The 43232-nt window shown below is 40.3% G+C and carries 49 protein-coding genes and 2 tRNA genes; 10 read left to right on the forward strand and 41 right to left on the reverse strand.

The window, feature by feature from the left end; translation table 11 throughout:
- The 15 genes from WC955_04895 to WC955_04965 all read right to left on the reverse strand — a co-directional run.
- A partial coding sequence (locus WC955_04895) for a glycosyltransferase family 9 protein (protein MFA5858384.1) occupies nt 1-549 on the reverse strand: 549 nt, incomplete at its 3' end.
- Entirely contained in the window at nt 542-1531 is a 990-nt protein-coding gene (locus WC955_04900) for a glycosyltransferase family 9 protein (GenBank protein MFA5858385.1), read from the reverse strand. The genes WC955_04900 and WC955_04895, both read right to left, overlap by 8 nt.
- Before the next feature lie 105 nt (nt 1532-1636).
- A complete protein-coding gene (locus tag WC955_04905) occupies nt 1637-2932 on the reverse strand; it encodes a 3-deoxy-D-manno-octulosonic acid transferase (GenBank protein ID MFA5858386.1) in 1296 nt (431 codons plus the stop codon).
- Nucleotides 2933-3586: a lysophospholipid acyltransferase family protein gene (locus tag WC955_04910; GenBank protein ID MFA5858387.1), complete on the reverse strand. Its 654-nt coding sequence runs from the start codon at nt 3584-3586 to the stop codon at nt 2933-2935.
- Nucleotides 3586-4170, reverse strand: coding sequence for a hypothetical protein (locus tag WC955_04915; GenBank protein MFA5858388.1), 585 nt, complete (start codon nt 4168-4170; stop codon nt 3586-3588). Before WC955_04915 ends, WC955_04910 begins: the two co-directional genes overlap by 1 nt.
- The gene (gene secF / locus WC955_04920) at nt 4167-5090 is read right to left on the reverse strand and encodes a protein translocase subunit SecF (protein ID MFA5858389.1); all 924 of its coding nucleotides are present in this window, start codon (nt 5088-5090) and stop codon (nt 4167-4169) included. Before secF ends, WC955_04915 begins: the two co-directional genes overlap by 4 nt.
- A gap of 36 nt (nt 5091-5126) precedes the next feature.
- On the reverse strand, nt 5127-6566 hold the full coding sequence (gene secD, locus WC955_04925; GenBank protein ID MFA5858390.1) for a protein translocase subunit SecD: 1440 nt from the start codon (nt 6564-6566) through the stop codon (nt 5127-5129).
- Between the two features lie 68 nt (nt 6567-6634).
- The gene (locus WC955_04930) at nt 6635-7306 is read right to left on the reverse strand and encodes an HD domain-containing protein (GenBank protein ID MFA5858391.1); all 672 of its coding nucleotides are present in this window, start codon (nt 7304-7306) and stop codon (nt 6635-6637) included.
- A gap of 7 nt (nt 7307-7313) precedes the next feature.
- Nucleotides 7314-7670, reverse strand: a complete 357-nt coding sequence (yajC, locus tag WC955_04935; protein MFA5858392.1) for a preprotein translocase subunit YajC — start codon at nt 7668-7670, stop codon at nt 7314-7316.
- Nucleotides 7667-8806, reverse strand: a complete 1140-nt coding sequence (gene tgt / locus WC955_04940) for a tRNA guanosine(34) transglycosylase Tgt (GenBank protein ID MFA5858393.1) — start codon at nt 8804-8806, stop codon at nt 7667-7669. The genes yajC and tgt overlap by 4 nt, the downstream gene beginning before the upstream one ends.
- A gap of 24 nt (nt 8807-8830) precedes the next feature.
- Nucleotides 8831-9493, reverse strand: coding sequence for an HD domain-containing protein (locus WC955_04945; protein ID MFA5858394.1), 663 nt, complete (start codon nt 9491-9493; stop codon nt 8831-8833).
- Nucleotides 9494-9521: 28 nt separating this feature from the next.
- Complete coding sequence (locus WC955_04950) at nt 9522-10691, reverse strand: SpoIID/LytB domain-containing protein (GenBank protein MFA5858395.1); 1170 nt, start codon at nt 10689-10691, stop codon at nt 9522-9524.
- Between the two features lie 45 nt (nt 10692-10736).
- Entirely contained in the window at nt 10737-11876 is a 1140-nt protein-coding gene (locus WC955_04955) for a hypothetical protein (GenBank protein ID MFA5858396.1), read from the reverse strand.
- A gap of 82 nt (nt 11877-11958) precedes the next feature.
- Nucleotides 11959-13596 (reverse strand): AarF/ABC1/UbiB kinase family protein, encoded by a 1638-nt coding sequence (locus tag WC955_04960; GenBank protein MFA5858397.1) that lies wholly within the window; start codon nt 13594-13596, stop codon nt 11959-11961.
- A gap of 8 nt (nt 13597-13604) precedes the next feature.
- A complete protein-coding gene (locus tag WC955_04965) occupies nt 13605-13916 on the reverse strand; it encodes a hypothetical protein (GenBank protein MFA5858398.1) in 312 nt (103 codons plus the stop codon).
- 115 nt (nt 13917-14031) lie between these two features.
- Here WC955_04965 and WC955_04970 point away from each other — a divergent pair, with 115 nt between their 5' ends.
- From WC955_04970 to WC955_04980, 3 genes are all read left to right on the forward strand, one after another.
- A complete protein-coding gene (locus WC955_04970) occupies nt 14032-15039 on the forward strand; it encodes a Gfo/Idh/MocA family oxidoreductase (GenBank protein MFA5858399.1) in 1008 nt (335 codons plus the stop codon).
- A 94-nt stretch (nt 15040-15133) separates the two neighbouring features.
- Nucleotides 15134-16519, forward strand: a complete 1386-nt coding sequence (gene glmU / locus WC955_04975; GenBank protein MFA5858400.1) for a bifunctional UDP-N-acetylglucosamine diphosphorylase/glucosamine-1-phosphate N-acetyltransferase GlmU — start codon at nt 15134-15136, stop codon at nt 16517-16519.
- On the forward strand, nt 16519-17460 hold the full coding sequence (locus WC955_04980) for a ribose-phosphate pyrophosphokinase (protein ID MFA5858401.1): 942 nt from the start codon (nt 16519-16521) through the stop codon (nt 17458-17460). The genes glmU and WC955_04980 overlap by 1 nt, the downstream gene beginning before the upstream one ends.
- Nucleotides 17461-17468: 8 nt before the next feature.
- Here the strand turns inward: WC955_04980 and carB are convergent, their stop codons facing one another.
- The 21 genes from carB to WC955_05085 all read right to left on the reverse strand — a co-directional run bounded on the left by carB (nt 17469) and on the right by WC955_05085 (nt 36598).
- The gene (gene carB, locus WC955_04985; protein ID MFA5858402.1) at nt 17469-20738 is read right to left on the reverse strand and encodes a carbamoyl-phosphate synthase large subunit; all 3270 of its coding nucleotides are present in this window, start codon (nt 20736-20738) and stop codon (nt 17469-17471) included.
- Between the two features lie 3 nt (nt 20739-20741).
- Entirely contained in the window at nt 20742-21839 is a 1098-nt protein-coding gene (gene carA, locus WC955_04990) for a glutamine-hydrolyzing carbamoyl-phosphate synthase small subunit (protein MFA5858403.1), read from the reverse strand.
- Between the two features lie 142 nt (nt 21840-21981).
- Nucleotides 21982-23652: a tetratricopeptide repeat protein gene (locus WC955_04995; protein ID MFA5858404.1), complete on the reverse strand. Its 1671-nt coding sequence runs from the start codon at nt 23650-23652 to the stop codon at nt 21982-21984.
- Nucleotides 23653-23673: 21 nt separating this feature from the next.
- A tRNA-Asp gene (locus WC955_05000) sits at nt 23674-23752 on the reverse strand.
- Nucleotides 23753-23813: 61 nt separating this feature from the next.
- Nucleotides 23814-23886, reverse strand: a tRNA-Val gene (locus WC955_05005).
- Nucleotides 23887-23892: 6 nt separating this feature from the next.
- Entirely contained in the window at nt 23893-25005 is a 1113-nt protein-coding gene (locus tag WC955_05010) for a site-specific integrase (GenBank protein MFA5858405.1), read from the reverse strand.
- A 67-nt stretch (nt 25006-25072) separates the two neighbouring features.
- Complete coding sequence (locus tag WC955_05015; protein MFA5858406.1) at nt 25073-25267, reverse strand: helix-turn-helix domain-containing protein; 195 nt, start codon at nt 25265-25267, stop codon at nt 25073-25075.
- Between the two features lies 1 nt (nt 25268).
- On the reverse strand, nt 25269-26189 hold the full coding sequence (locus WC955_05020) for a hypothetical protein (protein ID MFA5858407.1): 921 nt from the start codon (nt 26187-26189) through the stop codon (nt 25269-25271).
- Between the two features lie 44 nt (nt 26190-26233).
- Nucleotides 26234-26680 carry a hypothetical protein gene (locus WC955_05025; GenBank protein MFA5858408.1) on the reverse strand — a complete coding sequence of 149 codons (447 nt, stop codon included), beginning with the start codon at nt 26678-26680 and terminating at the stop codon, nt 26234-26236.
- Between the two features lie 7 nt (nt 26681-26687).
- Nucleotides 26688-27539 carry a hypothetical protein gene (locus tag WC955_05030; protein ID MFA5858409.1) on the reverse strand — a complete coding sequence of 284 codons (852 nt, stop codon included), beginning with the start codon at nt 27537-27539 and terminating at the stop codon, nt 26688-26690.
- Between the two features lie 13 nt (nt 27540-27552).
- Entirely contained in the window at nt 27553-28113 is a 561-nt protein-coding gene (locus WC955_05035) for a vWA domain-containing protein (GenBank protein MFA5858410.1), read from the reverse strand.
- 83 nt (nt 28114-28196) lie between these two features.
- Nucleotides 28197-29813, reverse strand: a complete 1617-nt coding sequence (locus WC955_05040; GenBank protein ID MFA5858411.1) for an Hsp70 family protein — start codon at nt 29811-29813, stop codon at nt 28197-28199.
- Nucleotides 29779-30483 carry a nucleotide exchange factor GrpE gene (gene grpE, locus WC955_05045; GenBank protein ID MFA5858412.1) on the reverse strand — a complete coding sequence of 235 codons (705 nt, stop codon included), beginning with the start codon at nt 30481-30483 and terminating at the stop codon, nt 29779-29781. Before grpE ends, WC955_05040 begins: the two co-directional genes overlap by 35 nt.
- A gap of 12 nt (nt 30484-30495) precedes the next feature.
- Nucleotides 30496-31608 carry a hypothetical protein gene (locus WC955_05050; GenBank protein ID MFA5858413.1) on the reverse strand — a complete coding sequence of 371 codons (1113 nt, stop codon included), beginning with the start codon at nt 31606-31608 and terminating at the stop codon, nt 30496-30498.
- Entirely contained in the window at nt 31601-32548 is a 948-nt protein-coding gene (locus WC955_05055) for a hypothetical protein (GenBank protein ID MFA5858414.1), read from the reverse strand. The genes WC955_05050 and WC955_05055 overlap by 8 nt, the downstream gene beginning before the upstream one ends.
- A 3-nt stretch (nt 32549-32551) precedes the next feature.
- A complete protein-coding gene (locus tag WC955_05060; GenBank protein ID MFA5858415.1) occupies nt 32552-32968 on the reverse strand; it encodes a hypothetical protein in 417 nt (138 codons plus the stop codon).
- Nucleotides 32969-32970: 2 nt separating this feature from the next.
- The gene (locus WC955_05065) at nt 32971-33153 is read right to left on the reverse strand and encodes a hypothetical protein (GenBank protein MFA5858416.1); all 183 of its coding nucleotides are present in this window, start codon (nt 33151-33153) and stop codon (nt 32971-32973) included.
- A complete protein-coding gene (locus WC955_05070) occupies nt 33150-34172 on the reverse strand; it encodes a ParB/RepB/Spo0J family partition protein (protein MFA5858417.1) in 1023 nt (340 codons plus the stop codon). Before WC955_05070 ends, WC955_05065 begins: the two co-directional genes overlap by 4 nt.
- 53 nt (nt 34173-34225) lie before the next feature.
- Nucleotides 34226-34540: a hypothetical protein gene (locus WC955_05075; protein ID MFA5858418.1), complete on the reverse strand. Its 315-nt coding sequence runs from the start codon at nt 34538-34540 to the stop codon at nt 34226-34228.
- Nucleotides 34541-34888: 348 nt separating this feature from the next.
- Complete coding sequence (locus tag WC955_05080; protein MFA5858419.1) at nt 34889-35473, reverse strand: hypothetical protein; 585 nt, start codon at nt 35471-35473, stop codon at nt 34889-34891.
- A gap of 141 nt (nt 35474-35614) precedes the next feature.
- Nucleotides 35615-36598, reverse strand: a complete 984-nt coding sequence (locus WC955_05085) for a hypothetical protein (GenBank protein MFA5858420.1) — start codon at nt 36596-36598, stop codon at nt 35615-35617.
- A 534-nt stretch (nt 36599-37132) separates the two neighbouring features.
- On the opposite strand from WC955_05085, the gene WC955_05090 reads away from it, so the two are divergent.
- The 6 genes from WC955_05090 (at nt 37133) to WC955_05115 (ending at nt 39573) form a co-directional block, all read left to right on the forward strand.
- Nucleotides 37133-37492 (forward strand): DUF6876 family protein, encoded by a 360-nt coding sequence (locus tag WC955_05090; GenBank protein MFA5858421.1) that lies wholly within the window; start codon nt 37133-37135, stop codon nt 37490-37492.
- Between the two features lie 24 nt (nt 37493-37516).
- Nucleotides 37517-37765 carry a hypothetical protein gene (locus WC955_05095; GenBank protein ID MFA5858422.1) on the forward strand — a complete coding sequence of 83 codons (249 nt, stop codon included), beginning with the start codon at nt 37517-37519 and terminating at the stop codon, nt 37763-37765.
- Nucleotides 37749-38087 carry a hypothetical protein gene (locus WC955_05100; GenBank protein ID MFA5858423.1) on the forward strand — a complete coding sequence of 113 codons (339 nt, stop codon included), beginning with the start codon at nt 37749-37751 and terminating at the stop codon, nt 38085-38087. The genes WC955_05095 and WC955_05100 overlap by 17 nt, the downstream gene beginning before the upstream one ends.
- Nucleotides 38084-38335, forward strand: coding sequence for a hypothetical protein (locus WC955_05105; GenBank protein ID MFA5858424.1), 252 nt, complete (start codon nt 38084-38086; stop codon nt 38333-38335). Before WC955_05100 ends, WC955_05105 begins: the two co-directional genes overlap by 4 nt.
- A 1-nt stretch (nt 38336) precedes the next feature.
- On the forward strand, nt 38337-39179 hold the full coding sequence (locus tag WC955_05110) for an AAA family ATPase (protein MFA5858425.1): 843 nt from the start codon (nt 38337-38339) through the stop codon (nt 39177-39179).
- A gap of 226 nt (nt 39180-39405) precedes the next feature.
- Nucleotides 39406-39573 carry a hypothetical protein gene (locus tag WC955_05115; protein ID MFA5858426.1) on the forward strand — a complete coding sequence of 56 codons (168 nt, stop codon included), beginning with the start codon at nt 39406-39408 and terminating at the stop codon, nt 39571-39573.
- Nucleotides 39574-40308: 735 nt separating this feature from the next.
- On the opposite strand, the gene WC955_05120 is transcribed toward WC955_05115, so the two are convergent.
- Both WC955_05120 and WC955_05125 read right to left on the reverse strand, forming a co-directional pair.
- Nucleotides 40309-40974 carry an IS4 family transposase gene (locus tag WC955_05120; GenBank protein MFA5858427.1) on the reverse strand — a complete coding sequence of 222 codons (666 nt, stop codon included), beginning with the start codon at nt 40972-40974 and terminating at the stop codon, nt 40309-40311.
- 226 nt (nt 40975-41200) lie between these two features.
- Nucleotides 41201-41473, reverse strand: coding sequence for a DUF4372 domain-containing protein (locus tag WC955_05125; GenBank protein MFA5858428.1), 273 nt, complete (start codon nt 41471-41473; stop codon nt 41201-41203).
- A 139-nt stretch (nt 41474-41612) separates the two neighbouring features.
- On the opposite strand from WC955_05125, the gene WC955_05130 reads away from it, so the two are divergent.
- Nucleotides 41613-41897 carry a hypothetical protein gene (locus WC955_05130; protein ID MFA5858429.1) on the forward strand — a complete coding sequence of 95 codons (285 nt, stop codon included), beginning with the start codon at nt 41613-41615 and terminating at the stop codon, nt 41895-41897.
- Between the two features lie 69 nt (nt 41898-41966).
- Here the strand turns inward: WC955_05130 and WC955_05135 are convergent, their stop codons facing one another.
- The 3 genes from WC955_05135 to WC955_05145 all read right to left on the reverse strand — a co-directional run.
- Nucleotides 41967-42263 (reverse strand): DUF3768 domain-containing protein, encoded by a 297-nt coding sequence (locus tag WC955_05135; protein ID MFA5858430.1) that lies wholly within the window; start codon nt 42261-42263, stop codon nt 41967-41969.
- Entirely contained in the window at nt 42260-42631 is a 372-nt protein-coding gene (locus tag WC955_05140) for a hypothetical protein (protein ID MFA5858431.1), read from the reverse strand. The genes WC955_05135 and WC955_05140 overlap by 4 nt, the downstream gene beginning before the upstream one ends.
- 80 nt (nt 42632-42711) lie before the next feature.
- Nucleotides 42712-43232 (reverse strand): hypothetical protein (locus tag WC955_05145; GenBank protein ID MFA5858432.1); only part of this gene is annotated, 521 nt, incomplete at its 5' end.

Below are 43232 nucleotides of genomic sequence, written 5' to 3' on the forward strand. Positions count from 1 at the left end.
TTTTTTATTTAATATACCGGTCACCCATTCATTATCTTCCGCAATAACTCTTAAATCATATCCCGGCTTTGACACATCCGCACCGATTTTTCTAGCAAGCGCTAATCCACGCTCAACTGCATGTACCGCCGGGCCATCTTTACTAACCCTTTGCGATACCAACCAACTTAATTCCCGTAGGTTTGCTACCCCCAACCTTTTTTTCCCGCGCGAGAGAATAGACACATAAGCGGATACCGCTAAGCCCTGGAAATCCAGGATATAATCATACTCAGCCTCACGTAAGGTTCTAACAAAAACACTATGTTCTTTAACAACCTCACTTCCCTGCGCTAATGTTCTCGCACGTGACCATTTTTTGCGGTTAAACACCAAGTTTCTCCGCAAATTCGGTACTATCTTAAGAATATCCGCGCATCTATCATCCACGACCCAGTCAATATTAACAGATGGGTAGCTTTTTTTTATTGAATTCACTGCCGGTACTGTATGAATAATATCTCCAATGGAACTCAGTTTAATAACCAAAACGTTATTTATATTATCCATCAATCATCCACTTCCCTGCAGCATTAAAAACTTCTTCAACTGAAATTTTATCAATACAGATACGCAGTTGACAATCCCTCTTCCGGCACGGCGCGCAATTCACTTTTTTGCGTACAACAATATTTTTATCCCCGTAAGGCCCTGTACGGCCAGGATCCGTTGGCCCGATAATCGCTACTACCGGCACACCCAAAGCACCTGCGATATGCATTGGCCCGGCTTCATTACCTATAAACATAACGGACCGTTTCAGCAATGCTGAGTATTGTTTGAGGGTTAACATATTCGCGAAATCCAGCGCTTTAGTTTTCATCAATGCAATCACACTTTCCACTAAACCAACCTCAGCTTTACCCCCAACTTCACCACCCACAAAGACAGGTATTATTTTGTATTGTTCCACCAACTTATCCGCAAGCTCCGCGAACTTTTCCGGTAGCCAACGCCGTGAAGCCCATCCACCTCCTACATGGAAAACCACAACTTTACCCGCGGTATTCACTCCATTTTTTTTCAGTAAATTATCGATAAAAACTCTTTCGTTTTCACTGATATTAATTTCAAATACTTTTTTTGTAATATCCCCGCCAAGATATTTTATGGCTTCAAGATGACGGACAATACAATGCCCGGCATTATCCGCTCTCTTAACTTGTTTAGAAACAATCCAGCTCCCTTCCCGCATACCGTTGGTACTTGAAGAACCGACCTTTAGTTTTGCACCGGCTATCAACGCGATCACAGCAGACTTAAACAACCCGTGGAGGTCAAGTGATAAATCATATTTTCTTGATCTAAGTATTTTCGTGAAATCCGATAACAACTCAGCAGCAAGGCCGTACTTACCAGCGCGTACTGCTTGTATCAACGCAAACCTCGGAAAAATCAGCAGTTGATTTATCGCAGTATTACCTTCTAAAATCTCAGCACAGCGGTCATCCACAACCCAAGTAATATAAGCACCGGGATACAATTCTCTCAATGCTGCCAGCGCGGGTAAACTAAAGACTACATCGCCGATACGGCTTAACTGGATTATTAAAACATTTTTAATTGTGCTACCCCTTTATTTACCTACTACTTAACCTTATATTCCCAGAGTGTCACAAATATATTTACAATTACGTTCAGATGCCCCGCGGAAAGTTTCAACTACACGCACAGCATTATCCCCAAGCGACTTCCGTAACTGCGCATCCTTAAATAAATTAAGCAACTGTGAGTACAGTTCTTCCTCATTATTAACCATAACCCCGGCAGTACTTTTAACCAACTTCTCCGCAGGCTGCTCAAAATTATCCATATATTTCCCGAAAATAACAGGCTTACCCATTGCTGCGGGTTCCAGAACATTATGTCCCCCGGCAGGAACTAAACTACCTCCCACAAATACTACTGTCGCTATGGAATATGCGTGCTTCAATACCCCATAAGTATCAATAATCACACTTTGGCACCCATACTTTTCATCAACGCTTTTTATCTTAGAATAATAATTGTAGCTGACTCCGTATTTAAACAACAGGTCTTCCACCACCCCAACCCGTTCATTATGCCTCAACGCAATAATTAACTTTAATTCCGGATACACTGATAATAACCGGTGATATGTTTCTACTACCAAACTTTCTTCTTTCTCCCGTACACTACCCGCAACAAAAATTAGCTTATCCGGGGTTACCCCAAACGATTTATAGGTTTTAATTTTGTTAGTATTATTCGCTTCACCAACCCGTAACTGGTCAAACTTCATATTACCCGTAACTTCAATAATATCTTTTCCGGCACCTATTTCAATAAATCTCGCGGCATCCGTCTCCCCGCGGGCAAGGATTTTATTAACTTTAGCAAAAACGTTCTTAAAAAAAGGTTTTAGTAATTTATACCAATTCAACGTCCTTGACGATATCCTACCGTTCACAATAACAACTTTTGTTCCATACACCTTACTCCGCTGTATCATATTCGGCCAAATTTCTGTCTCAGTCAATACCAGCACCACGGGCTTCACTGTTTTGTAATAACGGTTAACGCAAAGCATCAAATCTACCGGCGCGTATCCGACACTATCCGCGAGTTTTCGATCCCGCGCAATTTCTCTCGCAGCAGAAGTATTAACCGACAAATGAATATAAATTCTTGATTTAGACATTGACCTCAAGCACCGGATTAACGGTTCCACTGTCTGTACCTCACCGACAGACGCAGCGTGAATCCATACAACCTTAACACCCTCCACTGCGGGAGTAACCTCTGGAAATCCTAACCGCTCAGACAAAGAACTCGCAAACTCTTTGTAGAACCTTCCGGGATTCAGCAAAAGAAAAAGCAGCAATAATACCGGCGCTAAAATAATAAAAATTATACTGTAAATCAGAAACATTCAAGATTTCTCCATAACATTTCTTGTATTAACAACTTCATCCGCTAACTGTGTAATCCTTTTAAGTTCGTTTTGCAACTCAACGGTTTTTGTATTAATATCATCCTCTTTTGTTACAGTAACAGGATTCCCGTAAAACACCACGCCATAATTAAACAATAACGGCAACTGATACAAATCCCATGCTTTCTTAAACAAAACTTTTTTCTTCACTGCTGTTGTAACAGGTATAATTTTGCGTTTAAGCAACCTAGCTGCAACTATAACACCGGATTTTACTTCATCAACAGGACCCCGCGGGCCGTCCACTGCGAACGCGATATCATACTTACCCGCATCCCTAACCATTTCCCGCAGCGCATGTACTCCGCCGCGTGTACTTGACCCGCGGACTATGTTATACCCAAACCCTGACATAATCTTCGCCTGAATATCTCCATCCCGGGAAAGGCTTGTCATAACAACAATTCCTTTCTCTCTATGCGAATGCACAAGCCATGCTTGACGGCCATGCCAAAATGCATAGACAACATTCTTCCCATTTTGATATTCTTCTTCCACAACCTGTTTATTCAAGAACACATTTTTTGATGTGAAGCACACAAGGTTAATATACAACCTGGCAAGTGAGGACAACAAAAATTCGCGCACCATTACTTTGACTGCTTACCTTTGGACTTTGACAGCCAGTATATATAACCAAAAGTCAAGCCTGCCAGATTAGCACCCGCGCATGATCCTAACTCAACACCTATTTTTTCACCGTTGAGCATATCATTAATATACTCTTCAAACACTTTATCTAGAACATATACCGGTTCAGCGAGGTTACAGTCATCCTTTTTTGCTTCTTCTTTCAATAAGTTGATAATAAATGTTGAGGATAACTTATTAGCTTCTTCAATAACAGTGTCAACAAACACTTTTTCACTGATTTCCTGCGGGATTGCATCACTAGATGTAAGTTTGAGTTCATTCCTCCCGAAGTTATAAATAAAAAAACTTATTGCAACAGCTTTCTTCGGTATTTTTGTAGTTTGAAAAAAATCTTTCACCACATCTTTTACCGGTAGAGTTTCGTATACCACCGCAGGTTCAAGCTGTTGTACCAACCCTTCAATATTATCCTTAACACCATCCGGTGCGATGTCAGGATCAAACCCAGGCACACGTTTTTTTAACCCGCGTTCAACATAGTACTGGCTGAGTTTAAGTTTGAACTTCTTAATTTTTTTCACTTTTTGTTTTTATTAGAAGCTAACCCGCGCCTGCGCCATTGTTCCCACTCATACGCGATAGGCATTGCAATGGCTACACTGGAATACGTACCGAACAGTACGCCTATCAGCATTGTCAACGAAAAATCGTATAATACTTCCCCTCCGATAAGCACAAGTACTACCAAAACCATTATCACTGATATACCTGTAATAATTGTCCGGGAAAGCGTTTCGTTCATACTTACGTTGATCATATCCTTTAACTGAAGATTACTTTTCAACCTAAGATTTTCGCGGATACGGTCAAGCACAACAATTGTATCATTAATGGAATACCCGGCAAGTGTCAACAACGCGGTTACTGTCAATAACGACGTTTCCCGCCCAAGCATGAGGACTATCCCAAAAACAACAAACACATCATGCGCAAGTGAAACAATTCCAGCAATACCCCATGTACTTGACTTAAAACGTATTGCAACGTATAAAACAATCGCTAATAACGAAAATAATATTGCATAAAACGTTTTCTCAACAAGGTATTTACCAACTGCGCCACCCACAAATTCATTACGTTCAATTATAACCACATTACCCGGCACTTTTTGTTGGATAAAATCCACAAGATTCTTAGCAACTTCCGTACCGGCACCTTGCTGCGCTCTCAACCGGATAATCACAGACTGTTTTGTTGAGACATCCTGAATCTGCGCATTTTTGTATCCCGCTTCACCAACAATATTCCTGATCTCACCGAGATTAATTTGTTGTGAGAACCCCAATTGTATGAGGTTACCCCCGCTGAAATCTATCCCGAGATTCAATCCCCGGAATAACATGGTAAGGATTGTTAGGACTATCAATACACCCGAAAACCCGAAAAACACATAACGCATCCCTACAAAATCGATGTTAGGTACTTTCTTAAAAAATTCCATAAAACTTACTTATAACTCCCTTCAGATATTATTTATTTAAATACTTAATTTAGTTACTGTCCGGCCTTTAAGCGCAAGTTCATATATAACTTTTGTCACAACAATTGCGGTAAACATACTAATCATAATACCTATGGTGAGCGTCACAGCAAAACCTTTAATCGGGCCAGTACCGAACTGGAACAAAAATATTGCAGCCGCTAATGTTGTAAGGTTTGAATCGAATATTGTCCAGAAAGCTTTCCCATATCCTTGATCTATCGCTACACGAATAGTTTTACCATTACGCAACTCTTCACGTATACGTTCAAATATTAAGACATTCGCATCAACCGCCATACCTATACTAAGAATAACACCGGCAATGCCGGGTAAGGTCAGCGTAAAATGGAAATACGCCATTATGCCCATCAACATCAAAAGGTTCAGTATTAATGCTATATTCGCAATCATACCCGAAAACTGGTAATATACACCCATAAATATCAGGATTAAAATAAATCCTAATAATGCCGCATATGTACCCCACTTAATTGAATCCTGTCCTAATGACGGCCCGACGGTACGTTCCTCCACTATATACACAGGTGCAGGTAGTGCACCGGCACGTAAGATGATTGACAAATTTTTTGCCTCATCCAACGTAAAATTACCTTCAATAATCGCACGACCATCAGGGATTTTTGAACGTATCACAGGCGCGGACTGTACAATATTATCCAGCACAATCGCGAGGTTACGGTTAATATTCAATCCTGTGGTAGCTGAAAACAACTTCGCGCCGTCACGGTTAAATTCAATATTCACTATAGGCAGGTTATACTCCCCGCCGAATTCAACTTTTGCATCCACTAAGTATGCGCCGGTAAGTTCCGGGCTGCTCTTCACTAAATAATACTGTTCATTTTTTCCTGCCATAAGCACATAACCGGTCGGGAAAACAGGCAAAAACTCTTTTCTTAACTGCTGAGTCGTGCTGGAAATATATATTTCATCCCATAAAAGGTTTAACTCCCGGCGTTTATCATCTATCTTCTGTATTGCACCGGTATCGTTCACTAACCTAAACTCCAACAATGCGGTCTTACCAATCAACGACTTAGCAGCTTCCGGATCTTTTAGGCCGGGTAACTGTACGACAATCCATTTTTCTCCCTGCCGCACAATCAACGGTTCACGTACACCGAATTGATCAACGCGGTTACGTATAATCTCAATTGCGCGTTCAATTGCGTCAGTAAGTTTTTCCTTTTTCTCAAGCTTACTCTCATCGAGTTCAAGTATCAGATGCGACCCGCCTCTAAGGTCCAGCCCTAAATTCAAAGTTTTATCCATAATCTTATCCCCTGCACGTTCTAGCCTGTCACGTTCAGCAGAAGGCGTGGTGTACCATCTGTAGGTAGGGAAAAGACAATATAACGCTGCGCCTATGAGGATAATAATTATCCCGATCCTGACCTTTAGTTCTGTTGACATCCTAACAAATCTCCTTCTATAAATAACTTATTTTTGTTTAAACATAAATGTTTATTATACATTATAACTTATAACAGTTTGGTTTTATTAATAACCAAACTAAACCGGTACCCCAGGTATTCCGCTGCTTTTTGGCACATAAGCATGCGGGAGAGAAAGATCTCAAAATATTCCATCACCTGCGATATTTTAGTATCTATATTCAAGTGCAGAACAATATTTTTTTTGCGTTTATCAACTTTAATTCCTGACTCAACGACAGCATAGTTTACACGGTCGTGTATATCACCCTTGAGGTCATGTAATTTACGTACGCGTTTACGGTGAACATCAGTTTTATCCCCTATAATCAACGCTGCGCAGACAGCATTAACCGCAACACCGGTATCCTCTTCATGATTACCAATCGCGCTGATAATATCAGCAATATATTCTGTTGGCAACTTCATTGATTCAAGAATCTCAAGCGCCATTACAGCGCTTGACTGCCCGTGATCGATACGGTTAACCACATTCCCGATGTCATGGAGATACCCTGCAATAGCTGCAAGTTCAGGATATGGAGGTTTGTACCCTAGTTTGATAAGTATATCCCTTGCAGTAGTTGAGACCGATGTGCAATGCCGGAATCCGTGTTCAGTATACCCGATTTCCCCAAGATACTGATTCGCTGCAGTAATCAATGCTTTAACTAACGGATGACTTTTAACACTTTCAACTGATACCGTACCGACAGACATTATTTTATTACTTCTTTTCCTGCACTATTTCCGGCAGTTTCGCTTCCTCTGGCTTAATCACCGATGCGATACCGGCCCGTGAAAGTTCTACGTTAACCCCATCCGCGATTTTAACTTCGACTACAGCTCCGCGGACATTCACAACCATAGCGTAAAGCCCGCCGTTAGTTATTATCCGGTCACCTTTCTTCAACGCATTCAGCATCTTTTCATGTTCTTTAATTTTTTTCTGCTGCGGCATAATCAGTAAAAAATAAAAAATAAAAAATATTACAATCAACGGCACAAAGTTCATCAATAAATCACTTGTACCCATTGGCGCAGCCGCTACTGTCCCGTTAGCTGCATAAACTAAACTTGTCATTCAACACCTCCAGTGTAATTCTTCAGAAAAACTTCTTTTTTTTCAGTAAAATCTCCAGCGATAATACTTTCCCTGATAATCTTAGTTAATTCTATCATAAAAAAGATATTGTGTAAAGTATTCAGCCTCGGCGCTAAGATTTCATTTGCGTGAAACAGGTGGTTAACATATGCGCGTGAATATTTTTTGCATACAGGGCAATGGCATAACGGATCAAACGGCCTTGGGTCAGTTTTATAGATACTATTCCTCATATTTAACTTTCCATTACGGGTAAACACCTGCCCGTTCCGAGCGTTACGGGTTGGTTGTACACAATCAAATAAATCAATACCCCGTGACACGCATTCCCACAAATCTTCCGGAGTTCCAACACCCATAAGATAATGAAGTTCGGCATCAGGTAAACATCCTGCTGAGGATTGTGTTATCTCATAAAGCAGCGGTTTGGGTTCCCCAACGGACAAACCGCCTAATGCGTACCCATCAAAACCTATCTCTAGTGTAAGCTCCGCACTCATCTTCCGTAATTCAGGGAATACGCTTCCCTGTACTATACCCAACAACAACGGGCGTTGAACTTCTTCTATTGCGGAACATAGCGAGTCAAACTTATCCTTACACCTCTTTGCCCATTGTATAGTACGCAATAACGCTTTCTCCGCATATTCTTTTTCTGTAGGATACGGCACACATTCATCAAAACACATAATAAGGTCGGCACCCAGATTATACTGTATTTCTATCGACTTCTCCGGGGTAAACATATGTGTACTCCCGTCAGGAGGATACTTAAACTCAACACCGGCATCTGTAATTTTCCTTAACCCGCTCAAACTAAACACCTGAAACCCGCCGGAATCCGTCAGGATACTGCGTTCCCATGAACAAAACTTGTGAAGCCCGCCCATTTGTTTTACGATCTCCACCCCTGGACGAAAATATAAATGATAAGCATTCCCTTGAATCACCTCCACACCGCAATTAAGGAGTTCTGTGGAATCCAATGTTTTCACAGTTCCCTGTGTCCCCACTGGAATAAATGCGGGAGTATGAATCTCACCATGCGGAGTTTTTAATAAACCCGCCCGCGCGTAACTCTTCCCGTCTTTTTTATGTAGTAAAAAATTTTTCATATACTTTCTATAAGTGTATCCTGATCACAAGAACCGCTGACTGTTGATAAACACACTGAACCTACAACCTAAACGCTTAGCTGCGCGCTGGCAATGCTTTATTCTTGGCAAAAAAAGGCCAAAGTATTCTATTACACTGCATTTAGAATTATCGATCCCCAGTTTTAACACTATCTCCATCTTCTTTCTTTGCACTTCAAGTTTTGACTTACTACTCGCAAAATTAACGCGGTCATGCTGGTCAAATTTACTCTTAACCTTTTTCCGTAACCGTGAATAATGAACATCGGTTTTATCACAAAGCACTACTGCCGCAGCTATCGGCGTGGGAGGAACAACCCTCGCATCTTCATGAGTCCCCACAGCTTCCGCTATACGGAAAGCCTCAAGTTTATCCATTCCCAGTTTTAACAATATACGCAATGCGATAACACCACCGGAACGGTCATGTTTATTATCCCCGACAACACAGCCGATATCGTGGAGATACCCGGCTATTCTCACAAGCTCAAGCTCACGCCCGTGATAACCAAGTTTATGCAATAACAACGCTGCAGTTTTTGCGACATACCTGGAATGCCGTAATCCATGTTCTTTATATCCCATTGCACGAAAGTTTTTATCTGCTTTGGTAATATATATCCGCACTTCCTTATTCTCAAAAATACTTTTTGGTTTAACTAACAAACGATATCCTCCGAATATGTACTTATTGTCAATAACACCTTTTTACACCGGTACCGGGATAATAAAACTGCAGTATTTCTTTATACCCCATCCCCTTTTTTGCTAACCCCAAAGCACCCCACTGGCATAACCCCACACCGTGCCCCCATCCACGGCCGCTAAAAACGAACTTACCGTTTTTATAGTTAACCGTAAACATTGTACTCCGCACAGAATTTGACCCGACTGCCATACGGAAGTGATTACTGTTAATACTCACAGTTTTACCTTTATTATCCGTCAACTCAAGGACAATCACACGTCCTATTTCACTCTTTTTTTGTATCACAACTTTTACTATCTTACCAATATTATACCCTTTTTTTGTCAAACGCTGACTCATTAGTTCACCGGTGTATACTGTAGACCATTGTTGTTTTGGATAAGCATCACAGTTTTTGCATTCCACACCCCTAAGATACCCCGGCACTTTTTCTGTACCCCAAACATTCCCCACATTCTCAGTAGATCCACCGCAACTATTATGAAAATACGCGGTTATCAGCGTCTCTCCATAGAACAAACCTTCTCCTGCGGTTATATCTACAGCTTTATTCGTAGCTAATGCTTCATTTATCACTCCCGGATACACCTGACAACAAAAACTTGAGCACAGGTCATACCCGTCTTTTGTATGTTTATGATTAACATTCTGCATGGCATACGTCCGTGCAGCAACGGCCTGCGCTTTCAACGCTTCTATTGGCCAGGAACTACTTATTTCCGCGGGTATTACTCCGTAAAGATAGTTTTCAATCCCCACTTCGTTTATGGCATCAAGTTTACCTTTACGGTTAAGCTGTATCAACGCAACATCGCGGTAACGCTTTTTCCCTACTACCAATAAATCCCCGGATTCTACCGGCATAATCCTGATAATTCTACCGAACACCAAGGTTCCCATACGAATGCCATTTTTTGAGGGATATACTGCCATGCTCACACCATTACCGCCAACAATTTGAGACGACATTGTAAAAAGGTCTGTTATCCTCACCCCATAACGCGTACTGAAGGTAACATACGGCTGATCTTTTTGTATACCAATCAACAATATTTTACGGTCATTGATACTCGACCTAGCTTTTTCAATGCACACAGCTGTACACATTAAAATAATAACAGTGAATACTAATATTACAATTTTATTTTTCAACATATTAACAAACAGGTATGACAATAAAGTATTGGTTTCAAACAAAAACTATAATTTCATGATAAAACATAACGAAAAATATGGAGGTATAGTAGTAGTTGTACTACTATCTGAAGAAGCGGGATCAACCGTATGTGTATGATCCCCGCCACTGACTGTATTAAACGCCGCGGGGTTTGTTGTATGTGTATGCGCATCCGACGATGTTGCGCCTCCCCATGAGACCGGGTCAAGCCTATCACCTCCACTTGAAGCGTTTGTTATGTTTATATACCACGACCCAGCACCCCCACCGGAAGAAGAAAACGCTATATCACGGCTGAACCAAAAAGTATTAGCTGTGTGACTGTGACTGTCAGAAGACGACGTGGTAATAGGAACATCAATTGAATGCGTATGCGCTCCTGCAGTAGTACTAGCTGTTGTCGCAATATCTACTGTATGATAGTGCGTAGTCTCACCTCCGAGATCGCCAAAAGCGTATGTATCTCCCGCACCGATAACAAACCGGTTGCGAAGATCCGGCGTACCGTTTGTACCGTCACATAAAGCCCATCCTGCCGGGATATCAGCTTCCGCACCGGACCACATAATAATCCCGCCTTTGGGGATCATATAAAACTCAACGCTATTAACCACGCTTTTAACTTCGCCATCAACTCTCAACCGTGTATCCGCAGCATCCCCGCCGATTGCCAAACTCCCGCGGATCGTTGCCGTACCTGTTATTATGACATCACCTTCAACAATCCCTCCGCCGGTAGACAAAAACATGTCGTAAGTCATACCGTTAAGTTTCGCTGCATTTGCTGCGGTAAAAGTATACGGCACAGAAACAAACTTTTGCCGCGGAGCAAGTACATCCGTACCGGGCTGGATCTCAAGCCATACATCATCTGCGTTAAATACAGTATCCGTAAATGCAGTATAGCTTCCAAGAACAATATTAAAAATACCGTTGGTGATCACCACATTATTATGAGTTTCCATCCATAAACTATTCCCCGCGGCCTCACTGTCAAATAATGTAAAGATAATGTTTTCAGTACCGTTATACGGCATCCCGGCATTATCCGTCAGCCGTCCCTGAAAATTTAATTGCATAGGAATAGCGTATAAGATAACCGCTGAAACAACTAAACAAAAAATAGTAAATAATACTTTACGGCCCGCAAAAAATAAATTCATTTTCCCTCTTTATATTACAAGATATACTATATGTTAAATTATTAACACAATTCAACATAAAAATCAAGATTTTATTGAAGAACTAAAACTTTTTGGATACTAGAATCTGTAGTATCAACAATATCCCGACTACACAACCTACTATAAACATCACTAACCCGTACGCACTATATTTTGTCTGTATAATCAGCGCAGACGCTATTAGGATAGCTGAGGTCATTAAACTTATAGAAATACGATTACTGACCTTATCTACGGTTGAAATCAATTCATCCAATCCCTGGTGTTCAAACTCAATCCTAAGTTTCCCAAGCTTAATTTTTCGCAGTATCTCACGTGTTTCACCTGGCAGGACACGGAATAACAGGAGGAGTTCACTCACAACTTTCTGTACTTCACGTTTCAACCGCGAGACTGTCCATTGCTGTGCAATAACTTTTTGGATCACCGGGCTGATATACGCAATAATATCAAACTCAGGATCAAGCCGCATTCCAATACCTTCAATTGCCACCAACGACTTAATAAGCAGTGTATACTCCAGCCGGATCTTAATTGAATACCGGCTAATAATCCCTGTAAGTTCATTAACAACCTGAGAAAAAACAATTTTTTTTAGCGGTAAATTATAATACTCATCAAGTAATTCGTAAATATCGCGTTTAAATCTTGATAACGGAACAACTTCATCCAGCATTTCCATAGAAGAAAACCAGTTAACAATTTTGTTTGTATCCTTATTTACTATCGCAACGATAAGCTCCGCAAGTTCTTCTTTATGCTCCAAAGTAACTCTTCCAACAATCCCGAAATCCATGAAACATACCACTCCACCCGGCAAGACGCAGATATTACCCGGATGCGGGTCACCATGAAAAAACCCGTCAATAAACACCTGCTGGATTATAGCATCCGCACCGGTACGCGCAATTTTTTTTAGATCATACCCCGCGGAAATAAGGGTATCCAGGTCATCAACTTTTATACCCTCAACTTTCTCCATCACTAACACTGTCCCGCAAGTATAGTCCCAGTATATCTTGGGTATATGCACTTCCTTAACATCCTTAAAATTCTGTGCCATACGTTCCGCATTCTGCGCTTCAGCAAGAAAGTTTAGTTCACGCTGAATATTTCTTGCGAACTCATCAACGATATGCCTTGGCTGATATAACCGCGCATCAGGGAAACGTTCTATCAACCTCGCGAGATGGTATAAAATATCAAGGTCTTTCTTTATTGTATCCGCAATGCCAGGCCGTTGAATTTTTAGGACAACCTTCTGCCCGTTTATCAGCACAGCATCATGCACTTGCGCGATTGACGCTGCGGCAATAGGTTCATGCGAAATACTTAAAAATATCTCAGACATTTCATACCCACATGCTGCCTTTAGGTGAGGTTCAATAACATCATACTCAACCGCCGGAAGCTCATCCTGTAACTTACGGAATTCCTGGATAAACTCTTCCGGCAATAAATCCGGCCTAGTACTGAGTATCTGCCCGAACTTAACAAATGTCGGGCCAAGATCTGAGAGTACTAGCCTGACTTTTTCAGCCAGGACTTTAATTGACAAAACCTCTTTTTGCCCGATATTAACCCAGGGCGCATATTTTTCTAAGCCTAACTTCAGGATATAGTATCCCAACCCATGTTTTTGGGAAATACCGACAATCTCGCCAAGCCGTTCTCCGTTGCTTATACTGATCAACGCCATAAAATTATTTACTTACCTGCTAACTTAGCTTCCAACCGTTTAATTTTAGCTTTTAACTCTTCAAGTTCAGTTTTTGTCGCGATATTAGTTTCCTTTAATACCGCAGCGATTTCTTTTCTTACAACCACCGTAAGGTCATCCTTTGCAGCCTTACCTTTATCAATAATTTCGGATAATAATTCTGATACATCATTCTTCCCTTTTTCACTTTGAAGGTCTAGGTTATCAATTAATTTCTCAACTTTTTCTTTGCCATACACCGCTGCGCCTAATGCCAGCAATAACGCTTTATCCGCAATACTTTTAACATTGTCTTTCATAAAAATACCTCCTATTTATTAGCAATTATTATTGTATAATAAATACCACTTAAAAAACATACGAAATACGATGTGTTTTATGAACACAAATTTGTAACGGAGGTATATATTCTGCATGAGTACCACAAAAACGGATAAACTTAAAATCGGGGTAGTAGGTTGCGGGTCAATCGCGAATACTGACCATCTCCCTACATTATCAAACCATGAAAACTATGTATTAAAAGCCGTAGCGGATATCAGTGATGAACGCTTACAGAAAGTTAAGGAACGGTTTAATATCCCTGCAACATACAATGACTACAACGAGTTAATTAATAAAGAAGACCTTGATGTCTTAACAGTCTGTACCCCGGGGAATCTTCATTACCCTGTAGTCATGGCAGCGTTGAATAAAGGTTTACACGTGATGTCCGAAAAACCGTTAGCCACAGAACTATCAGAAGCAAAAGAAATGTGGTCACTCGCGCAGAAGAATGGGCATATCCTCGGTGTGGGTATGCTTTACCGCGGAAAAACTTTAACCCGCAGGATTAAGAATCATATATCAAACGGCGATATCGGCACTCTGCGGACAATACGGTTAATCACGCTTTCCCCAGGCCCGATGTACGGAACAAAACGCAGAGAAATTCATATGAACGCAGAAAAAGGGCCGATCTACGATTGTGGCGTACACTACTTCGACCTGGGACGTTATCTAACGGATAGCGAGTACGACGAAATCATTGCCCGTGGTATTATGGTGGAAGGTTATAAATACCCGGATCATGTGATTGCATTAGCAAAATTCAAAAACGGCGTTATGGGTTTGATAGAAGAAAGTTATATTTACGGCCACCGCGCGAAGGACCGTGTCAACGGCAACTGGCGGATCGAAGTGGAAGGTTCTATGGGCACAATATCGTTTGACCTTGAAAACTCAAGGTTTATAATGCGTAACGACAAAGTTACTTTAGACGAAAAAATGGACTGGGGCAAAAAACCGTTCCCCGACATTTACACAAACTTTTATGAAGCTACAAAAACCGGGAAATACGAACACCTCGCGTCCGGAGATGACGGGATCAAAGCAATGGAAGCTGCGGAAATAGCGCTAAAATCCGCGATGAATAATATTTAACTGTTAATTAATGAAACTATTTACTGATGACTATGAATTATATATACTATGAACTACAAGTAAAGATACGGCTATAGAAAAGTTATTTATATAGATGAAATCGAATAATCTCAATATCATAATACTCGCTGCCGGAGAAGGCACACGGATGAAATCGGCAACACCCAAAGTGCTGCACCCAATCATTGATAAACCAATGATCCGCTGGGTTACTGACGCAGCCGAGAAACTTCATCCACAAAAAATTTATTTAATTGTCAGCCCAAAAACAAAACAGGCAATCGCGGAATTATACAAAAATGACAATAAATATGTACTGGTAACGCAACCAAAACCTCTTGGTACCGCTCATGCAGTAAAACAATCCTCGCGGTACTTAGCAAATTCAACCTCTGACGTCTTAATTTTTTGCGGAGATACACCGCTGCTTACAAGCGATACACTGCTAAGTTTATGGAAAAAACACGGGTCCGTCCGCAATGCTTTAACCCTCTCCAGCGCGGTTGTACATAAACCGTATGGATACGGCAGGGTTAAGATGGAAGTTACCACTAACCACGTTGTCGCTATTGTTGAAGAAAATGATGCATCACCTGAAGAAAAGAAGATTAACGAAATCAATGTCGGAGTGTATTGCGCATCCGCGCGTACATTATTCAAAGCATTAAACAAGGTACGGCCTAATAATATCAAAGGCGAGTATTATCTTACAGACGCCGTAAAAATTATGTCAGACGAACACCAGCGGGTTGGTGTTTACCGTATAACAGACGAACGTGAATGCTGGGGTGTAAACACCCGGTGCCAGTTAGCCGATGCTGCGCGGGTACTGCGTCAACGCATACTTGAATACCATATGGCAAACGGCGTAACCATCATTGACCCGGCAACTACGTATATTGACAGCCAAACTGTTATCGGGCAGGATACAACAATCTTACCCGGAACCTTTTTAAAAGGGGCAACAGTCATCGGTACAAACTGTACCGTCGGTCCGTTTACTATGATTGAAAATTCTATTATCAAAAACAATACTACCCTAATAATGTCTGTCATTGAGGACAGTAAAATCGGGAATAATGTTATCTCCGGCCCATGGTCACACCTGCGGCCTGGCTGTGTAATAAAAGATAATGTTAAAATCGGTAATTACGCGGAGGTAAAGAAATCAGTACTCTCCAGCAACGTACACATGGGACACCATTCCTATATTGGCGACAGTATAGTCGGTGAGGATGTCAATATCGGTGCTGGAGTCATCACCTGTAATTATGACGGTATAACTAAACACAGTACTGTTATTCAACCAAACGCATTTATCGGGAGTAACAGCAACCTCGTCGCGCCGGTAGTTATCGGTAATAACGCAGTTATTGCCGCGGGGTCTACCATCACAGAAAACGTTCCCGCTAAAAGTTTAGCAATTGCGCGGCAACGTCAAACCGTGAAACTCAATTGGAATATAAGAAGGAGAAAATAATGCAAGGCAACCTCAAACTTTTTACCGGTACAGCGCATGAACAGTTATCCAAAGAAATAGCGGACTACCTCAAAGTACCTTTAGCACAAACACATAACAGCAGATTCGCAGACGGTGAAATTGAGATAAAAGTCCTTGAAAATGTCCGTGGGTTTGACTGTTATATCCTTCAACCAACCTGCCCGCCGGTAAATGAACGGTTGATGGAACTTTTTATTATCACCGACGCATTACGCCGTGCATCAGCAAGTAGAATTACGGTAGTACTCCCATACTTTGGCTATGCGCGTCAAGACCGTAAAGTACTCCCCAGGGTTCCAATCACAGCAAAACTTGTAAGCAACCTTATTGTAGCCGCCGGAGCAAACCGCGTACTTACGGTTGACCTCCATGCAGGACAAATCCAAGGTTTCTTTGATATCCCGGTTGATAATCTATACGCTACTGATGTTGTAATGGAATATTTTAAAAGTAAAAACCTTACTAATATCGTTATAGTAAGCCCTGATATCGGCGGTGCGGAACGCGCACGTACAGTAGCGAACCAGCTAAACTGCGACCTTGCAATCATAGATAAACGTCGGCCAAAACCAAATGAAGCTTCAATCATGAACATCATCGGTGAAATTAGAGGTAAAAACGCAATCATTATTGACGATATGGTTGATACTGCCGGGACACTGGTAAAAGTAGCGGAAGCTTTAACGAAACATGGCGCATTAAGTGTCTATGCTGCGTGCTCACATGCAGTATTATCCGGCCGTGCGATTGAGTTAATAAAAAATTCGCCGTTAATAGAACTTGTCAGTACTAATTCCATACCATTAAATGAAAACAAAAAAATTGATAAGATAAAAACTATTTCAATTGCACCATTACTCGGTGAAGCTATCAGAAGAATACATAACAACGAATCTGTAAGCGAATTATTTAAAAGGTAACAAAAAAGTTAACTATTTTGTTCCTTAATTTCTTTGTGATACTCCTGGATTGATTTTATTGTAATCTTGCCTTTAGTAAGCGATTCAATACCATTAATTGCAGCAAGAGCGCCTGACATTGTGGTGATATACGGCAAATTTTGCTGTACCGCAACACTGCGGATAGAGATCTGGTCATACTTAACCAACCCTTTCCCAATCGTCGGGGTGTTAATCAATAGTTTTACTTCACGGTTTTTGATTAAATCCACGGTATTCGGCCTTGCGCCTTCGTGTACTTTGAATACCGGTGTTACCTCTATACCGTTTTCTTTGAGATAATCTGCAGTCCCTTTTGTCGCAACTATTGTAAACCCGAGTTTAACAAGTTTTTGTGCTATCCGCAAAGCAGTTTTGCGGTCACGTTCTTTTACTGAAATAAAAACCTTACCTTCGGTTGGGAGTTCAGTCCCCGCACCAAGTTCGGCTTTAGTATAAGCTTTACCAAAATCTGTATCTATCCCCATAACTTCACCCGTAGATTTCATCTCCGGGCTAAGAATAGGATCTACCCCCGGGAAACGGTTAAACGGAAACACAGCTTCTTTAACAGCAGTATGTTTTATCTCAACTTCTTTAGTAATCCCAAGTTGTACCAATGTTTTACCGGTCATAATTTTTGCTGCAAGTTTAGCCCATGCTACGCCGGTAGCTTTACTAACAAACGGTATAGTACGTGACGCGCGGGGGTTGACCTCAAGTATATAAACCTCATTATCTTTTACAGCGTACTGAATATTCATTAATCCGATTACATTAAGTTCTTTTGCCAGGCCATACGTACTTTCCTTAATTTTTTCAACAATTTTTTTACTTAACGAATACGGTGGTATTGCGCATGCACTGTCACCGGAATGTATCCCGGCTTCCTCTATATGCTCCATCACTCCACAGATAATACATTTTGTACCATCAGCAATAGCGTCAACATCAACTTCAATCGCATCCTCCAAAAACTTATCTACCAAGACCGGATGTTCAGAAGATGCGGATACTGCGCGTGCCATATATTTTGCTAACGCTTCTTCATCATAAACAATTTCCATCGCACGGCCGCCTAAGACATACGACGGGCGGACAAGTACGGGGTAACCGATTGCCGCGGCAATACTCTTAGCTTCCTCTACTGACATTGCAGTATTCCCCGGTGCGCGTTTTAGGTCAAGTTTTGTCAGTAACTCATCGAACCTCCGCCGGTCCTCCGCACGGTCAATACTATCACTTGAAGTACCTAAAATATTAACCCCGGCTTTCTGCAGGGGTACTGCGAGGTTCAACGGTGTTTGCCCGCCAAACTGCACAATCACGCCTTTAGGTTTTTCTTTATCCACAATATTCAGTACATCTTCCAAAGTCAAAGGTTCAAAATATAATTTATCCGAAGTATCATAATCCGTTGAAACAGTTTCAGGGTTACTGTTAACCATAATTGTTTCATACCCATCTTCTTTCAATGCAAATGCTGCGTGGACACAGCAATAATCAAACTCAATCCCCTGCCCAATGCGGTTAGGCCCGCCACCGAGGATCATAATTTTTTCTTTCTTCGACTTCCGTGTTTCATCTTCATTATCATAGGTAGAATAGTAGTATGGCGTATAAGCTTCAAATTCAGCAGCACAGGTATCCACTAGTTTGAACACGCTCTCCACACCTTTTTCAATCCTTAACTTACGTATATCTTTTTCCGATACTTTAAATATATACGCTAACTGGCGGTCACTAAACCCTAACTCCTTAGCGTTTCTTATAATTTCAGGAGTAAGAGTATCAAACTTAAATTTTTTTAGCTTATTTTCAAACTCAATTATTTCTTTTATATTATCAAGAAACCAGCGGTCAATCTTTGTGATATCATAAATCTCGTCAGTAGTTATCCCGCAGAGAAAAGCGTAACGCAGATAAAAAATACGGTCCGCGTTAGGTGTCATAAGGTTCTCACGGATTTTAGATAATAACTGATCATCCGGTGACTTACACATTTCATCAGTAATCTTATCTTTCCCATCACTCCCCAACCCTGACCGCCCAACTTCCAAAGACCTCAACCCTTTTTGTAACGCTTCCTTAAAAGTCCTCCCGATTGACATTGTCTCCCCGACAGATTTCATTGAGGTGGTAAGCACGGGATCCGCAGCCGGGAATTTTTCAAACGTAAACCTCGGGATTTTTACTACGCAATAATCAATGGTAGGTTCAAAACTTGCCGGGGTTTCTCTTGTAATATCATTAGGTATTTCATCAAGTGTATATCCTACTGCCAGTTTAGCCGCGATTTTAGCTATCGGGAACCCCGTAGCTTTTGATGCCAAAGCTGAACTCCGTGATACCCGCGGGTTCATTTCTATGATAACCATCCTGCCGTTATCCTGATTTACCGCGAACTGTATATTAGACCCACCGGTTTCCACCCCGATTTCGCGTATAACTTTTATTGATGCGTCACGCATATACTGGTACTCGCGGTCAGTTAAAGTTTGTACCGGAGCAACTGTTATACTATCCCCTGTATGCACTCCCATAGGGTCAAGGTTTTCTATGGAACATATAATAACCACATTATCTTTCAGATCACGCATTACTTCGAGTTCAAACTCTTTCCACCCGATCAGAGATTCTTCCAGCATAATCTCGTGGATCATACTCAACTCAAGCCCTGACGACGCTAATCGCTCAAATTCTTCAATATTATACGCCACCCCGCCACCGGTACCGCCTAAGGTAAAACTCGGCCGTATGATTATCGGGAATCCTATAGATTTAACCACATTCCGCGCGTCATCCATATTATACGCCTGCCCGCTGCGGGGAACATCCAACCCTATCCGCTCCATTGCTTGTTTGAACAAGTCACGGTCTTCCGCTTTCTTAATTGCATTCGCATTAGCGCCAATCATTTCAACCGCATACTTTTCAAGTATCCCGCGGTCATGCAAAGTTACCGCGAGGTTAAGAGCAGTCTGACCACCAAGAGTTGGTAATAACGCATTCGGGCGTTCACGTTCAATTATTTTTTCCAGGATCTCCGGGGTTAACGGTTCAATATATGTGCGGTCAGCTATCTCAGGGTCAGTCATAATAGTTGCCGGGTTTGAGTTAACCAGCACAACTTCGTATCCTTCAGACTTCAACGCTTTACACGCTTGTGTACCTGAATAATCGAACTCACACGCCTGGCTAATGACAATCGGACCGGAACCAATCAACAATATTTTTTTAATATCAGTACGTCTCGGCATATATTATTTTTTCTCCATTAAATCTATAAACTGCTTAAACAGGTACGCGGAATCATGCGGGCCCGGGGATGCTTCGGGATGGTACTGCACAGAAAATATAGGTAGTTTGGTATGCTTCATCCCTTCATTAGTTTTATCGTAAAGATTTAAATGCGTCAACATAACATCTTTATCCGGGATTGATTTTATATCCACACAAAAACCATGGTTTTGCGATGTAATACACACTTTATTGGTCACTAAATCCTTAACAGGATGATTACCCCCGTGATGGCCGAACTTAAGTTTATACGTCTTACCCTTGAATCCCAACCCCAGCATCTGATGCCCAAGGCAAATACCGAATATCGGAAGGTACATCTCTCCCTTACGGTTTTTTTCTATCATCACTGACACCTGACGTGCAAGATAGGGTAATCCTTCAGGATCACCCGGCCCGTTGGATAAAACAACGCCATCAGGTTTTAATTCAAAAACTTCTTCCGCTGTGGCTAGGACCGGTACTACGGTAACCCTGCATCCTGACTCCTGAAGTTTTCTTAGAATATTATGCTTCACTCCGCAGTCAAAAACTACTACATGATATTTTCCGTCTGTATTCCACTTATACGTTTTCTTGATACTAACTTCTTTAACCATATCACGCCCTACCAAGCCAGGAGCGGATTCAAGTTTTTTCTCTAAACTCTTAGGATCGTCATCAATTGTGGAGATAATACCTTTTAACGCGCCTTTTGTGCGGATACGGCGGGTGATCATCCGCGTATCAATACCTTCAATCGCGATAATCTTATTTTTTTCGAGATACTCTTCGAGTGACATTTTTGAACGCCAGTTACTCATCACGCGGCTAAGTTCTTTCACCACAAACCCTTCGACATACACTTTATTAGATTCCACGTCTTCAGTATTAACCCCGTAGTTTCCTATAAGCGGGTATGTCATCATAACAATCTGTCCTTTATATGACGGGTCGGTAAGGATTTCCTGGTAACCTGACATACTGGTATTGAACACAACCTCGCCGGTAGTTTCTCCTTTAGCGCCAAAACTTTCACCGGTAAGTATTGTTCCGTCTTCGAGCAGTATCACAGCTTTCATGGAGTTAATATAACCGCTTTCTAAATTTATCCATACTAGTTGCTACAAATTGTAATAATGATACACAAAAACGTACTGCTTGGCAAGTAAAAAAGATTCCATTATATTACTACTTCCGCACATCTACTGCTATATATTACCATTAGTTACAAGCAAGCAACTTCACAAGTTGCGGCGATATCTGTGTATACCCGCACTCCTGTGCTTTTGTCAGATGAAACCGTGCATAATCGTACCGGTTTGCCTGGCAATACATTACCGCAAGGTCGTAATGCGCCTCTGCGTAGTCAGGATTGAGTTTGAGTGTATCCTTCCAAAACTTTTCCGCTAGGTCAAAACGGTTAGACCGGTAGTATAACAAACCAAGGTTGAAATGAGCAATGTCGTAGGACGGGTTGATCCTCAATTCATTGTTAAACTCCTGTTCAGCTTCACTTAACATATTTTTATTGGAGTATATCAACCCAAGATTATTATGTGCCATAGGTTCGTAAGGGTTTAACTCCAACGCTTTTCTATAATGAAATTCCGCTTTATCAAAATCATTACCAAAGTAATACATCACCCCGAGATTCCTGTGTGCCAACGGCGACGCAGGCGAACCTTTTACCGCTGCCTGCCAAAACGGTAGTTTGTCACTAAACACAGATGAATATGTGAAAGTAACTAAACTCAGCAATGTTATCACTACAACTTTTATAATGTTAACTATACTCCCATTATTTTTAATCTCTTCCCCAACCCTTGTTTCCAACAAAAAAATGAGGAACCCGATAACCGGGAAATACATTCTGTGCTCATATAATTCAACCCCATACTTTTTATCAGGCCGCGCAAAGGATGGAATCATAAAAAGTATTAGCCATAAAATACCGAATACCAGGTAGTACCACCGCTTCTTTGAGGTTAATATCACTAGTACCACACATATTATTACGGAAATAATACCGTATACAAACGATGTGTCCTGCATTAACGCCAGAGGGGATAAGTTGAACGGCAATAATATTTTTCCAAGAAACTGTATAACTGCTGGCGAATTAATAACCATACCCAGTATCAAATCAAATATACTTAACTTGATAGGCTCTTCCAACGCCATCCCACGTAGAATATACCATAAGGCCGTAACTGCGATCCCTGCAGTTAAGGCAGTTATTATTCCCCAATTTTCTGTAGTTCCGTCTTCCCTGCGTTTTATCCACCAGTATGCGAAGTACAAAAATAGTACCAGTACTGCCGTTTCTTTTGTAAACATCGCACCTGCAAATCCTAACACAGCTATCACCGCGCTCCTTACACTTCTTTTTTCAAGAAAATTAAGGTAACTAACCAGAGAAATCAGGATAAATAATGTTACTAAAGAATCATTCCGCCCGGGAATCCATGCAATTGCCTGTGTCAGTACTGGGAGAACCGCAAAAATTGCGGACACAAAAAATGATGATGGTTCAGGATATGACATTTTTTGCAACAGTTTATAGAGCAAAAAACAGTTTAGCAGATGAATCACTATATTACTTAGATGATACCCCCATGGATTCACTCCCGAAAATTGCGCGTCAAGGATAAATGATACAGTCAATAAAGGGCGGTAATATATATCATTACCATGCAATAAACGGAAAACATCCTGTTTAAACGCTGTGAATACATTATTTATATTCTGGAGAAACCTTATGTTGTCTATAATTAGAAAGTTGTCATCGAAATACACGTAATTAAAAAATACGGTACGAAGGTATACGGCTAGGGATAACATGGTTAATAATATGTATGGAAGAACTGACTTTGTTGTTGCCGATAGTTTCATTTTATACAATATCATCAATTTTGGCGGGGTCGACGAGATTTGAACTCGCGATCTTCAGCTTGACAGGCTGACGTGTTAGACCAGGCTACACTACGACCCCGTTCACTAACATACTAGAAGTTGTCGGAACATTATACAATACTTATCTCAAAAAACAAACCTGGGTGGCACCGGGCTTGAACCGATGACCTTTGCCTTGTAAGGGCAACGCTCTCCCAACTGAGCTAGCCGCCCGAAATACTATCCTTTCCCGACGACAAACGCTTCTTGTTTCGCTCCCGATATTTCAGGGCTATTTTTGCCAAGTGTCCAAAAAGCGTCCGTTAGAGCACTCAGTGTTTCCAGCGCCTGGCTTTTATGATCCGGCGCCAGATGACTATACCTCATAGTCATTTCTATTGACTTATGCCCCACTAGTTCCCTCACTGTATATATATCTACTCCATGCAATACAAGCTGAGAACAAAACGTATGCCTCAGGTCATGGAACCTAAAATCTTTGATATTCGCTTTCTTCATAACTGTATGAAACGCTTTCTTCACGTCTCTGAACGGACTTCCGTCACTTTTACAAAAAACATATGGGCTTGTCGGATGCTTCTTTATATTAGACAAAACCTTCAACATAGCGCTATTCATTGATATTTTCCGGGAAACCTTATTCTTCGCTAATGAAGATGGTATATGTATTGTTTTGTTTACCATATCTACATTATCCCACTGCAACTGGAAGATCTCACCACGACGCATGCCAGTATTTATCGCCGTAACAATTATATCCCTCAAATATCCTTCAGATACGCTCAGTAGTTTTTTGATTTCTTCAGCTGAGAGGAACCTAATCCTTCTATCATCACAAAATAATTTCTTTACCTTTGCTGCGGGATTTTCATCAGCAAGTTTCCACTCAATCGCCTTGCTGAATATACTTTTGATGAACGACAACTCTTTATTCACTGTTGCCGGTTTGACAACATCTTTCCTAAAGGCTTTATATTTTTCAACATCCAAAGACCCTATATCGCAAACATACTTATTTCCAAAATATTCAATAACATGTTTAGCACAAACGACGTCTCTAAAAAACGACCTTTTATTGTTTTTAGAATATTCGTTTAAGTACGTCTTAATGATCTCAGCCAACTTTGTCCTCAACTTCTTCTTTATATCTAAGAACTTATTTTCCGCAACCTCTACTCTGCGTTTCTTAAGTACCGTTTCGGCCAACTTCTTGTCTGTACCAATTTTTTCTCTTTTTCGTCGGCCATACACATAGTAATCCAAATACCAATTACCATTCTTTTCATACATGCCAGAGACTTTACGTTTTTGACAGCGGTTCTGCATTAGCATAAATTATGCCTTCCCCGCCGTCCCTAGCTCTGTGTTAATATACATAATTGCCTCTTATAAGTCAAAATCAATCTTTCTCATATTTTAAAATATCGATTTTGTGTCGTTCTATCCACTGATCGATATCTTTCTTGTCAAACTTCACCAACCGGCCACACTTGACATAAGGAATCTTGCGTTGCCATATCCAGGAATAGATTGTATTTTTGCTCAAACCCAAGTATTCTGAGACTTCTGTGATACTCAGCAACTTTTGTTCCATACTATTCCTTAAGATTATGTTTTTTACTTCTAGAATAATTTTGTGTGTAATACTGGCATTGATTCTTAGAACAGTCCAGATACTGGCTGATTTTCCCCTGACAAGAATATATATAATGGTTATTATATACACCATATAATATATTGTTTATTTCACTAATCGTAAGCTCACTCTCGTTTTGCCAGTTCCATGCCAGAAGTATACCCAGGGTCTTCTCCCGGGAATAACCATAGTTACGGAATTCACAGGCAACAATATGGGCAACAATATTACGTTGCCCACATTTTGTACCATTCCGCAGAACTTCGAGAACACATGGACGCAGTTGAGAGCTCTTGTTGTTTTTGTATACGCTGTTTTTTTTGGCATACTGATCTGAGTTTACATTCAATCTTGATAGAGTTTGGACCAAGTCAACTTTTTGCATTTTATGTAGCAAGGCTAGTTGGTCAGGATAGGGCTGCAATTGTTCATCAACGAATACACATTCGCGTTTGGACACTTGATGTATCCCAAGCGGAGCCTTCACTAAATTTCCAGGATATTCAGTACTTGTGGTGTCCTGTTTGGGAAATACTTCGTGGTTAACAGTAATAAGTTTTCCCAATTTACGGGCCAAATGATTCGGTTGAATTTCGGTAAAAAATATCCAAAAATGGTAACCCTTACTACCGCTGAATTCAAGATTCACAGGCAAACCTAGAGATTTCAGCTTATTGATAGTTTGAGTTAGAACATTCATTTCCAGTGTATCGATATCAATACACAGCCACTTGGTTGTGCTGGTTACTGACGAATACAATCCGATAGTAATCTTATGTTCCAGATGTTTTGCAATGATGTCATCTCCCAGTTTTGAACGTTGAATCCCCCATGTCCCATCAGACTTTTGGTATGGGAACATATCGTCTGTACGGTTCACAAATAACTTCCTGAATTGTGTTATTGTATCTTGCGATATCATCGTTACCTCCGGTAATTTCTGTTAAGATAATTTACCATTCCTCGAGGAAATATATTCAGGTCAGCAGTAAAACCGGGATTAGTATCCAGCATTCTTTGCCAATATATTTTCGATTGTTCAAATTCTCCGAGTAGGTAGTATGATGCCGATATATACAGGTTGATAGTTTCCATTTGTTCCCGGGTTATGTACAGGGAATACCTGTTTGTTAAATCATTGAAATAGTTGACACACGTACTGTAATTAAAATGTTTGTAGTAGTTAATACCCTCCATGACTCTTTCCTGCTTGAGGACATATCTCACTTTCTTTGGTGCATAATATGTCGGCGGCGGTGCTGTGTATATTTGAGCAGGAACGGGGCTCAGTTCATTTTTTAAGTTGACATAGTCAGTCGCACAGCCAGTAGTGCCAAGTAGTATCAGCACCGGGATAAATATTTTATTCATACCGCTATTATTGCGTGTTAACATGTTGGATATTAATTTCATTGGTTTCCTCAAAATTTATTGTTATATAGTAGTCTCCTGGTTCAAATACCATCTCGGTTTCAACGTATGGATATGAAGTCGGTACTAACCTTAACACATGCTTCCCGCACTCAATACTTTTCTTCTGACCTTTAATAAATGGCGCTTCATCTTCATTTTCATTAAACACACCGTCAATATATACCGAACACTTGGGATACGTGTCAATCATTAGAAATGAGTGTCTCGGAGGCACTACAACATTCTGGGCTACTGGTATATTCTTTTCTACTTTTGTTTTGTTATTTACATATTTATGCGCGTTAAATACCATGTTAAGGAAAAACGTGCATATAATAACACTAAGGCCTACCTTGATAATATCGTCAAGATATGGCACTTGTTTTAGCTTTAAGAACAAGTCACGGAGAGATTGACAAATGATTATCACGATATTTATCAAACTCCTTAGTACAGCTCCCACTCTGAACATCAACACCATTATCTTTTGAAACCAGGCATATAACATTGTGGCAAACGTAAACAGCGGATTTGTGCTGTAACTCGGCTGAGCGGCGTATCGTGGACGTGGTGAACTCGTCGGGCGTGGTGCGGTTTTACTGGCACTTGGAGACGAGTTCATCATATTCAACAATACATCCCTAGCATTCTTCAGGTCTGTTAGTTGCGCTTGAGCTGCCTCTATCTCACTCTGAGAAAAGGCATTACTCAATCTTACCCGCCATTCTAACATCTTACTGTTATATGCCTGGTTTATCTTCCCAATATTTAACGGTTCTTGCAGCTTCAGAACCTTTTTCGCTTCAGACAAAGTCATTTTCAGAGTCCTCTCATCTATCGAGAATTAGCTTGTTGCTGAGTTCTGCGAAGTGTTTCACTAGGGTTTCTTCATCCCCTATCCATCTGTACCTAACTTTGCCGTTTACTACCGAAGCAATTGCCTTTAATGTCTTTTCATCTACCCCAGTCTTTGTGCCTATACCAATACAATCGATTATCACTCCAAGCTGTTTAAGCATATTTGCATGGGTTACGGGATTACCGGAATCCGTATGCGCACCATCACTCAGGAGTATAATTCGTTCATCGCCGTAGAGTGTTCCCCATGGTAATCCCAACACACTTCCTGCCATCTCAAGACCCGCAACCATGTTTGTTGAAAATGTCGGGGATAGCCTGTTGATCCCATCGACTATCGTCCTATAATTATCTCCGACAGTGAGTAATGGGACTTCAATCGCTGCTTTGGAACTGAACCACACAAGGCCTATCTCATCATTTTTGTCAATCTCAAGTTTCTTATCGACAAACTCAATCGCTGCGTTTTTTGCAGCCTTTATCCTTTGCCCTTTCCAATCCCTGTATGCCATTGACCCCGAGCAGTCAATCACCAGAGCTGTTCTCTCGTGTCTTCCTACCCTAAGGCCGTCCCCTGATTCTTTCCGAAAAACACTGATCTCCTGTGAATACCTTTTCAACATGCTGTTTCACCTTCTTCCATTTTCTTTAACTTCTGTTCCAACTCCTTGCGTTTTTCGTCAATCTCTTTTTTGCTCAACCCACTAGTATGAGAGATCTCACCGGGTGTAGTTTTCCCGCTAACTAAATCGCGGGCGATACATTTCAGAATGCCGGACTGGCTGTATTCAAATGTAACTTCAATACGCGCAGTTGGGACACTCTCCTGAGGCAGTCCGTTCATTTCGACTTTTAACAGTTCCTGGCATTTATCTGCAGCAACGTTATCATCGCCTTCAAGCACACGAATCATCGCGGCGGTTTGTTTTGCGTCTACCAACCTAAAACATTGTTTTAACGTAACAGGCAAGCCCGTACATTTGGGGATAATCACACAGTTTTTCTCGAAGTTGTCTTTACCCTCAAATGCGGCAACACCCAAACTATGTGTAACAATGTCCTCAAATTTTATATCTGGTGACGGCAGATATTTCCCGCTGGCGGTTTGTACTTTTCCCGTTGACTTACCGATATCAATCGCGGCTTTGATTGTAGCGCCGATTACTATCGCTTTGTCCGGGTCCACTGATTCATGTTTCACAGGTTCCTTCCCAAACATGTTTCTTAGCATCTCATGGATTTTTGGTATCCTGGAAGACCCGCCCACCGGAATTATTTTGTCCACCGCCTTGTAATCCATCCCTTGCTCTGCCATTAAACGCTCAACGACAGCTTTTGCTTTTTCAAAGATCGGGCTGCACAATTCGTTAAATTCATCTCGGGTCATGTCCTGCGAAAACTGTTTGCCCTTAGCCTCATAGATAAACAAATTGTGCGGTTTGACTGACAGTGATTCTTTTATCCTGGTAGCCCTATCTCTTAATGCCTGGATTTCCGCATTGTCTTTTACTGGATCCAAATCTACCCCGTGATTCTTTTTGAAGTTGTTCACCACATGTTGACACAAAATTCCGTCGATATCTTCCCCTCCGAGGAATTTGTCTCCCCCGCAGCCAATGACTGAAATAACACCGTTTTCGATGCGGGCCAGTGTGACATCCAACGTTCCACCGCCAAAGTCAAAGACTAGTACCGTTTGGTCGGATTCTTTGTCAATTCCGTAAGACAATAATGCTGCCACCGGTTCGCTTATCAAAGACATGACATCAAATCCCGCAATCTCACCGGCAGCTTTTGTTGCCCTACGTTCAGCTTCTGTGAAATAGTGGGGCACTGATATCACAACATCTTTAACCTGGACTTGAAGTTGCGTTTCTGCGTCTTGTTTCAGTTTCTTGAGAATCATCGCAGAAATCTCTTCCGGACGGTATTCCTTTCCACTATCGTCTTTGTAGATAGTCAAATCATTCCCCATGCTGCGCTTTACTCGCGGGATAACATGCTGGGGGTGCAGTAACGCTTCATTTTTTGCCGGACGGCCTATTACCGGAACCTTGCCGTCGCGAAATAGTACTACCGAAGGTGTCAAGTATTCGCCTTCAGCGTTTTTCAGAACTCTGACTTTACCGTCATCGTCAATGATGCCGATCAAGCTGTTGGTGGTTCCCAAATCTGTACCACAAAATGTACTGCCACTCTTACTTTTCATTGTTTTGTCCTCCATTTTCGACATATTTCTTTACTAACACTTCCGCTGGCCTCAACAATTTTTCTTTCATCTTATAACCTTTCCTTACAACTACCACCTCCTTTTCTTCGTTTATGTGTATAGTATTTTTAACCTGAATTACTTTGTGGATTGCGGGGTTGTATTTACTCTCCGATGTTAGCTCCTCTACGTCATTCTGATAAAGAATGTTTTGAACTTCCTTCGAGTAACTATCGATTTTAAAGATTAACCATTCAAGATTAGTGTCTTGCGTATCAGTAGCCTTGCTAAATAGCAGATTGGCGTCTTTGATACTTGCTTCAAGACGGTCATTTAGCAGGATTAGATCTGCGATGATGTTTGACAGTATCTTTCTGTCGACAAAGGACTCTCTATGGCCAATAAGTTTATTGCTGACGCCTTCTACGATCTCGTTCTTATACGCATCTTGAAGTATTTCTGCAATAACTTTTATCAACGAATTTTGTTCATCGCTTTTCGCCAATAAGTTTTTGATTAGCCCCAGTTGTTCGCTGTTTTGTAACATTGCCTCTTGTCCGGTTGTTGCAGGACTTTGAGAACCAACAGGAATTAGAGACACCGCATTTTTCAAGTGGTTCAACTGATCTGACAAATACAAGCCGATTAACACAAGTTCAGACGCTAATACTACTAACATCAAATACATGTACATTTCCTAACCCTCCTAAAAATATTTGCAAAATACTGAATAACTTATTTTGTGTTTTACATCCCGCAGTTGCGGGCAATTCTCGATCTTACGTTTGATTGCGGCCAAGATTGATTTAGTTTCGCAGACAAACTCAAGTACATCCAAAGAATTTGACTGTAACAAATCTTTTATCGCGTTGGTTTCAGCGTGTTTTTCGGATGTTTGTATCTCGTAGCCGATCAGTTTTCCGTCATTGTTCCTGTATGCAACGTCTATTAATTTGTCTCCAAGTTTAAGTTCAATGCTTTCTTTGGGGTTAAGGTTTATTTTTTTGCAAATTTGTTGTGCCATAAATTTGCTGACAAACCCACCCCGGCCGGGAATCGCTTTTTTGGGTAGATTTAAGTGAACATATGCCTCATCCTTGGCTTCCCATAATGTTCCATACCCTGAAACAGGATGTTCAAGGATGAATGGATAAGTGACGGTAAGTTTTTCTGAGATTGCAGCTTTTTTACTGCCGGACGTAATGTCATACCGTTTAAACCGTTCTTCTTTTGTATGGAACATATGCTCCGGCAGCATACAGTCGCGTAACAACATTTCTTCCTGTAAAGGTAATACACACTTTTGGGTAGTTGTATTTACGTTAGCATCATTGGTTGTATTTTGCGTTTTGTTTTCACTAACCGCTTGTTTTATATCGTCAATAGTTACTTGTGGTTTCCATTTTAGTTTCGTAAATACCGGATTCATGTATTGAAGTCTTTCAGTTTCTTCAAGTTTGGGATATTTCGCTCTTGAATTTTCAAATTGCGCCATGAAGCATTTCATCCACGGAAATCTAATTAATAGATGGCTAGGACCTTTCATCCTTTTAATTTCTAGGCATTCTTCGGGAGTTAAACCCATAGAATTTGATATTTCACGTATATCATTAGAATCTTCTAACCCACCAGCAATTATTTTTATTGTAGTATTCGAACCTATAGTCTTGTTTGATAGATGGGATAATAGATGCAATATGATGCAAAAGTTTATACCCTTTTCCCTGCCGGTCAATAATTTTTCAGAAAGTGAATCGATTGGTCCTTCAGGAAATAATAATTGTGAGTCGTCTAAAATATAATAAGAAACCTTAGCCATTGCCCCCCCTAAGTTCTTGGTCGAAAGAAACTAAGTATGCTAAAATAAACCTTACTGAATGTACTGGGATTTCTTGGGTTTCTATAATTACACCGTTATCTAGAATTTCTTTTATTGGCATGCTTTGACTGCATCTATATACATTTTCCATTGAATATGCTAATTTAAATAAAACTGAGAGTATTGTTTTTCTATAATCTTCTTTAGCACTGGAAAATTGATACTGATTTTGTTGAATAGCTTCAATAACGTCATATATACACGGGTAAATTGTCCCGCCCTTAAGTACCCCGTAATCAGACAACAAACTCTGAATCACGTGGAATAAGTATGGTTCAGAAAGATTAAACCAGTATATCGTCGACATTATCTCAATCAGCTTAATAACATGCGGGATTACCGGCATGCCGGGGGCGGGCTCTAGTAAATTGATACGCAGTTCACTTAATTTCAGTACCCATAAATCAAGATATTTTGCCAAATTGCGGTAATTTTTTTTTGATTCTATGATTATTGGTGATATTTTATCCCTGTGTTTTCGAAGATTCTCAACATGAACAAAAGTAAAGCTTGTTTTTCCACCATTTGATGGGCCCAAAACAACCATTGGCGAATTTGCAATTTGATTTATATTAATACGTGCTTCGGCGTTCGTCCAATCAACTTTGCCGTATACCAAATCCCCACTAAAATCTGCATCGGTAGGCGCTGAGCTTTTTAAAGGATGGGGTTCCATTGCATACTTAACTTCAGCCATCTGTACTTCCGCTTCAAGTATCTTCTTATGCTGTTCGTTTCCGGTAAGGATATAACCCAATAACACATCGCCGGATACTTCATTGTAACCTACCCTGCTTATCCTAGCAAGTAAGTCCAGCGTGTTGTTAACCGGAGTTGACGGTTGTTGCTGATACTTATTATTCTTACCTGAGTTATTCATATACTATTTCCTCAGCCTTAAAAGTTTCAACAGTTTATCTTTAAAATCCGCGGCTTTCAGTTCGGCGCAACAATCTTCGCAATAATTGGTCCCGTTGAATGATTTGGCGACGCAGCTGATACAGTAGTACTGATGACATTTCGGGCAAATTGTCATCGATTGAAGGATTATTGGGCCGTGAACAATACAGTATCCGGTCTTGTCTTGAGATTCAGCCACCATGCCGTCGGCGAATCTCTTCTTCACGGTTATCCGTTTGGTCACAAGGCCAAGTTTGGGGTCACGCCCGGTGATAACAATATTTTCGTAGGTTAAATTATCTCCGGGCTCGGCATCCTCAATGATAACTACTTCGCTTTCCACCGAGAGTGATTGCAAACCAAGTTTTTGGATGATTAGGTCTAACTGGTCTTTGGTCATATTTACCTCCACCATGATCCGCTGAAAATTGTCCGGTCTGCGAGATCCTTAAGATTTACAACGACATTCCATACGAAATACACGAAGAACGCGCTGACTATTAGAGCTGCTATTGACATCATAAACAGTGAGACGATATCTATAACCTGCTTCACGGTTTTTAGGATGTTGCCTTCTTTTCTCATCTGTTATCCGGTGCTCCTTCTTTTTGTTCATTTTCAACCGCGGGACTTTCCACAACGGGGTCTGGCATCTTTTCAATATCCAGTGACCCAGCTACCTTATATTGGTTCAATTTCTTCAGGATCTTTTTTATAACATCTGTAGTAGCATGTATTTTTACTTTATACATCTCTACTACTATGAATGTGTTTTTTTCGATGACTGCTGCTTCAGCTTGCATCTGCTCGGATATTGCCGATGTTGTAGTATCGGAAGATTGTTCCTGTTCTTTTTTGTGTTTTCTTAGCTTCTCATCTCTATTCCAACTTGTTACTAGTGCAGCTACACTCTCTGTTGTATTAAGTTTATTTTTAATTATTTCATTCGCTAGTTCAAGCTCGCGGGCTTTGTTTTTCAACCGTGCAAATTCACGGTATGCGCGACTAGGTACTTCACCGTAGTGAAGTATTTGAATCGCTTCTGGATTTATTGATGCCACACTTATCATTTCAGACATATATGTTTCGACAACCCCGACAACTATTGATAATTTTCTCTGGTTAAAATCTGTTTGTTCTAGTAATGATTTATATAATCTGGCTCTATCAAGTATGTCCCAATTTTTACGTTGCGCATCCAACTTTGCTTGTAAGATTGCTATCTCAACACGAGATAAATCTTCCCTGATATCTAACATCGATTTCGGTATTTCTGTTATTCCAGCTTCAGTTAATGCACGCCATCTTCTTTCACCGTCAATTATTTCAAACTTCCCGTCTTTTCTGCGAAATACGATGATTGGGACTTCTATACACTTGTTTTGTTTAACAGATTCTTCAAGAAGCTTTATTTCTTTTACATTATCATCACTACGCAAATCGGTTCTGGGGTTATTTTTGCTCGGTACAATATCTTTAAGTGGAACCATTTCAACCATGATATCAACTACCGAGGTAATCTTTGTTTCTTTTAAGACGGTTTTGTTTACTTTTATTACATTTGCTTTTGTCGGTTTTCTATTCACATTTTTTTTGTTCTTCATCAGACTAAATCTCCTTTTGTTTCAGTTGTTGAACTCGTTCTATTTCCCTAGGTTCAACACGTTACACTCTTATCCCAACTCTTGATTGTTTGCATCACCGCAGTAATGTCTGACGTTCCCGCTACTCCGCGGATTTGAATAAACCGGCCTTGAAACCTTCGAAAATGCCGTAACCCCATGTTGAAATTCGATTTACCTAACAGAACCCATCTGTCGGTATAGACAATGTTCGCACCGGGGTGCCCGGTCAGTATACTGGCCTCCAACTGTTTTACCAGTTCCTGGATATCACGGGCAGACTTGTCTGCCCGTAAAACCCATATCCGACTGAAATTCACCGGACCACTGTTTTTAACTACTTTTTTCATTACTTATCACCTCCCTTCTTTTACAGTGATGATTATTTCTCTAAAAGGCAATCGAAGCCTGTGTTAAAATAATCAAAAGCCAAACCGAATTCTAAATAGCAACGTTCACAAAAAAAACATTTTGAACAACTAAAATCCTCAAACGACCTGGCAAACTCCGGATCAATATACGCATTCTTCATTATTGCGTCGTAAATCTTTCTATTTCTTTTTATTATTGAATCGATGTCATTTTTTTGTTTCATACTTACTCCTTATTTTTCTCCTGTCTACTTAACATCATAATCACATAATTGACTATTCCGACTGCAACGGATTGCATAATCCATCCGTTGCAGTTTACTAACGCTAAATATTTTGTTTTATCAAACAAAATCTGATTCCGGATTTGACAAAATATTTGACATTTTGATTTTTTGTTTCGTGCGTGACAATATACCAATACCGATTCTTATTTCTAATCCCAAGTTTCATTCTTAATCGGGTAATACCTGAAGAAACTGTATTTCTATAAACGTTGTACTTTGTACTCAAACTATCTATTGAGACTCCGGTAGTATGGTTTTCAACTATATCCACCAGATAACTTCTTAATGTTTTTCCAAGTTTTATTTCACCGTGGTGAAATTCTGATTCAATTACTTTGGAGCACGGGATATCGTTTTCGATCCATAAGTCAACTTTGGACAAGTTTGCCACACGAAAACGATAAAGTTCAGAATATTCCATAATATTCTTTGGCAATATGTTACTGATAACTATATACTTACGATTAACAATAGGAATACTTACGCTGGGGTTCTTTGAACTGGAGATTAATGCAATAATTAGATCCAATTTTTTGTTGATAATTGCGATATCCTGCGAGTGATCTGTTCGCGGCTCCACTTCTTTGCTTATTTGATACTGAATACTGTTTTGTTCTACAATCATAACAATCCGCTTTTTATGTGCTTACACTACCCGAAAAAAAATGGGCTGGATAGAGTTAGCCCCGTCATCATGGGAAACTAAAACTACACAGCCCATTACTACATAAGCACGTTATGTAGTGTAAGCGAAATATTTTGTCAGTTAATGATCAAAAAGATGATAAAAGTCCATTGCACTTCTGTCATGGAGTAGATCCAATTCTTGAATAATTTCATCAAAATATATAGCGAATTTGTATCTAATTGTTTCTAAGTTGAGTGGCATAAAAGCAGCTAAAAAGGATTTAAATATATCGAATTCTTCTGGTAATATATTTTTATTCATATATTGTTGAATCATATTGATATATTTTTGAACTAGAGAATTATAAACCTCTATACTCGCACAAGCTAATACCGTCTTTTTAGTCAAAGGTTTTGCTTCATCATTTATAATAATATTATAAATCTTTTCTGCTTCTGAGAAGTCATTATGTTTTTTATAATTTATGAACATAATATAAGGTAATAAGTTTATATATCTATTAAAAGAAATATCTTCAAGTCCGCGTAAGAATGGTTTAATGTATAAACTGTATGTATTTTTCTTAATGTATTCCAAAGCTTCTTCATCACTTCTTATAGATTCTGGCAAGTTACCTATAGAAGGTGTGTGTATGAATTTACCATCACATTCAACATTATGCGCCTTACAATTTTTACAAACCCAAACTAACACAACTCCAGCCTCATTGTTACATTGCATGTATTTTTTATCTAACTCTTTACAATTACAAACTGAACAATGTTCAGGAGATATAAGGTGTTGCTCTTCTTCAATAATGAATGGTTTCTTGTCACTTTTTATGCAAAATGAACTGTAGTAAATAGCCGCATATTTATCAGAATTCATAATAGTGCAAAAGTGTTTAGGGTGAATAACTTGATGATTCCCTCTGTAATTGTCCCGATTGCCGCACCAAGGACAATATTTATTTTGATTATAACTAGACATAACATAATCCGCATTTAATTCATCTGTTTCAAGGAGCCTGTATCCTAGTTTTCCGATATCAACAAGCTTATAACTTTTTTTAAGCAGTCGGGTTTTCTTTGAACGGAAAATCTCCTTCACTTTTCTACCCATAAATTACTTCCTTTTTCCCAAAACTAAAATAGCCGAATAACTAAACGGAAACCATTATCCATTTCCACTTAATTATCCGGCCATTACCCTTTGGTGTAGACGGTATAACTATCCAAATATTCATTCCTGTTCATATTAATAGCCAAGAAGTATAGTTTTGTCAAGCAGTTATTTGTTAAATCAAAGTACGCGACAATTACCGACGAGATGAAAAATTATTCACAAGGTGAGCAAGAACATGTTTACATAATAAACATAAAATTAAAAAAGATTAGGCGTTATTCTCGTACCTATTCTTAAGTATGATTCCGTTTAGCTCAGGCACTAAAAAGAATAAAAGTTCCCTACATTGCAGTTTGCCCGCGCATTAGCGGTTTGCCTACAATTCCGGGACGCGATGCTACGCTCGCGCCTGCGGACATTTAATCTTTTTCTCTATCGAGCCGTGCCTTCGCTTGTCTGACTTTTATATTTATTATGACCCTATGTAGGTAGGGTCGGCAAAAAGTCAGACTCAAACGAGGTAAACAAAAAATGGATACAAATGAAAAACAAAAACTTGAAGATGAACTTAAAACCTTTACGGGTACTGAACATTATTTCAGGAATTTTACCGGTTTGATATTTACTGACGGGATTCAGTACCTGGCGGAAAAGACTGGCGCGCATTGGCTTATAGACTTAATTGGGAGCTATCAGTATAAACTTAAAAATATCCCTTTTCAGCTGTGGACAATAAAAGTCAATGATGACAAAACCGCTGAGGTCATATGCAAAGAAGACACACACACGCCGATCATAGTTAAGCAGAAACTCGAATATACAGATTTTCCACTCAAAAATTTTGAGTGTTACTGTATAGACGGGATACTTTTGCTTACAACAGAAAACTAAAACAAAATGAGGTAAACAAAAAAAATGAAAAACAAATATACATTGAAAGAATTTATAACAAAAACCCGGCCTGATGGGAAAGGGTACATCATGCTGGATGGTGAGCTTATAGCGGAGTTTACGGAAGTCGTTTGCGACAGCTGTAACGCCGAAATAACTCAGCCGGAAAACGAGCCCGACAAAAAAGTGGTCTTCATGCCTGATGAGTATCACGCCTGGTGCGAAGACTGCTTTTCAAAATACGGAGGTGAGGAAGATGGGACAGTATTTTAAGCTGGTTAATTTAGACAAGAAAGAGCAAGTTATAACTTGGAATTTGAAGCTGAAAGAAACCGATTTCTTTGGTGCAAAGTTCCTTGAGATATACGGAAGTGACGGAGGATTTAAAGACTGCCTTGTTTGGCTTTTAAGGAAGTCCGACGAAGGCGGCGGCGGAGACGTTGACAGCGATAAATATAAATGGTTGGGCAGGTGGGCCGGGGACAGGATTGTTTTAATCGGTGACTATGACAGCAGCGACTTATACAGCGACAGTGAAAAGTTTGCGGACATCAGCAAAGAAGTTTGGCAAGAATGCCAGGAGGACATAAAATGAATATAAATAAAACGCGGGATGGAGTAATTGAAACGCCTACGGTTATACAGGTTTCGTATTGTGCGAAACTTTGTTTTGACGCAGGATTAAGTTATGAGTATTCCATGAAAAGAATACAGCATCTTACGAAAAGAGAGTGCAGTATTTTGATTGCAAAACTAAAAAAGGGGGCGGGTATGTTTGATGTTTTTGACTTTTTTCAAAAAACCTGCGCTGAAATCCTGGCTCAAGGAGGTGAGCTGTTATAAAATGGTAGACAATATTTTGAAAGATCTGAACGGTCCGACTGAATGGGCTTTTGAGGATATCAAGCGATATTTTCAAGCGCTGCAAACAGTGCGATATACTGAAGCATCGGTCGGGCCTGTTGAGATAAACAATTTCTTGGCTAAAGAAATACAAGAGGAGGGAAGTTTCTGGGGCGATGGTTTGATAACACCGAAAGGGACTACGTTTATTACGGGGTCTGCTAAGATCGGAAAATCGACTTTTGCATTGAATCTGGCTTTATCGCTGGCTATGGGAAAAGATTTTTTAGGGTTTAGAATACCTGGTCCGAAAAAGGTTTTGTTCCTACAGCAGGAGATAAGCGAATTCCATTTGCAGAAAAGGTTGAAGCGGATGAGCAAAGGCCTGAAGATTCCGGAAAATAGGCTTTACTGTATGACCTGTAATTTCAAGTTAGACATGCATGCAGATATCATGGAGCTGAAAAAGTACATCGCACAAATAAAGCCGGATGTTGTTGTTTTTGACCCGATGTATAAGTTTTTCCTGACACTTGATGAAAATTCGTCTAAGGAAATAAAACTTTTGCTGAACGAATTCGACAAGCTGACGCGTGAGTTCGGGATTGCTTTGGTGATTATACATCATCATAAGAAATCGAATGGCACTGAAAAGTATAGTCCGGGCATGATAAGGGGTTCAAGCACTTTGTTTGATTACGGCAGCAGTTACGTAATATTGAATAAGTCCGGGCAATTCAGTAATCATTTAAGGGTAGATTTCGAGCTGCGAAACGCGGAGAATCCAGGGAACGTATTTATAAACATGACGGATGCACTCTGGTTTAAAGTTTGCAGCGGTTGAGTTTTGAAGCGGGAAAGAATATAGAACTCTGTTTTAGTGGTAACAGTCTTTTTCTAGTTTTTTCTTCGACTTTTTTTATATCTAAAGGTTTGTTGGGTTTTAGTGAGTTATATACTTGCCCTCGGATGCTGAGAACGGAATGAAATGACTTCCAGCAGCCAGAGTGGAAAGTGATGTCCCCCACGACCTCAGCGACACATCTTGTCGTCCATGAGGCCGGATGCGAATGAGACGACAAGACTGTCCATTTGCATACCGGTCAAATGAGACTGCCCGCAAGGGTGTGTCCTGCGAGCGGAGTGGGGCTATAATGCCGAGCCCCCGCAGGGGCGAGGCTATGGCTAATGCTAACGTTGGGCGTTTTGTTTTAGCTGATTTTTGTATCAAGAATTAATAACGATAGATTTATAAAGTTATATCGTGTTAATTTTGTATGAGGAGTAGAGTATATTGCCACAGTCAGCTCGCAATTTCTCCGCTCTGATATCACGAGGTTACCGCTCTGTGATATCGAGGTTGAAATTGTAGAGGACTGTGGTTATTTATTGTCATTCAGGATTGTCTCCCCCCTATTTAAGGCTTTCGTTCTGATGAAGCGAAACCCATAAATGGGTACCCTCCGACATGTTTTAAGAATGACAATTATGCGTGCCCGTTATGGGTATACTAAAGGCTGCCGCCTTTATTTTTTTTGTTTTGGGGCACGGACGTGCGACGACGGACGGGGTCCCGTGCACTATGCGTATATTTTATATTGGCACGGGACACGACGACGGAATGTTGAGGATATTTGTTTGATTGATGTGGTTGGTTGATTGGGTTGATTTGGTTGAATTGATTGGTTGAGTTGGCTGATTTGGTTGATATGGTTGTTTGGGTTGAATTGGTTGGTTGATGTGGTTTTCTTGGTTGAGTTGGTTGACTTGGTTTATTGGTTTGATTTGGTTGGTTGATGTGGTTTTCTTGGTTGAGTTGGTTGACTTGGTTTATTGGTTTGATTTGGTTGGTTGATGTGGTTGATTTGATTGATTGGTTTCTATAGGGGGATGGGGGGAATGAGACGTGGAAATGGAAATGGAAATGGGTAAAACCGTAACATTTATATACTAACTGATATCACAGCTGTCCGCTAAAACTTTAGGTTCAAAAGCAGCTGTTGATCAGTGTTTTTGACCTTAGTTAACATTTTATCATTTAAGTTGAGTAAATCAATCAGATTAATGCGTTCCATAAGAGTGGTACGTATCATTTTGTGAAGGTAAAACAACGAATATTTGTACTTAGACTGGTATTTGATGTAAGTGAGAAGCAGGTAATAACACATAGCAGTCCAAATTTGGGTAAGTACCGCGTTTTTTGAAGTACCGAAGAACGTTTTAATTTTAAGGTTTTGTTTGAGCCACTTGAAAAACACTTCAATCTGCCACCTGGCTTTGTATATTTGAGCAATCGTAAAAGCCGCCAGCTTAAAATTGTTAGTCAAAAAAGTGAGAGATTTACCGGTTTCCGGATCAATGTACCAAATTAGCCGCAAGGTTTGGGGATAATCCTGTTTTTGGTAAAATCCGTTTAAAGTAATAGTAGTGTCCGAGCTGACATTTTTATTAATAACCGCCTGCTGTCCGGTAATGGTGTAAATGAGGTGGTCCTTAGCCCGGGTCACAAAGAAGGCCTGGCGCTGGGTTATCGAATACAACCACTGGAAATCGATGTAGGCTTTGTCCATACATGTAGATGCTGTCCGGCGTAATGTCAAAACAAGAGCGAGCCACAGTAATTTCGTGTTGTTTAGCATCAGTTACCACTAAGAATTCCGGGATTTGTCCGTTATGTTGTAAGCGGCAATGTAATTTAATGGCGCCTTTAGTGGTACGGAACTTAGCCCAGGAAAAAGTGGCTAAGCACAAATCAATTACAGTGGCATCTAAAATATATAACGGGTTCTTAAACTTGAATTTACGTTTAGAAGTTATATCTTTACAGCGAGCGAGTATGGCATAGAACATATTTTCCACCAGGCGCTAATTCCGGTTGGAATTGGCGTCCGCCAGGGTGGACCGTTTTACGGGTTTAAGGCCTAAGTGGTAGAGTTTGGGATATTGTGTACTCAACGCGGTTTCTAGATCGCGCAAGCTGTCTTTCCCGCTGGCTTGGGCGTAGAGCATGGCAGTAAACTGGTGCCAGCAGGTAAAATGCTTGACGTAGCGGTTGTTTTTACGGCTGGTTTCCAGTTTCTCAAATTGATGTCGAGGCACTACGCTTTGCAATTGATGCAAAATTGTGTTACAATGCATTTTACTAGTCCTCCATAGGTAAGTTATGTTTTGGTCAACACAATTTTACACTATTGGGGGATTAGTTTTTAATTTTTTAGCGGACAGGTGTGAATGGATATATCTAATAGGTATACCGCTAAAACGGAGGTGAATACTTATGGTAGGTCCTGAAAAAATTGTTAAGGTAGGAGCAGTACAGGCAAGTGTGTTTTCTAACCAAGTTGTCAGAAACGGCCAAACAATTAATGCGCCGAAAGTGATGATACAAGTAAGATACAAGAAGAATGATAAAGAATGGGCTGGCACGAATTCTTTGGGTTTGAACGATATCCCCAAAGCAATATTGGCATTAGAAAAAGCATTTGAATATTTGACACTAAAACCGGAAACAGTTAAAGAAAATGTTGAGAATCAAGATAGCATCAGTTTCAGTAAAGTTTGAGAAATATTCTGCTAAAAAAGGGCGGTTTTATAGACACCGCCCATGTCTTTTTTAGTTTGAAACACGCACTTAATATTCTTCCGCGAGGAGGATTGTTAAAACAAGTTGAAGACCCTCTGCACCCGCGTAGTCATCGATCTTCCAAAATATTTTGACACCGTTGTGTTCAAATGATCCAAAGTCGTGTTCTTTCCAAGGGTCATTGTCTGTCGTAAAATTATTAAACGTTTTCACTTTTGCCATTATTTTCGCGACATCGTCGTCGTTGAACTTGTCATATATCCCGCGGGTCAACAATAATGCGTTGGGTTTGGATATACATGGGATACTGGCACGCAACAAATCGTTTCTTTCAGCTATATTCATACTTTAGCTCCTTTCTTATTAAGATTTACGACCACATTATTGTCATCGCCTAAACATTTCGAACAAATACCGGCATAGATTGTGCCGGGCTTAATTGTTTTTTCTTGAACATTGCCTTCCTTGTCTTTTATCTTCACGATTCCTACTTCCAAAACAGCTGCAAATTTTCCGCATTCCCTGCATTTAGCCAACGCCATTTTATCCGCCGGCATGTCAGTATTCAGAGGAAGGTTATTTCCGCCGCACTTGTCACAAATGACAGGATATTCCATTTTATCAAAAGAGTTTTTTAGCCTCCTGTCTAAAAGAATTGCACCGCCCCCGCAGCCTATGCATTTTGTCATAGCTACAAAATTATTTTCACACATACATTACCTCCTGAAATAATAAAAACGGGGCTTGAGTTATCAAACCCCGTTTACTATTGGTTCGTTTCCGCTTCCGTATTTTATACTGTTATCTCAACTTGAATTTCAGAATCTTCGCCCTGTTTCTCTTCAACAGGAACTGAAACAGGAACGGGTTCTGGTAGGGGATCGGCAATGTTCGTTGATTCGGGAGTTGTTTCATCCTGCACTGTTTCGTTGATGGGAGTTGCAACTACTTTTTGTTTTTCTTGTTCACAGAATTCCGAATATGGCACAATCGAATCGTCCCTTCTAATTGGCATTATCACAAATAGCCCCTCACTTGCATTATCCCCTTCAAGCACTACCGGTTGTATACTATCTACAAACTTTAACTTAACCTTGTCGCTATTGATGAGTTTCAATGCATCAAGCATATACTCCGGATTTATCGAGAGCCCAAACACTTCATCAGCGCCCTCAATTACATAAGGCAAATTGGCATAATATTTGCTCTGTTGCGAATCGCCATCCGTATAAATATCCAGCTTCTTTTCATTGTTACCGTTGCAATATAAAATTACCGCAGGATATTTGGGATCCGTGTAATTCAGTGATTCAG

Source organism: Elusimicrobiota bacterium, from assembly GCA_041658405.1.
Taxonomy (GTDB): domain Bacteria; phylum Elusimicrobiota; class UBA5214; order JBBAAG01; family JBBAAG01; genus JBBAAG01.

Bases quoted from the DNA above. Each gene is read 5' to 3' on its own strand.
- WC955_05140 (MFA5858431.1), bottom strand. From the start codon at position 42,631: ATGTGTGAAAATAATTTTGTAGCTATGACAAAATGCATAGGCTGCGGG.
- WC955_05100 (MFA5858423.1), top strand. From the start codon at position 37,749: ATGGGACAGTATTTTAAGCTGGTTAATTTAGACAAGAAAGAGCAAGTT.
- WC955_05030 (MFA5858409.1), bottom strand. From the start codon at position 27,539: ATGACTTTGTCTGAAGCGAAAAAGGTTCTGAAGCTGCAAGAACCGTTA.
- WC955_05135 (MFA5858430.1), bottom strand. From the start codon at position 42,263: ATGAATATAGCTGAAAGAAACGATTTGTTGCGTGCCAGTATCCCATGT.
- WC955_05060 (MFA5858415.1), bottom strand. From the start codon at position 32,968: ATGACCAAAGACCAGTTAGACCTAATCATCCAAAAACTTGGTTTGCAA.
- WC955_05120 (MFA5858427.1), bottom strand. From the start codon at position 40,974: ATGCTAAACAACACGAAATTACTGTGGCTCGCTCTTGTTTTGACATTA.
- WC955_05025 (MFA5858408.1), bottom strand. From the start codon at position 26,680: ATGAATAAAATATTTATCCCGGTGCTGATACTACTTGGCACTACTGGC.
- WC955_05105 (MFA5858424.1), top strand. From the start codon at position 38,084: ATGAATATAAATAAAACGCGGGATGGAGTAATTGAAACGCCTACGGTT.
- WC955_04905 (MFA5858386.1), bottom strand. From the start codon at position 2,932: ATGTTTCTGATTTACAGTATAATTTTTATTATTTTAGCGCCGGTATTA.
- WC955_05050 (MFA5858413.1), bottom strand. From the start codon at position 31,608: ATGGCTAAGGTTTCTTATTATATTTTAGACGACTCACAATTATTATTT.
- WC955_04910 (MFA5858387.1), bottom strand. From the start codon at position 3,586: ATGGTGCGCGAATTTTTGTTGTCCTCACTTGCCAGGTTGTATATTAAC.
- WC955_05090 (MFA5858421.1), top strand. From the start codon at position 37,133: ATGGATACAAATGAAAAACAAAAACTTGAAGATGAACTTAAAACCTTT.
- WC955_05055 (MFA5858414.1), bottom strand. From the start codon at position 32,548: ATGAATAACTCAGGTAAGAATAATAAGTATCAGCAACAACCGTCAACT.
- WC955_05110 (MFA5858425.1), top strand. From the start codon at position 38,337: ATGGTAGACAATATTTTGAAAGATCTGAACGGTCCGACTGAATGGGCT.
- grpE (MFA5858412.1), bottom strand. From the start codon at position 30,483: ATGTACATGTATTTGATGTTAGTAGTATTAGCGTCTGAACTTGTGTTA.
- WC955_04995 (MFA5858404.1), bottom strand. From the start codon at position 23,652: ATGAAACTATCGGCAACAACAAAGTCAGTTCTTCCATACATATTATTA.
- WC955_05075 (MFA5858418.1), bottom strand. From the start codon at position 34,540: ATGAAAAAAGTAGTTAAAAACAGTGGTCCGGTGAATTTCAGTCGGATA.
- WC955_05130 (MFA5858429.1), top strand. From the start codon at position 41,613: ATGGTAGGTCCTGAAAAAATTGTTAAGGTAGGAGCAGTACAGGCAAGT.
- WC955_04980 (MFA5858401.1), top strand. From the start codon at position 16,519: ATGCAAGGCAACCTCAAACTTTTTACCGGTACAGCGCATGAACAGTTA.
- WC955_04970 (MFA5858399.1), top strand. From the start codon at position 14,032: ATGAGTACCACAAAAACGGATAAACTTAAAATCGGGGTAGTAGGTTGC.
- WC955_05015 (MFA5858406.1), bottom strand. From the start codon at position 25,267: ATGGAACAAAAGTTGCTGAGTATCACAGAAGTCTCAGAATACTTGGGT.
- secD (MFA5858390.1), bottom strand. From the start codon at position 6,566: ATGTCAACAGAACTAAAGGTCAGGATCGGGATAATTATTATCCTCATA.
- carB (MFA5858402.1), bottom strand. From the start codon at position 20,738: ATGCCGAGACGTACTGATATTAAAAAAATATTGTTGATTGGTTCCGGT.
- carA (MFA5858403.1), bottom strand. From the start codon at position 21,839: ATGAAAGCTGTGATACTGCTCGAAGACGGAACAATACTTACCGGTGAA.
- WC955_04950 (MFA5858395.1), bottom strand. From the start codon at position 10,691: ATGTTGAAAAATAAAATTGTAATATTAGTATTCACTGTTATTATTTTA.
- tgt (MFA5858393.1), bottom strand. From the start codon at position 8,806: ATGAAAAATTTTTTACTACATAAAAAAGACGGGAAGAGTTACGCGCGG.
- glmU (MFA5858400.1), top strand. From the start codon at position 15,134: ATGAAATCGAATAATCTCAATATCATAATACTCGCTGCCGGAGAAGGC.
- WC955_05085 (MFA5858420.1), bottom strand. From the start codon at position 36,598: ATGGGTAGAAAAGTGAAGGAGATTTTCCGTTCAAAGAAAACCCGACTG.
- secF (MFA5858389.1), bottom strand. From the start codon at position 5,090: ATGGAATTTTTTAAGAAAGTACCTAACATCGATTTTGTAGGGATGCGT.
- WC955_05040 (MFA5858411.1), bottom strand. From the start codon at position 29,813: ATGTCGAAAATGGAGGACAAAACAATGAAAAGTAAGAGTGGCAGTACA.
- WC955_04930 (MFA5858391.1), bottom strand. From the start codon at position 7,306: ATGTCTGTCGGTACGGTATCAGTTGAAAGTGTTAAAAGTCATCCGTTA.
- WC955_04960 (MFA5858397.1), bottom strand. From the start codon at position 13,596: ATGGCGTTGATCAGTATAAGCAACGGAGAACGGCTTGGCGAGATTGTC.
- WC955_04955 (MFA5858396.1), bottom strand. From the start codon at position 11,876: ATGAATTTATTTTTTGCGGGCCGTAAAGTATTATTTACTATTTTTTGT.
- WC955_05070 (MFA5858417.1), bottom strand. From the start codon at position 34,172: ATGAAGAACAAAAAAAATGTGAATAGAAAACCGACAAAAGCAAATGTA.
- WC955_05125 (MFA5858428.1), bottom strand. From the start codon at position 41,473: ATGCATTGTAACACAATTTTGCATCAATTGCAAAGCGTAGTGCCTCGA.
- WC955_05010 (MFA5858405.1), bottom strand. From the start codon at position 25,005: ATGCTAATGCAGAACCGCTGTCAAAAACGTAAAGTCTCTGGCATGTAT.
- WC955_05095 (MFA5858422.1), top strand. From the start codon at position 37,517: ATGAAAAACAAATATACATTGAAAGAATTTATAACAAAAACCCGGCCT.
- WC955_05080 (MFA5858419.1), bottom strand. From the start codon at position 35,473: ATGATTGTAGAACAAAACAGTATTCAGTATCAAATAAGCAAAGAAGTG.
- yajC (MFA5858392.1), bottom strand. From the start codon at position 7,670: ATGACAAGTTTAGTTTATGCAGCTAACGGGACAGTAGCGGCTGCGCCA.
- WC955_04965 (MFA5858398.1), bottom strand. From the start codon at position 13,916: ATGAAAGACAATGTTAAAAGTATTGCGGATAAAGCGTTATTGCTGGCA.
- WC955_05065 (MFA5858416.1), bottom strand. From the start codon at position 33,153: ATGAGAAAAGAAGGCAACATCCTAAAAACCGTGAAGCAGGTTATAGAT.
- WC955_05115 (MFA5858426.1), top strand. From the start codon at position 39,406: ATGAGACGACAAGACTGTCCATTTGCATACCGGTCAAATGAGACTGCC.